General features: G+C 71.7%; 51 protein-coding genes and 1 tRNA gene (1 of these 52 cut by a window edge). 28 read left to right on the forward strand and 24 right to left on the reverse strand.

The features are described 5' to 3' along the window. Both ACGFML_RS00295 and ACGFML_RS00300 read right to left on the reverse strand, forming a co-directional pair. A protein-coding gene (locus tag ACGFML_RS00295) for a hypothetical protein (RefSeq protein ID WP_393538366.1) crosses the window boundary here: on the reverse strand, positions 1–594 show its 5' portion. The gene continues 483 nt to the left of window position 1, outside the view; only the first 594 of its 1077 coding nucleotides appear in the window; its start codon is at positions 592–594; the stop codon falls past the left edge of the window. 10 nt (positions 595–604) lie between these two features. After that, positions 605–850, reverse strand: a complete 246-nt coding sequence (locus tag ACGFML_RS00300) for a MoaD/ThiS family protein (protein ID WP_393540311.1) — start codon at positions 848–850, stop codon at positions 605–607. Positions 851–1123: 273 nt separating this feature from the next. On the opposite strand from ACGFML_RS00300, the gene ACGFML_RS00305 reads away from it, so the two are divergent. From ACGFML_RS00305 to ACGFML_RS00335, 7 genes are all read left to right on the forward strand, one after another. Further along, positions 1124–2857 (forward strand): ABC transporter ATP-binding protein, encoded by a 1734-nt coding sequence (locus tag ACGFML_RS00305; RefSeq protein WP_393538368.1) that lies wholly within the window; start codon positions 1124–1126, stop codon positions 2855–2857. Between the two features lie 86 nt (positions 2858–2943). Continuing rightward, positions 2944–4866, forward strand: a complete 1923-nt coding sequence (locus ACGFML_RS00310) for an ABC transporter ATP-binding protein (RefSeq protein ID WP_393540313.1) — start codon at positions 2944–2946, stop codon at positions 4864–4866. An 825-nt stretch (positions 4867–5691) separates the two neighbouring features. Continuing rightward, complete coding sequence (locus ACGFML_RS00315) at positions 5692–6513, forward strand: response regulator transcription factor (protein ID WP_393538370.1); 822 nt, start codon at positions 5692–5694, stop codon at positions 6511–6513. Positions 6514–6537: 24 nt separating this feature from the next. Continuing rightward, entirely contained in the window at positions 6538–7563 is a 1026-nt protein-coding gene (locus ACGFML_RS00320; protein ID WP_393538372.1) for a LacI family DNA-binding transcriptional regulator, read from the forward strand. Positions 7564–7687: 124 nt separating this feature from the next. Further along, positions 7688–8725, forward strand: coding sequence for a S1C family serine protease (locus ACGFML_RS00325; RefSeq protein ID WP_393538375.1), 1038 nt, complete (start codon positions 7688–7690; stop codon positions 8723–8725). A gap of 154 nt (positions 8726–8879) precedes the next feature. Next, a complete protein-coding gene (locus ACGFML_RS00330; RefSeq protein WP_393538377.1) occupies positions 8880–9617 on the forward strand; it encodes a response regulator transcription factor in 738 nt (245 codons plus the stop codon). Continuing rightward, complete coding sequence (locus tag ACGFML_RS00335; RefSeq protein ID WP_393538379.1) at positions 9614–11032, forward strand: sensor histidine kinase; 1419 nt, start codon at positions 9614–9616, stop codon at positions 11030–11032. Before ACGFML_RS00330 ends, ACGFML_RS00335 begins: the two co-directional genes overlap by 4 nt. A 6-nt stretch (positions 11033–11038) precedes the next feature. Here the strand turns inward: ACGFML_RS00335 and ACGFML_RS00340 are convergent, their stop codons facing one another. Then, positions 11039–12415 carry a DUF2993 domain-containing protein gene (locus ACGFML_RS00340; RefSeq protein ID WP_393538381.1) on the reverse strand — a complete coding sequence of 459 codons (1377 nt, stop codon included), beginning with the start codon at positions 12413–12415 and terminating at the stop codon, positions 11039–11041. Positions 12416–12847: 432 nt separating this feature from the next. Here ACGFML_RS00340 and ACGFML_RS00345 point away from each other — a divergent pair, with 432 nt between their 5' ends. Beyond that, positions 12848–13720: an SDR family oxidoreductase gene (locus tag ACGFML_RS00345; RefSeq protein WP_393538383.1), complete on the forward strand. Its 873-nt coding sequence runs from the start codon at positions 12848–12850 to the stop codon at positions 13718–13720. Positions 13721–13881: 161 nt separating this feature from the next. After that, entirely contained in the window at positions 13882–14721 is an 840-nt protein-coding gene (locus tag ACGFML_RS00350; RefSeq protein ID WP_393538385.1) for a hypothetical protein, read from the forward strand. Between the two features lie 35 nt (positions 14722–14756). On the opposite strand, the gene ACGFML_RS00355 is transcribed toward ACGFML_RS00350, so the two are convergent. After that, on the reverse strand, positions 14757–16595 hold the full coding sequence (locus ACGFML_RS00355) for a bifunctional metallophosphatase/5'-nucleotidase (RefSeq protein ID WP_393538387.1): 1839 nt from the start codon (positions 16593–16595) through the stop codon (positions 14757–14759). A 346-nt stretch (positions 16596–16941) separates the two neighbouring features. On the opposite strand from ACGFML_RS00355, the gene mshD reads away from it, so the two are divergent. Beyond that, positions 16942–17859 (forward strand): mycothiol synthase, encoded by a 918-nt coding sequence (mshD, locus tag ACGFML_RS00360; RefSeq protein ID WP_393540315.1) that lies wholly within the window; start codon positions 16942–16944, stop codon positions 17857–17859. Between the two features lie 66 nt (positions 17860–17925). Here the strand turns inward: mshD and ACGFML_RS00365 are convergent, their stop codons facing one another. The 3 genes from ACGFML_RS00365 to ACGFML_RS00375 form a co-directional block, all read right to left on the reverse strand. After that, on the reverse strand, positions 17926–18546 hold the full coding sequence (locus tag ACGFML_RS00365; RefSeq protein ID WP_393538390.1) for a GNAT family N-acetyltransferase: 621 nt from the start codon (positions 18544–18546) through the stop codon (positions 17926–17928). Between the two features lie 132 nt (positions 18547–18678). Then, positions 18679–20634 (reverse strand): ABC transporter ATP-binding protein, encoded by a 1956-nt coding sequence (locus ACGFML_RS00370; protein WP_393540317.1) that lies wholly within the window; start codon positions 20632–20634, stop codon positions 18679–18681. Positions 20635–20756: 122 nt separating this feature from the next. Then, a complete protein-coding gene (locus ACGFML_RS00375; RefSeq protein ID WP_393538392.1) occupies positions 20757–20912 on the reverse strand; it encodes a hypothetical protein in 156 nt (51 codons plus the stop codon). A 425-nt stretch (positions 20913–21337) separates the two neighbouring features. Here ACGFML_RS00375 and ACGFML_RS00380 point away from each other — a divergent pair, with 425 nt between their 5' ends. The 3 genes from ACGFML_RS00380 to ACGFML_RS00390 are packed head-to-tail and all read left to right on the forward strand — an operon-like array spanning position 21338 to position 25290. Next, positions 21338–23632 (forward strand): RNA degradosome polyphosphate kinase, encoded by a 2295-nt coding sequence (locus ACGFML_RS00380; protein WP_393538394.1) that lies wholly within the window; start codon positions 21338–21340, stop codon positions 23630–23632. Next, complete coding sequence (locus ACGFML_RS00385) at positions 23595–24869, forward strand: CHAD domain-containing protein (RefSeq protein ID WP_393538396.1); 1275 nt, start codon at positions 23595–23597, stop codon at positions 24867–24869. Before ACGFML_RS00380 ends, ACGFML_RS00385 begins: the two co-directional genes overlap by 38 nt. Continuing rightward, positions 24862–25290, forward strand: coding sequence for an NUDIX hydrolase (locus ACGFML_RS00390; RefSeq protein ID WP_393538398.1), 429 nt, complete (start codon positions 24862–24864; stop codon positions 25288–25290). Before ACGFML_RS00385 ends, ACGFML_RS00390 begins: the two co-directional genes overlap by 8 nt. Positions 25291–25530: 240 nt before the next feature. Here ACGFML_RS00390 and ACGFML_RS00395 read toward each other — a convergent pair whose 3' ends face one another. The 4 genes from ACGFML_RS00395 to ACGFML_RS00410 form a co-directional block, all read right to left on the reverse strand. Then, positions 25531–25833 carry a hypothetical protein gene (locus tag ACGFML_RS00395; protein ID WP_393538400.1) on the reverse strand — a complete coding sequence of 101 codons (303 nt, stop codon included), beginning with the start codon at positions 25831–25833 and terminating at the stop codon, positions 25531–25533. A gap of 313 nt (positions 25834–26146) precedes the next feature. Further along, positions 26147–27175, reverse strand: a complete 1029-nt coding sequence (locus ACGFML_RS00400; protein ID WP_393538402.1) for a phospholipid scramblase-related protein — start codon at positions 27173–27175, stop codon at positions 26147–26149. Between the two features lie 161 nt (positions 27176–27336). After that, positions 27337–27582 (reverse strand): hypothetical protein, encoded by a 246-nt coding sequence (locus ACGFML_RS00405; protein ID WP_393538404.1) that lies wholly within the window; start codon positions 27580–27582, stop codon positions 27337–27339. 315 nt (positions 27583–27897) lie between these two features. Continuing rightward, on the reverse strand, positions 27898–28905 hold the full coding sequence (locus tag ACGFML_RS00410; RefSeq protein WP_393538406.1) for an aldo/keto reductase: 1008 nt from the start codon (positions 28903–28905) through the stop codon (positions 27898–27900). A gap of 232 nt (positions 28906–29137) precedes the next feature. On the opposite strand from ACGFML_RS00410, the gene ACGFML_RS00415 reads away from it, so the two are divergent. Further along, positions 29138–30025, forward strand: coding sequence for a helix-turn-helix domain-containing protein (locus tag ACGFML_RS00415; RefSeq protein WP_393538408.1), 888 nt, complete (start codon positions 29138–29140; stop codon positions 30023–30025). A gap of 111 nt (positions 30026–30136) precedes the next feature. Here ACGFML_RS00415 and ACGFML_RS00420 read toward each other — a convergent pair whose 3' ends face one another. Next, on the reverse strand, positions 30137–30958 hold the full coding sequence (locus ACGFML_RS00420; protein WP_393538410.1) for a class I SAM-dependent methyltransferase: 822 nt from the start codon (positions 30956–30958) through the stop codon (positions 30137–30139). Between the two features lie 158 nt (positions 30959–31116). On the opposite strand from ACGFML_RS00420, the gene mshA reads away from it, so the two are divergent. Then, positions 31117–32505, forward strand: coding sequence for a D-inositol-3-phosphate glycosyltransferase (gene mshA / locus ACGFML_RS00425; RefSeq protein WP_393538411.1), 1389 nt, complete (start codon positions 31117–31119; stop codon positions 32503–32505). 1 nt (position 32506) lies between these two features. After that, a complete protein-coding gene (locus tag ACGFML_RS00430; protein WP_393540319.1) occupies positions 32507–33040 on the forward strand; it encodes a YbjN domain-containing protein in 534 nt (177 codons plus the stop codon). A gap of 67 nt (positions 33041–33107) precedes the next feature. Here the strand turns inward: ACGFML_RS00430 and ACGFML_RS00435 are convergent, their stop codons facing one another. Further along, positions 33108–34463 carry an MDR family MFS transporter gene (locus tag ACGFML_RS00435; RefSeq protein ID WP_393538413.1) on the reverse strand — a complete coding sequence of 452 codons (1356 nt, stop codon included), beginning with the start codon at positions 34461–34463 and terminating at the stop codon, positions 33108–33110. 294 nt (positions 34464–34757) lie between these two features. Between ACGFML_RS00435 and ACGFML_RS00440 the strand changes: the two genes are divergently transcribed. Beyond that, positions 34758–35519, forward strand: coding sequence for a phosphoglyceromutase (locus ACGFML_RS00440; protein ID WP_393538415.1), 762 nt, complete (start codon positions 34758–34760; stop codon positions 35517–35519). Positions 35520–35780: 261 nt separating this feature from the next. Continuing rightward, the gene (locus tag ACGFML_RS00445; RefSeq protein WP_393538417.1) at positions 35781–36005 is read left to right on the forward strand and encodes a cold-shock protein; all 225 of its coding nucleotides are present in this window, start codon (positions 35781–35783) and stop codon (positions 36003–36005) included. Between the two features lie 114 nt (positions 36006–36119). On the opposite strand, the gene ACGFML_RS00450 is transcribed toward ACGFML_RS00445, so the two are convergent. The 4 genes from ACGFML_RS00450 to phoU form a co-directional block, all read right to left on the reverse strand. Then, the gene (locus tag ACGFML_RS00450) at positions 36120–36695 is read right to left on the reverse strand and encodes an HAD domain-containing protein (RefSeq protein ID WP_393538419.1); all 576 of its coding nucleotides are present in this window, start codon (positions 36693–36695) and stop codon (positions 36120–36122) included. 222 nt (positions 36696–36917) lie between these two features. Next, positions 36918–37145 (reverse strand): hypothetical protein, encoded by a 228-nt coding sequence (locus ACGFML_RS00455; protein ID WP_393538422.1) that lies wholly within the window; start codon positions 37143–37145, stop codon positions 36918–36920. A 183-nt stretch (positions 37146–37328) separates the two neighbouring features. Beyond that, positions 37329–37493, reverse strand: coding sequence for a hypothetical protein (locus tag ACGFML_RS00460; protein ID WP_393538424.1), 165 nt, complete (start codon positions 37491–37493; stop codon positions 37329–37331). 120 nt (positions 37494–37613) lie between these two features. Beyond that, the gene (gene phoU, locus ACGFML_RS00465) at positions 37614–38291 is read right to left on the reverse strand and encodes a phosphate signaling complex protein PhoU (protein WP_393538425.1); all 678 of its coding nucleotides are present in this window, start codon (positions 38289–38291) and stop codon (positions 37614–37616) included. A gap of 449 nt (positions 38292–38740) precedes the next feature. On the opposite strand from phoU, the gene ACGFML_RS00470 reads away from it, so the two are divergent. Continuing rightward, the gene (locus ACGFML_RS00470; RefSeq protein WP_393538427.1) at positions 38741–40009 is read left to right on the forward strand and encodes a sensor histidine kinase; all 1269 of its coding nucleotides are present in this window, start codon (positions 38741–38743) and stop codon (positions 40007–40009) included. Further along, on the forward strand, positions 40006–40686 hold the full coding sequence (locus ACGFML_RS00475) for a response regulator transcription factor (protein WP_362701542.1): 681 nt from the start codon (positions 40006–40008) through the stop codon (positions 40684–40686). Before ACGFML_RS00470 ends, ACGFML_RS00475 begins: the two co-directional genes overlap by 4 nt. Before the next feature lie 174 nt (positions 40687–40860). Here the strand turns inward: ACGFML_RS00475 and ACGFML_RS00480 are convergent, their stop codons facing one another. Next, the gene (locus ACGFML_RS00480; protein ID WP_393538429.1) at positions 40861–41511 is read right to left on the reverse strand and encodes a DUF461 domain-containing protein; all 651 of its coding nucleotides are present in this window, start codon (positions 41509–41511) and stop codon (positions 40861–40863) included. A gap of 853 nt (positions 41512–42364) precedes the next feature. On the opposite strand from ACGFML_RS00480, the gene ACGFML_RS00485 reads away from it, so the two are divergent. The 7 genes from ACGFML_RS00485 (at position 42365) to ACGFML_RS00515 (ending at position 49459) form a co-directional block, all read left to right on the forward strand. Beyond that, positions 42365–42847 (forward strand): CarD family transcriptional regulator, encoded by a 483-nt coding sequence (locus tag ACGFML_RS00485; RefSeq protein ID WP_003953493.1) that lies wholly within the window; start codon positions 42365–42367, stop codon positions 42845–42847. A gap of 414 nt (positions 42848–43261) precedes the next feature. After that, positions 43262–44008 (forward strand): 2-C-methyl-D-erythritol 4-phosphate cytidylyltransferase, encoded by a 747-nt coding sequence (gene ispD / locus ACGFML_RS00490; RefSeq protein WP_393538432.1) that lies wholly within the window; start codon positions 43262–43264, stop codon positions 44006–44008. Next, a complete protein-coding gene (gene ispF / locus ACGFML_RS00495) occupies positions 43995–44522 on the forward strand; it encodes a 2-C-methyl-D-erythritol 2,4-cyclodiphosphate synthase (RefSeq protein ID WP_393538434.1) in 528 nt (175 codons plus the stop codon). The genes ispD and ispF overlap by 14 nt, the downstream gene beginning before the upstream one ends. 171 nt (positions 44523–44693) lie before the next feature. After that, a complete protein-coding gene (locus ACGFML_RS00500) occupies positions 44694–45098 on the forward strand; it encodes a PPOX class F420-dependent oxidoreductase (RefSeq protein ID WP_393538436.1) in 405 nt (134 codons plus the stop codon). A gap of 108 nt (positions 45099–45206) precedes the next feature. Next, positions 45207–46601, forward strand: a complete 1395-nt coding sequence (cysS, locus tag ACGFML_RS00505) for a cysteine--tRNA ligase (protein ID WP_393538438.1) — start codon at positions 45207–45209, stop codon at positions 46599–46601. A 152-nt stretch (positions 46602–46753) separates the two neighbouring features. Beyond that, positions 46754–47707, forward strand: coding sequence for a 23S rRNA (guanosine(2251)-2'-O)-methyltransferase RlmB (rlmB, locus tag ACGFML_RS00510; protein WP_393538440.1), 954 nt, complete (start codon positions 46754–46756; stop codon positions 47705–47707). A 159-nt stretch (positions 47708–47866) separates the two neighbouring features. After that, complete coding sequence (locus tag ACGFML_RS00515) at positions 47867–49459, forward strand: DoxX family membrane protein (protein WP_393540321.1); 1593 nt, start codon at positions 47867–47869, stop codon at positions 49457–49459. 142 nt (positions 49460–49601) lie between these two features. On the opposite strand, the gene ACGFML_RS00520 is transcribed toward ACGFML_RS00515, so the two are convergent. From ACGFML_RS00520 to ACGFML_RS00530, 3 genes are all read right to left on the reverse strand, one after another. Then, positions 49602–50330 (reverse strand): NDP-sugar synthase, encoded by a 729-nt coding sequence (locus tag ACGFML_RS00520; RefSeq protein ID WP_393538442.1) that lies wholly within the window; start codon positions 50328–50330, stop codon positions 49602–49604. A 30-nt stretch (positions 50331–50360) separates the two neighbouring features. After that, on the reverse strand, positions 50361–50783 hold the full coding sequence (locus tag ACGFML_RS00525) for a hypothetical protein (protein ID WP_393538444.1): 423 nt from the start codon (positions 50781–50783) through the stop codon (positions 50361–50363). 402 nt (positions 50784–51185) lie between these two features. Then, positions 51186–52322, reverse strand: a complete 1137-nt coding sequence (locus ACGFML_RS00530) for an ABC transporter ATP-binding protein (protein WP_393538446.1) — start codon at positions 52320–52322, stop codon at positions 51186–51188. A 203-nt stretch (positions 52323–52525) separates the two neighbouring features. Here ACGFML_RS00530 and ACGFML_RS00535 point away from each other — a divergent pair. Then, positions 52526–52599: transfer RNA gene (locus ACGFML_RS00535), tRNA-Thr, on the forward strand. 84 nt (positions 52600–52683) lie between these two features. On the opposite strand, the gene ACGFML_RS00540 is transcribed toward ACGFML_RS00535, so the two are convergent. The 3 genes from ACGFML_RS00540 to repSA are packed head-to-tail and all read right to left on the reverse strand — an operon-like array spanning position 52684 to position 55438. Then, positions 52684–53835, reverse strand: coding sequence for a tyrosine-type recombinase/integrase (locus ACGFML_RS00540; RefSeq protein WP_393538448.1), 1152 nt, complete (start codon positions 53833–53835; stop codon positions 52684–52686). After that, positions 53835–54023 (reverse strand): helix-turn-helix transcriptional regulator, encoded by a 189-nt coding sequence (locus ACGFML_RS00545; protein WP_393538450.1) that lies wholly within the window; start codon positions 54021–54023, stop codon positions 53835–53837. The genes ACGFML_RS00540 and ACGFML_RS00545 overlap by 1 nt, the downstream gene beginning before the upstream one ends. Then, positions 54020–55438 (reverse strand): replication initiator protein RepSA, encoded by a 1419-nt coding sequence (gene repSA, locus ACGFML_RS00550; protein WP_393538452.1) that lies wholly within the window; start codon positions 55436–55438, stop codon positions 54020–54022. The genes ACGFML_RS00545 and repSA overlap by 4 nt, the downstream gene beginning before the upstream one ends. Between the last annotated feature and the right edge of the window lie 12 nt (positions 55439–55450).

Raw genomic sequence — 55450 nt, forward strand, 5'->3', positions numbered from 1 at the left:
GCGGTCGGTGGCCAGCAGCGCCACATCGGTGGTCAGCCCGGCCAGGAACGCCAGCGCGATGCCCTGACGGGCGGGCCACATGCCGTTCAGCCGGAACCAGCCGGCCGCCGTGACCGCCTGCAGCACCGCCACCGGCACGAAGAGTGCCGGGCGGGCCAGCGGCGCGGTCAGCGCGAGCAGCACGGCGAGTACGGCGGTCAGCACGGCGGGCTGCATGCCGGGCGCGATGATCGGCGACCGGCCCTCGGCGCGGGCGCGCTGGTTGGGGGCCAGGTGCGCGGTGGACGCGGGCGCGGGCGGGGCGTCGGAGCGGGTCACCGGCTGCGGGTGCTGTCGGGCGCCCGGCTCCTGGGACGCGACACCGGCCTGGTGGTGCTGGGTGGGGAGGGGGGCGGTCCCGGCGGGCGGCGGGGTGCCGTACGGGTCGGCGGGTCCGTAGCCGTACGGCTGCTGGACCGAGGGGTCGTACTGCTGGTGCGCGGCGTGGTCGTACGGCTGCGGGGCCTGCTGCGGCGCCTGCTGGTGGCCGTACGGGGGGCCGTACGGGTCCTGCGGCTGGTACCCGGGGTACTGCTGAGGCTGGTTGTCGCTCATGTTCGTGTGCTCACCCTCCGGCGAACGGGGGCAGGACCTCCACGGTGCCGCCCTGGGCCAGCGGCACCGCCGCGTGGTCGCGGGTGCCGACCGGGTCGCCGTCCACCAGGAAGGAGCAGCGCAGCAGGACCCGCGAGAACTCGGGGTTCGTGGCGTGCGTGGCGCGCGCCGCGTCCAGCGCTTCGGCGAGCGTCGCCGCCGCGTAGGGCTCCTCGGCCGTGCCGGCGGCGGCTTTGGCCGCGGCCCAGTAGCGCACGGTGCCAGTTGTTGTCACGGCGGCCTCTTCAGGGTTCGGTTCGTCGAGCCGGTCGTCATCGTTGTCGCCACCATGATGCCTTCTTTCGAGAGGACCACCGGCTCCGGCCGGCGCGGAACCGGGCCCGAGGCGGATCGGCGAAGCGGCGGAGTCCGCTGCGCTGTCGGTGGCGGTCGGGCCCCTCTCGGCCAAGCGCCCGGCGGCGGTTCGCGGGGCGGCCCCTGAAGCCGGATATTCGGTTGCCGAAGGCTATTTTTCGCCTAGGCTCAGTCCGTGTTGGTCCGACTAGCGCGGGCGCATCTGCGGCCCCACAGGCGCTCGATATCCCTGATCGTGCTGCTCCAGCTGATCCAGACGCTGGCAAACCTCTACCTCCCCACCCTCAACGCCGACATCATCGACAACGGTGTCGTGAAGGGGGACACGGGCTACATCCTCGGCCTGGGCGCCGTCATGATCGCGGTGACGGTGCTGCAGATCGTGTGCGCCATCGGCGCGGTCTACTTCGGCGCCCGTACGGCCATGGCCCTGGGCCGCGACATCCGCGCCGCCGTCTTCGACCGGGTGCAGTCCTTCTCCGCCCGCGAGGTGGGCACGTTCGGCGCGCCGTCGCTGATCACCCGCACCACCAACGACGTGCAGCAGGTCCAGATGCTGGTGCTGATGACGTTCACGATGATGGTGTCGGCGCCGATCATGTGCGTCGGCGGCGTGGTCATGGCGCTGAACCAGGACGTGACGCTGTCCGGCACGCTCCTGGTCATCGTCCCGGTCCTCGGGATCCTCGTCTCGCTCATCGTGCGCCGGATGCGCCCGCTCTTCCGCGGTGTGCAGGAGCGCATCGACACCGTCAACCGCGTACTGCGCGAGCAGATCACGGGCATCCGCGTCATCCGCGCCTTCGTCCGCGACCGGTACGAGCGCGAGCGGTTCGCCCGCGCCAACACCGGCCTCTACGACGTCTCGCTGCGCGCCGGGCGGCTGATGTCGATGATGTTCCCGCTGGTCATGCTGATAGTGAACCTCTCCAGCGTGGCCGTCGTCTGGTTCGGCGGGCTGCGCATCGACAGCGGCGACATGCAGATCGGCGCGCTGACGGCCTTCCTCAGCTATCTGATGTACATCCTGATGTCGATCATGATGGCGACGTTCATGGTGATGATGCTGCCGCGCGCCGAGGTCTGTGCCGAGCGCATCCAGGAGGTGCTGGGCACCGACTCCAGCGTCACCCCGCCCCGGAACCCGGTCACCACGCTGCTCCGCCGGGGCGAACTGGAACTCCGCAACGTCGAGTTCCGCTTCCCGGGGGCCGAGGAGCCGGTTCTCAAGGACATCTCGCTGACCGCCCGCCCCGGGCAGACCACCGCCGTCATCGGCTCGACCGGCGCCGGCAAGTCCACCCTCCTCGGGCTCGTCCCCCGGCTGTTCGACGCCACCGGCGGCACGGTCCTGGTGGACGGCGAGGACGTCCGCACCCTCGACGAGGAGACCCTGGCCGAGGCCATCGGCCTGGTCCCCCAGAAGCCGTACCTCTTCTCCGGCACGGTCGCCACCAACCTCCGCTACGGCAATCCGGCCGCCACCGACGACGAACTGTGGCACGCCCTCGACATCGCCCAGGCACGCGAGTTCGTCGAGCGGATGGAGGGCGGCCTGGACGCCCCCGTCGCGCAGGGCGGCTCCAATGTCTCCGGCGGGCAGCGGCAGCGGCTGGCCATCGCGCGGGCCCTGGTGCGCAAGCCCGAGATCTACCTCTTCGACGACTCCTTCTCCGCCCTCGACTACGCGACCGACGCGGCGTTGCGGGCGGCGCTCTCCCGCGAGACCGACCGGGCGACGGTGGTGATCGTCGCGCAGCGGGTCTCGACGATCCGGGGCGCCGACCGGATCGTCGTCCTGGACGAGGGCCGGGTGGTGGGCTCCGGCACCCACGCCGAGCTGATGGCCGGCAATGAAACCTACCGGGAGATCGTGCTCTCCCAGCTCACCGAGCAGGAGGCGGCGTGACCACCGCGGACAGAAAGGCGGACGCCCCGGAGGCGGGGCAGGCGCCCCGACGCGGGCCCGCCCCGATGGCCGGGCCCGGCCGGATGATGGGCGGCCAGCCCACCGAGAAGTCGATGGACTTCAAGGGCTCGGGCAAGCGGCTGCTGGGCCAGATGCGGCCCGAGCGCGGTGTCATCGGTGTGGGGCTGCTGCTCGGCCTGCTGAGCGTGGCGCTGACCGTGACCGCCCCCAAGATCCTCGGCCACGCCACCGACCTGATCGTGGCGGGCATCGTCGGCCGCCGGCTGCCCGAGGGCATCACCAGGGCCCAGGCCGCCGCCCAGCTGCGCGCCCACGGCCAGGGCGGGCTCGCCGACATGCTCGACACCATGCCGGTCGTCCCCGGCCACGGCATCGACTTCGGCGCGGTGGGCACGGTCCTGCTCTGGACCACGCTGATCTATGCGGGAGCCTCGGCCTTCGGCTTCGTCCAGGCCCGGATCGCCACCCGCGTCGTGCAGCGGGCCGTCTTCCGGATGCGCGAGCAGGTCGAGGAGAAGCTCGCCCGGCTGCCGCTGAGCTACTTCGACAAGCAGCAGCGCGGCGAGGTGCTCTCCCGGGCGACCAACGACATCGACAACATCCAGCAGACGCTGCAGCAGACCCTCAGCCAGATCGTGACGTCGCTGCTGACCATCGTCGGCGTCCTCGCGATGATGTTCTGGATCTCGCCGCTGCTGGCCCTGGTCGCCCTGCTCACCGTTCCGGTCTCCGTCCTGGTGGCCACCAAGGTCGGCAAGCGCGCCCAGCCGCAGTTCGTCCAGCAGTGGAAGACGACCGGCAGGCTCAACGCGCACATCGAGGAGATGTACACCGGCCACTCCCTGGTCAAGGTCTTCGGCCGGCAGAAGGAGTCCGCCGCGCTCTTCCGGGAGCAGAACGACGCGCTCTACGCCGCGGGGTTCAAGGCCCAGTTCATATCCGGCATCATCCAGCCCGCGATGATGTTCATCGGCAACCTGAACTACGTCCTGGTGGCCGTCGTCGGCGGCCTGCGGGTCGCCTCCGGCGCCCTGTCCATCGGCGATGTGCAGGCCTTCATCCAGTACTCCCGCCAGTTCAGCCAGCCGCTGACCCAGGTGGCGTCCATGGCCAACCTCGTCCAGTCCGGTGTGGCCTCCGCCGAGCGGGTCTTCGAACTCCTCGACGCCCGGGAGCAGGAGCCGGACGCCCACCCGCCGGCCGACGCCGCCGCCGCCACCGAAGGCTCCGGGCACGTCACCGGCCGGGTCGCCTTCGAGAACGTCTCGTTCCGCTACGACGAGGGCAAGCCGCTCATCGAGGACCTGTCGCTGAGCGTCCACCCGGGCCAGACCGTGGCGATCGTCGGCCCGACCGGCGCCGGCAAGACCACCCTGGTCAACCTCCTGATGCGGTTCTACGAAGTGCGCGGCGGCCGGATCACCCTGGACGGCGCCGACATCGCCGGGATGTCCCGCGAGGAGCTGCGCGCCCACATCGGCATGGTGCTCCAGGACACCTGGCTCTTCGGCGGCACCATCGCCGAGAACATCGCCTACGGCGCCCCCGAGGGCACCTCCCCCGACAAGGTCGTCGAGGCCGCCCGGGCCACCCACGTCGACCGCTTCGTCCGTACCCTGCCCGAGGGCTACGACACGGTGATCGACGACGAGGGCGGCAATGTCTCCGTCGGCGAGAAGCAGCTGATCACCATCGCCCGCGCGTTCCTCGCCGAACCGGCCATCCTCGTCCTGGACGAGGCCACCAGCTCGGTCGACACCCGCACCGAGGTCCTCATCCAGCAGGCCATGGCCCAGCTGCGCGCCGGCCGTACCAGCTTTGTCATCGCCCACCGACTGTCGACGATCCGGGACGCGGATCTGATCCTCGTCATGGAGGCGGGCTCGATCGTCGAGCAGGGCACCCATGAATCGCTGTTGGCCGCCGAGGGGGCCTATGCGCGGCTCTACGCGGCGCAGTTCGCGGAGGCGGTGGCGGAGCCGGAGTGAGGCGCCGCGGGGCGAGCGGCAGCGCTCCGGCCGAGGCGTTCAGCAGGATGGCCCCGCCGTGCGCATCCGTGCGCCCCGCGTGCTCCCCCCGGTCCTGAGGGGCCGCACCGCGCAGGACGAACGACCCGCCCATGGCGCACCCGACCGTGGCGACCCGGCGGTACCCCGGGACGCGGGTCCACCGGACGGCGGCGTCGAGGGCCGGCGCCTCGCGTGCACCTCGCGGCCGCCGAGGGGGGCGCGGCCGCGGGTGCCGCCGGCCCGCGGGACGAGGACGTGATCACGTCCACATGCTGGGAAGACACGACGGCGGCGCGGCGGCTCGCGGGGCGTTTCCGGGCACCGGTGAACCCGTGGGCGAGGACGCCGGAGGAGGGTTCGCGGAACGCCGCGGCGGCTTCCGAAATCCCCCTGGAACGGGCCGGATGCGGGATGCGGGCGGCCTCGGTCGGCAGGCCGTCATCCGTCAACGATGCCGCGCGATGACCACTCGAAGTGATCGACGGAACACAAGAACGTGCAAAATCCGCCTCGGGTCCGGAAGCCAGGTGAGCTATTCTGCTGGGCAAGAAGGATCCGGGCAGCGTAGCCCCCGGGTCCTTTTGTGCTTTCACACACGTGAAGCGGGCATGCGAAGCGTGAGTGAGAGCACCGTACGAAGCAGTGCCGCAGACTCCCCCGGCCCCGGCCGGGTGGTGCCCCCGTCGCAGGGACCGAGGAGGAACCAGACGTCATGGGCAAGCGAAGCAAGCCGGACAGTGAGCCGCACAGGACGCACCACGCGGACCGTACCGAACGCGCCGTGAACCGGGCAGGTGGTCGGAAGTGAGTTCGCTTCTGCTGCTGACCAACGCACTCCAGCCGTCGACGGAGGTGCTCCCGGCGCTCGGCCTGCTGCTGCACAGCGTGCGGGTGGCCCCCGCCGAGGGCCCGGCCCTGATCGACACCCCCGGGGCCGACGTCATACTGATCGACGGCCGCCGTGATCTCCCCCATGTGCGGTCCCTGTGCCAGCTGCTGCGGTCCACCGGACCCGGCTGCCCGCTGGTACTGGTGGTGACGGAGGGCGGCCTGGCCGCCGTCACCGCCGACTGGGGCATCGACGACGTCCTGCTGGACACGGCGGGCCCCGCCGAGGTGGAGGCACGCCTGCGACTGGCGATGGGCCGCCAGCAGATCACCAGCGACGACGGTCCGACGGAGATCCGCAACGGTGATCTCTCGGTGGACGAGGCGACGTACAGCGCGAAGCTCAAGGGCCGGATACTGGATCTGACCTTCAAGGAGTTCGAGCTGCTGAAGTACCTGGCGCAGCACCCGGGCCGGGTCTTCACCCGCGCCCAGCTCCTCCAGGAGGTGTGGGGCTACGACTACTTCGGCGGTACTCGGACGGTCGATGTGCACGTACGGCGGCTGCGCGCGAAGCTCGGCCCCGAGCACGAGTCGCTGATCGGGACGGTCCGCAACGTCGGCTACCGCTTCGTGACCCCGGAGAAGTCGGAGCGGGCGGCCGACGCGCAGGCGAAGGCCCAGGCCAAGGCCGAGGCGAACGAAGTGGCGGCCAAGGAGCAGGCTCAGGGCGAAGGCGCGGCCAAGGCCGTCCCGGCCCGCGCCGAATCCGGTGCCGGACGCCCTGCCCCACGGTAGAGCGACCCGCGTAGACTGCCGCGCGTGGCCAAGGTGACGCGGGATGATGTGGCGAGGCTGGCGGGTACCTCCACCGCCGTGGTCAGTTACGTCATCAACAACGGACCAAGGCCGGTCGCCCCGGCCACGCGCGAGCGGGTACTCGCCGCGATCAAGGAGCTCGGCTACCGGCCGGACCGGGTCGCGCAGGCGATGGCGTCCCGCCGAACGGACCTCATAGGTCTGATCGTGCCGGACACCCGGCAGCCGTTCTTCGCGGAGATGGCGCACGCCGTCGAACAGGCCGCCGCCGAGCGCGGAAAGATGGTGCTGGTCGGCAACGCCAACTACCTCGACGAGCGCGAGGTGCACTATCTGCGCGCCTTCCTCGGCATGCGGGTGTCCGGGCTGATCCTGATCAGCCAGGGCCCCAGCGAGCACGCCGCCGCCGAGATCGACGCCTGGGACGCCCGGGTGGTGCTGCTGCACCGCCGGCCGGACGCCATCGACGACGTCGCGGTGATGACGGACGACATCTGGGGCGCCCAGCTGGCCACCCGGCACCTGCTGGAGCACGGCCACCCCTACGTCGCCTTCCTCGGCGGCACCGAGGAGACCCCGAAGTCCGGCGACCCGGTCACCGACCACGTCGAGGGCTGGCGGCGGGCCATGCTGGAGTCGGGCAAGACGCCCGAGGGGCGCTACTTCCAGGCGCCCTACAACCGCTATGACGCCTATCAGACCGCGCTGGGGCTGCTGGCCGGCCCGGACCGGCCGCCGGCCATCATGTGCGCCACGGACGACCAGGCGATCGGGGTGCTGCGGGCCGCCCGGGAGCTGCGGATCGATGTGCCGGGAGAGCTGGCGGTGGCGGGCTTCGACGACGTCAAGGAAGCGGGCCTGACCGATCCGCCGTTGACCACCGTCGCGTCGGACCGCCAGGCGATGGCCCGCGCGGCCGTCGACCTCGTCCTGGACGACGGGCTGCGGGTGGTCGGCTCGCGCCGCGAGCGGCTGCGGCAGTTCCCGTCGCGACTGGTGGTCCGGCGGTCCTGCGGCTGCGGGGGCTGACGCCCGCCGAAGGAAGCCCGGAGGGCTTCCTTCGGGGCTTCTTTATACCGGGCATACCCACTTCTGTCGGGTCTCTCAGGACGTTCTCAGACGTTTCTCATGGACGCACAGCACAGTCGAAGCCATGACCGACAGCTACCGCCGAAGCGGCGACGAGATGCCACAGGACCGGCCGTACGCCTACGGCGCCGACCACGGGCCGGCGGTGCCGCCGCCGCCCCCGTACGCACCGGACCCCGCTCCCCGCGCAGCGCGCCGCCGAGTGCGGGGGCCGGTCGCGCTGATCGCGGCGGTGGCGCTGGCATCGGGGCTGATAGGCGGCGGTAGCGCGGCGCTGCTGGCCGGTAGCACCCGGCAGTCCGACGCAGGCGGCACCGGCACTCCGCTGGTCAACGCCGGGCAGCGCGGCGGCAGTGGCGTCTCGGGGGTGGCCAAGGCGGTCAGCCCCGCGATAGTGGAGATCAAGGCGCGGACCGGGAGCGGGGAGTCCACCGGGTCCGGAGTGGTCATCACCGGCGGCGGCGAGATCGTCACCAACAACCATGTGGTGGCCGGTGCGCGCACGGTCGCCGTCACCTTCAGCGACGGCAGCAGGAAGACCGCCAAGGTGATGGGGACCGACCCCGACAAGGACCTGGCGCTGATCAAGGTGCAGGGCGCCAAGGGGCTGACACACGCCACGCTCGGCGACTCCGACAAGATCGCGGTCGGCGACGGCGTGGTGGCGATCGGCTCGCCGGAGGGCCTCACCGGCTCGGTGACCAGCGGCATCGTCTCCGCCCTCAACCGTGATGTCACCGTCCCCAAGGACGAGGGCCAGGGCCAGGGGCCAGGGCAGGGGCAGCAGGATCCGGGCGCCCGCGGCGGCTGGCCGTTCGAGTTCGGCGGCAACCAGTACAACGGCGACACCGGCTCGTCGAAGACCTCGTACAAGGCCATACAGACCGACGCCTCGCTCAACCCGGGCAACTCCGGCGGCGCCCTGATCAACATGCAGGGCCAGATCGTCGGCATCAACTCCGCGATGTACTCGCCGAGTTCGGCGACGAGCAGCACGGCCGGCAGCGTCGGGCTCGGCTTCGCCATCCCGATCAACACTGTCAAGGCCGACCTCGACTCGCTACGGGGCGGCGGGAGCGGGGGCGGCAACTCCGGCGTCTGACCGCCCACCCTCCCTCAGCTACCGCTGGGAGGTGCCCCACACCGCCACCACCCGGCACGAGACGTTCCGCGTCACCGCTCCTGGATCGCCGCCGCCGTGCAAGGCTTGAGCGCCTGCCGTCCGATCCGTCATCCCCTCCGAGGTATCCACGCACATGAGCCCCGCCGAGCACGGTGATCAGCCCGCCCGCATCCTGATCGTCGACGACGAGCCGGCCGTCCGCGAGGCGCTGCAGCGCTCGCTCGCCTTCGAGGGCTACGGGACGGAACAGGCGGTCGACGGTCTGGACGCGGTCGAGAAGGTCGCCGCGTACGCCCCCGAACTGATCGTGCTGGACGTCCTGATGCCGCGGATGGACGGGCTGACGGCCGCCCGCCGGCTGCGGGCGAGCGGGGTCACCGTCCCGATCCTGATGCTCACCGCGCGGGACACGGTGGGCGACCGGGTCACCGGGCTCGACGCCGGCGCCGACGACTACCTGGTCAAGCCGTTCGAGCTGGACGAGCTGCTGGCCCGGATCCGTGCACTGCTGCGCCGCAGTTCGTACGCGGCGGCCGCCGGTGTGCAGCCGGAGGAGGGCGAGACGCTGGCCTTCGCCGATCTGCGGATGGACCTGGCGACCCGCGAGGTGACCCGGGGCGCGCGTCCGGTCGAGCTGACCCGTACCGAATTCACGCTGCTGGAGATGTTCCTGGCGCACCCGCGGCAGGTCCTGACCCGCGAACAGATCCTCAAGGCCGTGTGGGGCTTCGACTTCGAGCCCACCTCCAACTCCCTCGACGTGTACGTCATGTATCTGCGCCGCAAGACGGAGGCGGGCGGCGAACCGCGGCTGGTGCACACCGTGCGCGGCGTCGGCTATGTGCTGCGGGCGGAGGGCGGCGCGGAATGACGCGCTGGTACGGCAGGCTGCCGCTGCGCTCCCGGCTGGCGATGTTGGTGGCGGTGGCCGTGGCGGTCGCGGTCGCGGCCTCGGCCGCGGCGTGCTGGCTGGTCACCCGGGACCGGCTCACCCAGCAGCTGGACGACACGCTGAGCAGCGTCAAGATGAACGACAGCTCTGTGCGGGACCTGATCACCTACTGCACCGGCCAGCCCCTTCCCGGCATCCAGCCCACTCCGTACACCGTCCGCCTGGTGTCATCGAGTGGCTATGTCTGCACCGCCCCCGACAAGGCCAAGATCCCGGTGCAGCAGGCGGATCTCCTGGTGGCCGGGCGTCGGCTGGACAACACGCTGCACACCACCCGGGCCAAGGACGGTACCGAGATGCGGGTGGCGACCGTGCCCGCTCCCGGCTCGTACACCGACTCGTCGGGCAATCCGCTCGCGATCTCCGTGGCCACCCCGATGGACCAGGTCACCCAGCCGCTCAACCAGCTCGCCCTGGTACTGCTGTTCGTCGCCGGGGCCGGGGTGCTCGGCGCCGCGAGCGCCGGACTCTGGGTCGCCCGTACGGGCCTGAAACCCGTCGACCGCCTCACCGACACCGTCGAACACGTCGCCCGCACGGAGGATCTGGCCGTCCGCATCCCGGTGGAGGGCGAGGACGAGATCGCCCGCCTTTCCCGCTCCTTCAACTCGATGACCACCGCGCTGGCCGCCTCCCGCGACCTCCAACAGCAGCTGATCGCCGACGCCGGCCATGAGCTGCGGACGCCGCTGACCTCGCTGCGTACCAACATCGATCTGCTGGTCCGCAGCGAACAGGCCGGCCGTCCGATCCCCGCCGCCGACAAGGCGGCGCTGCTGGAGTCGGTGAAGGCCCAGATGGGGGAGCTGGCGGCGCTCATCGGCGACCTCCAGGAACTCTCCCGCCCGGCGCGCGGTCACGGCGCCGTCGAGGTGGTCGCCCTGCACGACATCGTCGAATCGGCCCTGGCGCGCGCCCGGCTGCGCGGCCCGTCCCTGACCGTCACGGCGGACCTCGGCCCCTGGTACGTGCGCGCCGAGCGCGCCGGGCTGGAGCGCGCGGTGGTCAACCTCCTGGACAACGCGGTGAAGTTCAGCCCGCCCGGCGGCTCCGTCGAGGTCTCCCTGGCCGACGGCGAGCTGACCGTGCGCGACCACGGCCCCGGCATCCCCCAGGACGAACTCCCGCATGTCTTCGAGCGGTTCTGGCGCTCTCCGTCCGCGCGCAGCCTGCCCGGCAGCGGCCTGGGCCTGTCGATCGTGGCGCGTACGGCCGAGCAGGCCGGGGGTGCCGTACGGCTGCGGTCCGCGGACCTCGGCGGCACGGAGGCGGTACTGACCCTGCCCGGGGCGGCCACCCCGCCGCCGCAGTTGCCGGAGCCGCCGGCGACGTAGCCCGCGCTAGTTCTTCTTCGGCTGCTTCTTCGCCGCGTCCCCGAACGGCAGGTTCGCTCCCGACAGGTCGGCCCGGATGCCGTCCGATTCGACGGAGATGTGGCGCAGCCGGACATCGCCGGGCATCTTCGGCAGGCGGAAGGAGAGCGAGAGCTGGTCGGCGAGCTGCGGCTTGGTCAGACCGGTGAGGGTGCCGAGCACCTTCGGGTCGATGCCGACCTTCTCCAGCAGCCAGGGGTGGTCCACCACCACATCCACGAGATTGACCTTCATCAGCTTCTCGACGAACCGCGGCGAGCCGGTCAGCTCGTGCAGCTTCTCCTCGCTGCGCAGCGCCTGGCCGATGTACTCCTTGGGGATGCCGATGCGGTCCGCGATCGCCGGAATGCTCAGCATCGCCTTCACCTTGGCGGCCTGCCGGCTGAGCTCGGCGGCGGTCTTGCGGGTCAGCCGGAGGCCCTCCTCCTTGCCGGTGCCGGGGCGGTAGACCGCGACATCGCCGATGTCCAGGCGCATCCGGCTGATGTCGGTGGAGACCCCGCGGTCACCCGCCCGGTGGATCCGCGCCTCGGCGCGTACGCGCAGCTGGTGGCCGGCGATCGGCAGCTGGCCGACGGCGCGCACCGCGTTGGGGCCCATTTCGCTGAATTTCACCTGGGAGGCGCCCAGCTCACGGTTCATGTCGTCGAAGGCGAGCAGCACGCTGCCGTGCATCCGGCCGATGGTGGCGCCCTTGATGGAGTCGGGCAGGTCGCCGTCGATCCGGATGTCGTTCGCGGTCGCCGAGAATTTCGCCAGGGAAACCCGGTCGGCGGCGACATCCGGAATGGTGACGTCCACCTGGTCGAGGCGCTTGTCGAGAACCTGGGTGAGGAAGGGGAAGCCCTTGATGTCGACTTCCGGCTTCGCCGTCAGATGCAGCGAATCCTTGAGCTTCTCCTCGGTCTTGTCCTGCGCGTAGAGCACGGCGAACCGGTCGAAAAGAGCGAGGAACGCGGTGCACACGAGGACCGCCACCAGCAGTTTGACGGTGAGCGGCACGGCGGCGAAGCGGCTGATCCCCCGCTTCGTACGCCGGTGGTTCGGCGGGGTCCACGCGTCCTCGTCCTCCTCCGAACGCAGCCCCAGGCCCAGCGGATCGTCGCTGTCGTCGCGTTCGTTGAGGTACGTGCGGCGGAGCGGCGCGGCGGCGTACTCCGGCTCCGGCTCGGGTGCCGGCTCGGGGTCGGCGAGGGCGGCCAGGTCCGCGTACGGATTGACCTTCTCCAGCTTGTGGGTGTCGCCGCCGGAGCGGTCGTCCGGCGCACCCGGTGCGGGCGACTGCGGGTGCGGCTCAGCGCCGGACGACTGCGAAGGTGAAGATATGCGTGTGGGGGTTCGCATCCGCACATCCCACCACGAGCGGGACCCGTGAACGCAAGTCTTACCGGCAGTATGTGAGATACACGAAAGATGTCGCGGACGCTTGGCGAATTTTTGTCACGCTTAGCGGACGAACTGAACCATCGTCACGGCGATTGCCGCCCTGAGGTGACGTCATGCCGCTTGTCGCTCTTGATCCGTTCCGATCCGCCTTCGGTGCGTGCCGTCACGCTTCGACGCGGACTTTCGCGCCTTCTCGTGCCCTTCCTTTCTTCTCCCGTCATTTCGTATGTTCCGGACTTGTGTCGGGGGACGAGAAAAGGCATGCGGGGACGGGAAGAAAGCCGCAGAGTGAGGGTGTTTCGTGGTCGGACGCCGGTGTGACGGCGTCGCGTGGTCGGGTACGAAAGCTTCCGAAAAACCGGCATTCTCCAGTAAAGGTGTCTGTTCTCCATGAATGCATCTCCCCTGATCGTCGTCACCGGTGCCACCGGCAACATCGGCCGCAGCCTCGTCAGCCGGCTTCTCGCGGAGGGCGCGGCCGTCCGTGCGCTGACCCGCGATCCGGCCCGTGCCGGTCTCCCGGCCGAGGCCGAGACGGTCCGCGCGGATCTCACCGACGCCGCCGCGCTCGTGCCGCTGCTGTCCGGTGCCGACGCCCTGTTCCTCAACCTCGCCGCGGGCGGCGAGCAGGCCGCGACCGCCGTCCTGGACGTCGCGGCGAAGGCCGGGGTGCGCCGGGTCGTCCTCAACTCCTCCATGGCGACCACCGGCACCCCCGCCGACGAGACGAACTTCATCGCCCGGGTGCACGCCGCCGCGGAACGCGCGGTACGCGACTCCGGCCTGGAGTGGACCTTCGTGCGCGGCGCCAACTACGCCACCAACTCCCTCGCCTGGGCCGCCGCGATCCGTGAGTCGGGCGTGGTGCGCGATCCGCACCCGGGCGCACAGGGCGTCCCGGTCCACGAGGCCGACCTCGCCGATGTCGCCGCCGTCGCGCTTCTGGACCGCACCGGTGCCCACTTGGGCTGTGCCTATACGGTCACGGGCCCGGAGCCGCTGACCGTGGCCGAGCAGGTGGCCGAGATCGGGCGGGCCGTCGGCCGCGGGACCCGGGTCGAGCAGATCTCCGAGGAGGAGGCCGTCGAGGCGATGGCCGGTCCGCACCTTCCCAAGGAGGCCGCCCTCGAACTGGTCAGGCTCTTCGGCCGGTCGGTCGACGCACCCGTCTTCCCCGTCTCGGACGCGGTGGAGCGGGTCACCGGCCACCCGGCGCGGACGTTCGCCCAGTGGGCGCGGGAGCACGCCGCCGACTTCTCCTGATCCGGGCGCCCGCGCGTCCTCGGCGGGCCGGGACTTTTGCGGAGAAGGTGTGCCGGGTGAGGAGGGTGGGGACGAGGGCCGTCGTCCGCCGTCATCATGGGGCCACAGGTCTTGTGGATACGCTGGGCGGTCCACTGTCACGGAATTGGGGAACAGCCGCAATGGCGATGCGCAAGGGCACGATGAAGGAACAGGTCTCCGAGGCGATAGCCCAGCAGGCCCCGGGGGACCGGGCATTGGTCACCTTCGTCTCGATCACGGGGCCCACCCCGTGGCTGACGGGGGCGTTGGGGTTCATCGGGCAGATGCTGGTCAAGTACTACTTCGTCACGGTGACGGAGCAGGCGATCGTGCTGCACCGGATGCACCGGATCAACCAGCGCCCGCAGGAGATCACCCACGCGATTCCGCGCGATCAGGCCCAGGCGGCGTTCTCCGACGTCACCCTGAACCCGCTGTGGAGCTCGGTCCGGCTGGCGCTCCCCGGCGAGGCGGCACCGGTACGGCTGAACGTCCACCGGATGTGGCGGGGTGAGCTGGAGCAGCTGCTGGCCACGGTCGGCGGCGCTGCGGCGCAGCAGGGCTTCGCGGGCCAGCAGCCCGGTATGCCGCCGGCCCAGCAGCAGCCGGGGATGGCTGCGCCGCAGCAGGGTTACGCGCCGCCGCAGCAGCAGCCCGGGTACCAGCAGCAGGCGCCGCAGCCGGGCTACCAGCAGGCCCCGCAGCCGGGTTATCAGCAGGCTCCGCAGCAGCAGCCGCAGTACCAGCAGGCTCCGCCGCAGCAGCAGCCCGGCCAGCCCGGCCAGCCCAGCCAGCCGCAGCCCGGTCAGTACGGCTACCCGCCCGCCCAGCAGCCCGGCCAGCCGCAGCCCGGTCAGTACGGCTACCCGCCGGCTCAGCAGCCCGGTCAGCCGCAGCAGCCGGGCCACCCGCAGGCTCCGCCGCAGCAGCCCGGCTACCACCAGGGCCCGCCGCAGCAGGGCAACCCGTACGGCGGCTGAACCACCCTGCCGCCGTTACGGCTTGTTGCGCCCTCCTACTTCACCACGGTGATCCGGTCCGCCTTCGGCGGGTCCAGCGGGCCGGACGCCGAGGAGTGGGCGGTGAGGTAGGCGGTGAAGGCGTCCAGATCGGACGGGCCGACGTACTTGTTCTTGCCGTCCTTGAGGACGGGGAAGCCGTCGCCGCCGCCGGCCAGGAACTCGTTCATGGCAACGCGGTAGGTCTTGGCGGGGTCGATGGCCGCGCCGTCCAGCCTGACCGAGTTCTTGACGACGCGGTCGGCGCCGGACTTGGTCATGTCCAGGGTGTAGGTCAGGCCCTCGGAGACCTGGAGGATTTTCGGAGAGCTCTGGTTCGGCCCGCTGACCTGCTGCTGGAGTGCGGTGAGGAGCTGGGCGCCGGTGAGGTCGACGACGTTGGTCATGTTGGTGAACGGCTGGACGGTGAACGCCTCGCCGTAGGTGACGACGCCGTCCCCCTCCGGCCCGGACGCCTTGTAGGCGAGGTCGGAGCGGATGCCGCCCGGGTTCATCAGGGCGAGCTGGGCGCCGCCCTTGTCGGCGGCCTTCGTGGCCTCCAGTTGCGCGTCGGAGACGATGTCGCCCAGCGGTGATTCGGGGGCGTTCGCGCCGCGGCCCGCGATGTCGGCGGAGATGTGGCCCACGGGACGGTTCGCGACCGGCGCGGCGAGCTTGTTCCAGCGGGCGATCAGCGACGTCATGTCCGCCGCCTTGGACTGGTCGCGGTTCACGACGTGGTTGACCGCGCCCGGCCCCTTGACGCTGGTGCGCACGATGTCGTGGGTGCGCCGGTCGTACGTCAGGTGCGTCTCGGTGTACAGCTTGCCGAAGGAGGCCGCGGACGTGACCGTACGGGGCGTCCCGGAGGGGTCCGGGATCGTGCACGCGTAGGCCTGGTGGGTGTGGCCGGTGACGAGCGCGTCGACCTGCGGGGTGACGTGCTTGGCGATGTCGGTGATCGGGCCGGAGATGCCTCCCCCAGAGCTCGAGGCCTGGGAGGACCCCCCTCCTGGGCCGGGGCTGTCGCAGTCGTAGTTGTAGGACGTGGAGGCCGGCAGCCCACCCTCGTGGATCAGCGCGACGATCGACTTCACGCCCTGCCTGTTGAGGACCTTGGCGTACTTGTTGATCGTCTCGACCTCGTCGTGGAACTTCAGGCCCTTGACGCCGTCGGCGGTGACGACGTCCGGGGTGCCCTCCAGGGTCACGCCGATGAAGCCGATCTTGACGCCCTTGTGCTTCCAGACCGTGTACGGCTTGAGCAGCGGCCGGCCGGTCCGGTCGTCCGTGACATTGGCCGCGAGATAGGGGAAGTCGGCACCCCGGAACTTCTTGCCCTTCTCGTAGCAGCCGTCCTTCGGGTGGCATCCGCCCCGCTGAAGGCGCGTCAACTCCGCCCGACCCTCGTCGAATTCATGGTTGCCGACCGAGGTGACGTCCAGGCCGAGACCGTTCATGGCCTCGACGGTCGGCTCGTCGTGGAAGAGCCCGGACAGCAGCGGGCTGGCGCCGACCATGTCGCCGGCCGCGGCGGTGACGGAGTACGGATGCCCCTTGCGCGCCGTCCGCAGGGACTGTGCGAGGTATGCGACGCCGCCCGCCGCGATGCTCTTCTTGCTGCCGTCCGGCTGGATCTCCTCGACCGTCCCGGAGGAGCCCTGCGGCGGTTCCAGGTTGCCGTGGAAGTCGTTGAAGGAGAGGAGCTGGACATCGACCGTGCGCCCGGCCCGCGGAGGCGCGCTCTCGGCCCCGGCCGGCAGCGCGGTGACGGCGATTCCGGCGGCGGCGGCCAGCGCGGCGGCCCCGGCCGTCACGCTGCGGGCGAGTCTGCGGCGTTGAGGTGTGGGTGGCATGGATTCCCCTCCTGGATGGTCCTGAGCGGACGGCAGCTTAGAGTCCACGCGCGTAGCGCGACAGGGGGGACGGGTTACGGTCCGGCGAATCCTCTGCCCCGCCGCCCGTTCGCGCCCGGCTGCGCTCCTCGGCCGTCCCTGCTCGGACACGGCGGGCTGATCGGCCCCTCCTGCGACCCGGCCCGCGAGGCCGCCCAGCGCCCCTTCGGCGGGCCTCCTCGCACAGTGGTGCGACGTCGTCGGGCACGCCGGGAGGTCACCCCGGTGCGTTCTCTCGCGGCGGACCGTACGGCCCCCGGGCCGGGGAGGGCCGTACGCTTCAAACATGACTGACGCTGCACAGGAGATGGGCCGTTCCGGCCGCAGGATTCAAGTGGCCGACGAGCTGACGGCGGAGCTGGCCGAGGCCGTTCTCGAGTTGATCGAGCGGGCCGCGCGGAGTGACGGGCAGCCCGCCGTGTCCGAGCAGGGACGGCTGCAGCTGCGGGGCGGGCGTCGGGAGGGCGTGCGGCATGTGCTCGTCCGCTCGGGCACGGAGGGCGAGGAACAGCTGGTCGCCTATGGGCAGCTGGAGGACACCGACCCGGTGGAGGCGCCCGCCGCCGAGCTGGTCGTGCACCCCGGCCACCGCGGCCGCGGGCACGGCCGGGCGCTCGGCACGGAGCTGCTGGCGCAGTCCGGCCGCCGACTGCGGGTGTGGGCGCACGGCGGGCATCCGGCCGCCCGGCACCTCGCACAGACCCTCGGTCTGACGATGTTCCGGGAGCTGCGGCAGATGCGCCGCTCGCTGGGCGACCTGGTGCTGCCGGAGCCGGTCCTGGCGGAGGGCGTGTCGGTCCGGACCTTCCAGCCGGGCACCGACGACGCGGCCTGGCTGGAGCTGAATGCGGCCGCCTTCGCCCACCACCCCGAACAGGGCGCGCTGGCCCAGCGGGACCTGGACGACCGCAAGGCGGAGGGCTGGTTCGACCCGAAGGGCTTCTTCCTCGCGGAGCGGGACGGCCGACTGATCGGCTTCCACTGGACCAAGGTGCACGCCGAGGACGGCCTCGGCGAGGTCTATGTGCTGGGGGTGCGGCCGGGCGCCCAGGGCGGCGGCCTCGGCAAGGCGCTCACCGCGATCGGGCTGCGGCACCTGGCGGCCCAGGGCCTGCCGACCGCGATGCTGTACGTGGACGCGGACAACGTGGCGGCGGTGAACGTGTACGAACGGCTGGGGTTCGTCACGCACGAGACGGACCTGATGTACCGCTCGGAGACCTGAGCCGCCGCGGGTGGTCCGGGGCGTCGGGCGGGGCTCGGGCCGCGGACCCGGGACGTCGGCGGGGCGTCAGGCCGTCGGTCGCGCGGCGTCCCGCTGCGCCCGCCACTCCCGCGCCAGCATCGCGTAGACGACCTCGTCGCTCCATTCCCCGTCGAGGAATTCGTTCTCCCGCAGATGGCCCTCCCGGCGCATCCCCAGACGCTCCAGGAGCCGGGCCGAGGCGGTGTTCCGGCCGTCCAGCTCGGCCTGGATGCGGTGCAGTCGGAGGTCCTCGAAGCCCAGCTTCAGCAGGGCGCGGCTCGCCTCGGTGGCGTAGCCGTGGCCGCCGTGGCCGGGGTGGAAGACATAGCCGATGCCGCCCTGGCGGTGTTCGGTGCTCTTCCAGAAGAAGGTGACGTCGCCGATCAGCGTTCCCGTCTCCCGGACGATGACGGCGAGCTGCAGGACGTCGCCGTCCTGGTGCAGCGTCGTACGGGTCGCCTTGGTGGCGACGGAGTCGCGTGACTGCGCTTCGTCGAACGGGCCCCAGTAGAGGTAGCGGCAGACCTCGGGGAGCCGTTGGTAGGCGTGGATCGCCGCGAAGTCGTCGGCGTGTACCGGGCGCAGATCCAGCCGCTCGGTGCGCAGGGGGTGGGCGGTGTACGGAAGCGGTGACGGCCGTGCGGCCGAGGTCTCGGAGGGGGGCACGCGGGCAGCGTACAAAGGGGAGTTGAGGTCCGCAGCCGAGTTCTTTCGCCGGCCGGGCCCCCGGCCCGCCGCGGCGCCCCGGTCCGCAGCCCCCCCGGCCCGCCGCGCCCGGCCCGCCGCGGCGCGGGCCGTTCATGACCGGACGGCCGGTTCCGCGGCGGTCGCGTGGCCGTGCAGCCGGGCGTACGTACCGCCGCGGGCCAGCAGTTCGGCATGGCGGCCGGACTCCACCAGGCGGCCCCGGTCGAGGACGAGGATGCGGTCGGCGTCCGGGGCCAGGTGCAGGTCGTGCGTGATCAGCAGCGTCGTGCGGCCGGACATCAGGCGGCGCAGCGGCGCGATCACCCGGCGGGCGGCGACCGCGTCGAGGCCGGCGGTCGGCTCGTCGAGGACGAGGACCGGGGCGTCGCGCAGCAGGGCGCGGGCGATGGCGATGCGCTGGAGCTGGCCGCCGGACAGCCGGGCGGTGCCGGGAGAGACCGGGGTGGCGTAGCCGTCGGGGAGCGCGCCGATGAACTCGTGCGCGGCGGCGTTCCGGGCCGCCCGGACCACCTCGGCGTCGGTCGCGCCGGGCCGCCCGCAGGCGATGTTCTCGTGGATCGTGCCGTGCAGGACGAGCGTCTCCTGCGGCAGCAGCGTGATGTGCGCGCGCAGGAACTCCAGCGGGAAGGCGGCGATGGGGGTGCCGTCGAGCCGGATGCGGCCGGCGGCCGGGTCGTAGAAGCGGGGCAGGAGCGTGGCCAGCGTCGATTTGCCGGCTCCGCTGGGGCCGGTGACGAGCACCAGCTCCCCGGGGCGGGCGGTGAAGGTGAGGTCGCGGAGGGCGGGGGCGGCTTCCCGCCCGGTGCCCGGGTAGCGGAACCAGACGTGGTCGGCCTCGATGACGCCGCGGACCGGGCCGGGCGGCGTCGGCGTCGGCGTCGGCGGCCCGATGACGGCGGGGCGGGCGGCGAGGATCTCCAGGAGGCGTTCGGCGCCCGCGGTGGCCGCGGTGACGGTCAGCCCGAGCTGGCCCAGGGCCCGGACCGGCGGATAGAGGTAGCCGAGGAAGGCCGCGAAGGCGAGCAGCTGCCCGAGGGTCATCCGGCCCTGGGAGATCTCCCAGGCACCGAGCCCGATGACGGCCAGCACGCACACCGTCTCGATCACCTCGACGAGCTGGGTGTACAGCTCGCTCAGCCGGGCCCCGCGCACCGAAGCGCGCATCCAGGCACGGGCCTCGGTGTCCAGCCGCTGCTCCTCGGCGCGCCGCCGGTGGTACGCCTGGGTGAGCACGACATTGCCCAGCGACTCCTCGACGACCGAGGTGATCGCCCCGTCGGCGACGCGCTCCTGCCGGGCCGCGGCCTTGATACGGCCGGCGAACTGCCGGGCGGCCAGCCAGAACAGGGGCGCCAGGACGAACGTCGCCAGGGCCAGTTCCCAGCGCAGCAGGAGCGCGGCGGTGAAGAAGAAGACCGTGCTGAAGACGGCCGAGACGGTGCGGACCACACCGGAGACGACGAGCTGCTCGATGGCCTCGACGTCTCCGGTGAGGCGCTCGACGAGATCCCCTTGCCGGTGCTGCTGGAAGAAGTGCGGCGGCAGGTCCTGGACGTGGCCGAAGACGCGGGCCCGCAGCCGCATGACGAACCGCTCCGCCACCCAAACGGCCGTGGAGTTCCCCAGGTAACCGACGACGGCCCCGAAGGCCGCCACCCCCAGCCACTTCGCGGCGGGCACCCAGAACGCGTCGAGCGACCCTTTCTGCAGGGCGTGGTCGGTCAATTCACCGAAGAGCAGAATGGCGGCGGTCTCCGCGAGGGCGGCGATCACAATGCAGACGCATATCAGGACCAGCCACCGCCGGTCGCCTTTTACCAGCGGCCAGAAACTGCGGAATGCCTGCCGCGCGGTCGTGCTCTGCGGCGGTGCGTCGTCCGCCCCGCCTCCCCTTTCGGTATCGGATTCCGCCTTTTCCCTCCCCGGCGTGCATTCCGCGACCGGAATGTCCGGTGCGGGGAGCGTCGGTGCCGGGACTGCCGGTGCGGGGTCGATGGCCCGCAGCCGCACCGTCACCCGGTCGTCGTACGCAGCCATGCGCCGCAGCCTCCCCTCCGTGGATCGTGCATCCCTGCATCCGTGCATCCCTGCATCCCTGCATCCGTACGGGCAGGCCCGGAGGCGGGTCCCGGCCCCACACCGGGACCCGCCTCCGGAGGGTGTGGGCGTCAGCCCCCGATCACCCGGCGGGCGCGGCGCACGACGACGGTGTCGGCCGGGTTCGGGCGGGTGGTGACGTGGCCGCCGTGGTGCGCGGGGACGCCCCGGTGGGCCGGCTCGCAGCGGTGGGCCGGAAGGGCGGGAACAATCTTGCGGAAGCTCATGGATTTCTCCGTTGCTCGATGAATTGAATAGGCATTTCTCGCCGCCATCGAGTTGCTCCCGGTGGCGACAGAGGAAACGCTACGCCAGAAAACCGAGTCCACTCGGCCGTTTTCCATGAGGTCTTGCTTAATTAAGGATGAGGGTATTTCTCATGCATAACGAGATTCTTTATGCGAGCCTTACGCCAGGTGTGCCCCTCCCCGCGGCGGCGACGCTCCGGCGCCGGCTGCCCGGCCGGCCCCCGAACCCTGGGGGTAGCGCCCCGCTTGCCTGTCCGCCACATCCGCGTTACCGGCGATTCAATATCGCTTGCGAGCATCGCTGAATGCAGCCCGCTGTGCCGAACGTCCCGACCCCGAGGCTCCGTGTCGCGCCGCCTCCGTCCGACGCGCCTGGAATCGCCGGAGCGCGGAAGAATGAGAACATGAACCAGCAGCCGCGCGCGCAGGCCCGGGTCCAGCCCGAGACGCAGTCCTCGAAGCCCTCGCCTGCCGCACCCGAGGCTGCGGGCCCCTCGGTCCAGCCGTCGGTGGGCTCCATCGCCGCCCACCGCCCGCACGCGGTCCGCAGCGCGCTTCCGGAGCTGGAGCCCGAGATGGACGCCGACCTCGACTCGTACGAGGAGACGGGTGTGCCCGGCGCGGACGGCGAGGAACTGCCCAGCGGCCGCTTCCTGGACCGGGAGCGCAGCTGGCTGGCGTTCAACGAGCGGGTCCTGGAGCTGGCCGAGGACCCGGCGACCCCGCTCCTCGAACGGGCGAACTTCCTGGCGATCTTCGCCGGCAACCTGGACGAGTTCTTCATGGTCCGGGTCGCCGGCCTCAAGCGGCGGATAGCCACCGGAGTCGCCACCCGCTCCGCGTCCGGCCTCCAGCCCCGCGAGGTGCTGGACCTGATCTGGACGCGCTCGCGTGAGCTCATGGCCCGGCACGCCGCCTGCTTCCAGCAGGACATCGCCCCCGAGCTCGCCGAGCAGGGCGTTCACCTGATCCGCTGGCCGGAGCTGACCGAGAAGGAGCAGGCCCGCCTGTTCACCCTCTTCCGCCAGCAGATCTTCCCGGTGCTCACCCCACTGGCGGTCGACCCGGCGCACCCCTTCCCGTACATCTCCGGCCTGTCGCTGAACCTCGCCGTCGTCGTCCGCAACCCGGTCAGCGGCCACGACCACTTCGCGCGGGTCAAGGTGCCGCCGCTGCTCTCCCGCTTTCTGGAGGCGTCACCGCAGCGCTACGTCCCCATCGAGGACGTCATCGCCGCCCACCTGGAGGAGCTCTTCCCGGGGATGGAAGTACGGGCGCACCACATGTTCCGGGTGACCCGCAACGAAGACCTGGAGGTGGAGGAGGACGACGCGGAGAACCTCCTCCAGGCGCTGGAGAAGGAGCTCATGCGGCGGCGGTTCGGCCCGCCGGTCCGCCTGGAGGTCGAGGAGTCCATCGACCCGGCGGTCCTCGACCTGCTCGTCCAGGAACTGAAGATCTCCGAGGCCGAGGTCTACCCGCTGCCCGGCCCGCTCGACCTGACCGGCCTCTTCGGCATCGGGGCACTGGACCGGCCGGAGCTGAAGTACCCCAAGTTCGTGGCCGGCACCCACCGCGACCTGGCGGAGGTGGAGTCGGCGACCGCGCCCGACATCTTCGCCGCGCTGCGCGCCCGCGACGTCCTGCTGCACCACCCGTACGACTCCTTCTCCACCTCCGTGCAGGCGTTCCTGGAACAGGCCGCCGCCGACCCGGACGTCCTCGCCATCAAGCAGACGCTCTACCGCACCTCCGGCGACTCCCCGATCGTCGACGCCCTGATAGACGCCGCGGAATCCGGCAAGCAGGTCCTCGTCCTCGTGGAGATCAAGGCCCGTTTCGACGAACAGGCCAACATCAAGTGGGCGCGCAAGCTGGAGGAGTCCGGCTGCCATGTGGTCTACGGCCTGGTCGGCCTCAAGACGCACTGCAAACTCTCGCTCGTCGTCCGCCAGGAAGGCGAGATGCTGCGCCGCTACTCCCATGTGGGGACCGGCAACTACCACCCCAAGACGGCCCGGCTGTACGAGGACCTGGGGCTGCTGACCGCCGATCCGCAGGTCGGAGCCGACCTCTCCGACCTCTTCAACCGGCTGTCCGGCTACTCGCGCCGAGAGACCTACCGCCGGCTCCTGGTCGCCCCCAAGTCCCTGCGGGACGGCCTGATACAGCGCATCACCAAGGAGACCGCGCACCAGCGGGCCGGCCACTCCGCCTACGTCCGTATCAAGGTCAACTCCATGGTCGACGAGGCTGTCATCGACGCCCTCTACCGCGCCTCCCAGGCAGGGGTCCAGGTCGACATCTGGGTACGCGGCATCTGCGCGCTGCGCCCGGGAGTTTCCGGCCTGAGCGAGAACATCCGCGTCCGCAGCATCCTCGGCCGCTTCCTGGAGCACTCCCGGGTCTTCGCCTTCGGCAACGGCGGCGAGCCCGAGGTGTGGCTGGGCAGCGCCGACATGATGCACCGGAACCTGGACCGGCGGATCGAGGCACTGGTGCGGGTCGCCGACCCGGCGCACCGCGCCTCCCTCAACCGGCTTCTGGAGAACGGGACTTCGGACTCCACGTCCTCCTGGCACCTGGGCCCGGACGGCGACTGGACCCGGCATGCGGTGGACGCGGACGGCGCGCCGCTGCGCAACGTACAGGAAATGCTCATTGACGCGCGGAGGCGCCGGCGTGGCCCAGCGACATGACCAGTCGGCCGGGGGGACGTCCGGTCTCATCGGTATCGGATACGACCTCGGCGGTGTCCCCGGAGCCCGGGCCGCGGTGGTGGACGGGCCCGAGGGGAGCCTGTTCGATCCGTACGGGGACGCCGGGCCGGGGACGCCGGGAGCACCGGGGGACAGGGCGAACACGGGGGACACGGGGGACATGGAGGACGGGGAGAGCCCGGCCGGCTCGGGGGAGCCGGTGGGAACGGCGCAGCCGCCGGACTCCGGGGGGACGGCCGGACCGGCGCTGAGCGGGCGCACCTCCGGCGAGGTGCTGTCCGGCTATCTCCACCGCCGGGCCGCGGACTTCCTGCGCAGTCTGCGCCTGCACCGCGAGAGCGGCTCGGACGCCCAGGGCGCGGGCGAGGCGGCCGGGCTGCTGCGCGGCGCCGCCCGCCGGATCAGCGCCACCCTCTACACCTTCCAGCCGCTGACCGACGAGACCTGGGCCGACCAGCTCCGCGCCGAACTGGGTTGGTTGTCCGGCACGCTGGCCCGCGAGCACGCCTGCGCGGCTCGCCGCGAGCGCCTGATGACGGCCCTGCAGCGGCTGACGTCTCCCGCCGCCGGCGCCCCGGCCCCCGATCCGGACGCCGAGAGCGCGCTGTCGGTCGGGGCCGCGCGCGCCGGGGCGCTGCTGGACCGCCAGCTCACCCTCGCCCGCACCCGCGCGCACTCCGCCGCGTTGCAGGCCCTGGGCTCGTCCCGCTTCCACGCCGTCGCCGACTCCGTGGCGGTGCTCGCCTCGGAGGCACAGCTGGCCCGCGCGGTCGCCGAGGTGCCGGCCGCCGAGGCGCTGCCGCAGCTCGTCGAGGGGGCCCACCGGCGCCTGGCGGAAGCCGTCTCCGCCCTCCCGCTGTCCCGCGCCGGCCACCCGTACAACGCCGACGCGCTGACCGCCGACCACCGCCAGGACGCCCCCTGGCACCAGGTGCGGATGCTGGTGCGGCTGAGCCGGTACGCCCAGGAAGTGATCGCACCGGGCTACGACGACCCCCGGCTGGCCGGCGCCGACCGCGCCCTGGAACGCCACCGGGACGCCGCGGAGGCCGCCACCGCCGCCGCCGGCGCCGCCCGCACCCCCCGCATCGCTCCCGCCACGGCCTACGCCCTGGGCGTTCTGCATGCCGACCAGCGCCACGAGGTGGAGGCGGCCCGCTTCGCCTTCGGCCGGGCCTGGCTGCCGCACGCCGGGGGAGGCGCGGCACATGGCTGAGCAGTCGGTGATCCGGGCTGCGGGCTGCGTGCTGTGGCGGCGGTCGGGCTCGGGCGAGGGGATCGAGCTCGCGCTGGTTCACCGGCCCAAGTACGACGACTGGTCACACCCCAAGGGCAAGCTGAAACGGGGCGAGGACGCGCTGTCCGGCGCGATGCGCGAGGTGGCGGAGGAAACCGGCATGACCTGCGCCCCCGGTCCCGAACTCCCCGGCGTCCGCTATCTGGTCGACGCCCGCCCCAAGGAGGTCCGCTACTGGGCGGCCGAGGCCACCGGCGGCTCGTTCGCAGTGAACAAGGAGGTCGACCGCCTGCGGTGGCTCCCGCCCGCCGCGGCCTGCCGCTGTCTCACCCAGGAGCGGGACCGGGAGCTCGTCACCGCCCTGCTCAGCGCCCTGCACGCGACCGGGGAGGGCCTGTGACGGCAGTTGCCGCCAGGACGACGACGCGGACCGGATTGTTGGGCTGGGGGGACGTGCCCATTTGCTGAAGGGCCTGCAGCCCTTCAGCGGCGGTATGCGCGGCGGCGGTTCACGGATCGGCTCTGCGAACCGCCACACCCGGACAAAGGCCGGACCCCCAGGGACGCGCTTTCTGTGTTCCGTGGTGTTGCGGTACCGGATGGTCGGGCATGGGTCTTTCGGCCATGCTCCGCGGTGCCTTCAGAACGGGAACGAATCCCGGTGGGTGAACGAGAACAGAAGGCCGAATACGACGAGCATCGTTACTCCCACGAGGGTGCCCATTTCGGGCTTCTTCCGCGTGATGGCCGCCTTGGCGAGCATGACGATCGACGGTACCCAGCCGGCCAAGTACGCGCCCCACGCCTTGTGTTCGCCGTCCTGCGTTTCGGCGAAGAAGAAGCCGAGGAACGCGAGGAAGATGAAGAAGGCAGGGGATGCTCCGATGTTGTCCGCGACTATCTCGGCCCGCGTTCTCGGAGCCTCTCGCGCTGTTTCTTCCACGTTTCCTTCTCCTGCTCGGGTAGCCCCCGGCCGGTGCGGCGGGGGTGCACGAGTCTAGGTGGGCAAGGGGCGCCGGGTGATGGAGTCGATCATTTCGGGGACGACCCGGTCCGGTGGCTGCGGTGGTTGCGTCGGTGCAGGTGTGCGCGGCGGCGGGGGCCGTGGTGGGGCGTACGGCTGTACGTGCGGGAACAGCCGCAGCCCGCGAGGTCCGGTCTCGACGATGCCCTGGGCATGGCGCAACGTATCGGCATCGCACAGGCGTCGCCCGGCGCCCGGCGCCCGGCGCCCGGCGCCCCGGCGGCATGCGGCTTCAGGCGTTGCCGTCCTTGTCCGGCCGGAGCATGGTGTTCACCGTGAGGGCGGCCGCCATGACCAGGGTGCGCAGCGGCTCCGGCAGCGGGCGCAGGACCTGGAGGTGGTAGTAGTCCGAGCCGCCGATGATGTCCAGGACGATGTCCAGCGCGCCGCGGCCGATCCGGGCCACCTCGGCGCCGGTGTGGTCGGTGATCGTGAACGTGAAGGCGTACCAGCCCTCCGCCTTGATCTGCCCGAGTGTCTGGCCGCCCGCGATCAGGTCGAAGCTGACGTGTCCGATCACCGAATCCTGGACGATCTCGCCGATCGGCGTCCCGTCCGGGCGTTCGACGTTCACCCGGGACTTGATCACCTTGGTGCCCCGGCGCAGCACCAGGAAGGGGACGCCGGCGGGATCGCGGACCTCGAAGCGGCGTGAGAGGTAGCGGTCCATGGTGCTGACGAACCGCAGCGCCTTGCGCGCGGCGTTCTGACCGGTCTCGGCGACCGAGCCGACCTCGGTGCCGTTGCGGTCGCGGACCGCGTAACTCGTGGTGATGTCCACCCACTTGAAGTCCTGCTCGACCAGCAGTAGATCGGCCGCGAGCAGTGCCCCGGGGCCGGGGCCGCCGCCCATCTGCGGGTGGGGCTGCTGCTGGGGCTGCTGGAACTGCTGTGGGGGCTGCTGCTGGGGCGCCTGGGGATAAGGCTGCTGCGCCTGGGGGTAGGGCTGTTGGGCCTGGGGGTAAGGCTGTTGGTCCTGCGGGTACGGCTGCTGCGCCTGCGGGTACGGCTGCGCGGCCTGAGCGTGCTGCTGCTGGGCCTGCGGGTGGGCCTGCTGGGCGGGCGCCTGCTGGTGGGCCTGCTGGGCGGGCGCCTGCTGGTAGCTCTGCTGCGGCGGCACCGCGGCCTGCGCCGGAGCGGGTGCGGCCTGGGCCGGGTGCGGCTGGGTGTGCTCGGTCCAGCGGGAGCCGTCCCACCAGCGCAAAGCCGGTGTGCCGTATGGGTCCTGGTACCAGCCTTGGGGAACCGAGTTCTGCGTCACGGCCGCAACCCTAGCCACCCTCCTACTCGAACGGCGAGGCGAGGGGGGCGCCGCCGCCGCAGGGGCCCGCCCCTGCGGGCAGACCCCTGGGGTGGGGAGGGTCCGGGAGTTTCGCGGACGGGCCGATCGGTCGAATCCGCCGCCGTATCCGTGGGCCGGGCTCAGCCGAGGCCGAGGCCGTACACAAAGACGACGACGCCGCCGTACTGCCCGTATCCGCCGTCGTAGCAGTCCGGGCCGTAGTTCCAGTCGTCGTCGCAGCTCCACCCGTGGGAGGCGGCGTGGGTGGGCGCGGCCGCCGGCGCGGTGGCGGGGGCCGCGCTTGCTGCGCCGGCACCGGCCAGTACGAGGAAGGGCACGGCACACAGTGCTGCGGCTATGCGGTGGGTCCTGGTCTTCGCGCGCATGATCGTCCCCTCTCGGGGCTGATGGGTTGCCGATTCCTCGGCGTATCACTGTGGAGTTCTCCGGGGGAGTTCTCCTGGCCTCACCGCTGCGCGCCGCTGACGCGGGAGGGCCCGGCGCACCGGGCGGGGCGACTTCGCAGGACTCGACCCTGCTTCGCTGGCACCGTTGCCCTCGCAAGGCGGCAACTCAAGGCGGCAACCTCGATCAGATGCCTCATGCAAAGCGTAGGCACCGCGCCCTGGGATGGTCAAACATCTTTTTTCTTGATATGCCCGACCGTGCTCCAGGGCGGGATGCCGTAGCCCCTCGGGTGTTCAGCGCCGCCGCAGCGACGCGTCCGCCACGGCCGGCGGGACGTAATAGCTGTCCGCGCGGTTGAGGTCCGTACCGGGCGGGACGATGGCGTCGATGCGGTCGAGGACGTCGGCGCTCAGCGTGATCTCGGAGCCGTCCAGCAGGCTGTTGAGCTGGTCGAGGGTGCGGGGGCCGATGATGACCGAGGTGACCGCGGGGTGCGCGCGGACGAAGGCGGTCGCGAGGTGCGGGAGGGTGAGCCCGGCCTCGTCGGCGACCTTGGTCAGGGCGCCGACCGCCTCGGCCTTGCGGGCGTTCTCGGGGACGGAGAGGTCGAACTTCTGGGTTTCGAGACCGGCCCGGGAGCTGGCCGACAGGTCGCGGCCGGAGAGCCAGCCCGCACTCAGCGGACCCCAGGTCAGCACGCCCATGCCGTGGCGCTGTGCGGTCGGCAGCACCGCGTTCTCCACGCTGCGGGCCAGCATCGAGTAGGGCGGCTGCTCGCTGCGGAACCGGACGTGGCCGCGCCGCTCGGACGCCCACTGCGCCTCGACGATCTGCTCGGCGGGGAAGGTCGAGCAGCCGACCGCGCGCACCTTGCCGGACCGCACGAGATCGGAGAGCGCGCCCAGCGTCTCGTCGATGTCCGTGGCGGGGTCGGGGCGGTGCATCTGGTAGAGGTCGAGGTAGTCGGTGTCCAGTCGGCGCAGGCTGTCCTCCACCGCGCGGACGAGCCAACGCCGGGAGCTGCCGCGGTGGTTGGGGTCGTCGCCCATCGGGCTGACGGCCTTCGTGGCGAGCACGACGTCCTCGCGGCGCCCCTTGAGCGCCTTGCCGACGATCTCCTCGGACTCGCCCGCGGCGTAGACGTCCGCGGTGTCGACGAAGTTGATCCCGGCGTCCAGCGCACGGTGCACGATCCGCACGCAGTCGTCGTGGTCGGTGTTGCCCCAGGCGCCGAGCATCATCGCGCCGAGCGCGTACTCGCTGACCGAGATGCCGGTGGCGCCGAGGATCCTGCGCTTCATGAACCGCTCCTTGTGCCGGTACGGGGATGCCGCTGCACGGACGCCGGGGCGGCGGTGCGGATGCGGAACCGCGGGTGCGCAGCGGAACGGACACCGCGGGACCGCGGGTGCCGCGGCGGGCCGCACCCGCCGCTGGGCACCACCTTGCGCCGCCGGTACGGAGCGCACCAGGTCCGTCACAGCCTGGGTCCGGCGGAACCACCCATCCGGCGGTGCGTCGCATACTGGAGGGATGCTGCATGCAGAAGTCGAGATCGGTTCGTTCCTCAAGGCGCACCGGGCGGCGCTCGACCCGGCCGGACTCGGCCTGCCCGGCGGGCTCAACCGACGCCGGGTGCGCGGGCTGCGGCGCGAGGAGGTCGCGCAGCTCGCCGGCATCAGCGTGGACTACTACACCCGGATCGAGCAGGGACGGGCGCACGCGATCTCGGATTCCGTGCTGGATGCGATCGCGCGGGCGCTGCGGCTGACGGACGGGGAAGTGACCTATCTGCGGAACGTCGCCGTGCCGCGGCGGCGGGACGCGACGGCCGCCGTGTGCGTGCCGGGGGCGGCCGTGCCCGGTCAGACCGTACGGCCGGAGATCCGGCAGCTGCTGGACGCGATGGCGGACACCGTCCCGGCCATGATCGTCGGGCGGGGCATGGACATTCTCGCCTGGAACGCGCCGGGCGGCCGGGTCGGCTTCGAGCTCGATGCCCTGGAGCCCGGCCGCCGCAATTCGGCGCTGCTGGTCTTCCTGGACCCCACGGCCCGCGAGCTGCACCCGGACTGGCAGCGGCTCGCCGACGAGGTGGTCGGCAATCTGCGGGCCGAGAGCGGCCGCTGGCCCGACGACCCCCGGGTCTGCGCGGTCGTCACCGAACTCCTCGAGCGCAGTGCCGACTTCCGGCGGTTGTGGGAGGCGCAGGCGGTGAGCGAGTGCCTGCGCGGGACGAAGCGGATCGTCAATCCGCTGGTCGGTGAGCTGCTGGTGACGTTCGAGAGCTTCCGGCTGAGCACCGACGCGGACCAGGCGCTGCTGACGTACAGCGCGCCTCGCGGGTCGGTCACCGAAGAGCGGCTGCGGGAGCTGGCGGGCGTGGTGGCGCGCGGCAGGCAGCGGGTCGGGGCGGCGTAGCGGCCCCTGGCGTGTGCATGCCGGACAGTCGGGCGGACCCGGGACCCGGTCCGGCTCCCGGCGCGTGCACGGTGGGGCCCGGCACGTGCACCGTGGGCCGCCCGGCGGGGCTCAGCCCCGGGGCGCCAGCGCCTCCCAGCGCACGGTGACCTCTCCCTGGCGCCGACGCCGGTGGTCGCCGGTGAGCGGCCAGTCCGTCGCCAGGGTGCGGACGGCGGCGAGCCAGCGCTGCCGGGCACCCAGGGCGCCCAGCGGGGCCGCGGCAGCCCAGGCGCGGTCGAAGTCACGCAGGAAGGCATGGACGGGCTCGCCCGGCACATTGCGGTGGATCAGCGCCTTCGGCAGCCGTTCGGCCAGGTCGGAGGGGGCGTGGAGGGAGCCGAGCCGGGTGGCGAAGGTGACCGTGCGCGGACCCTCGGGCCCCAGCGCGACCCACACGTGGCGCCGCCCGATCTCGTCGCAGGTGCCCTCGACCAGCAGCCCGTCGGGCGCCAGCCGTGCGCACAGCCGCTGCCATACGGCGGCCACCGCGTCCTCGTCGTACTGCCGCAGCACATTCGCGGCCCTGATCAGCACCGGAGCGCGCCCCGGCCCGCCGGGCAGCGGCACCTCGAAGCCGCCGTGGACGAAGTCCAGCCCCGGCCGCTCGTACGGCTGGGCGGCCGCCACCCGCGCCGGTTCGATCTCGACGCCGACCACCCGCGCGTCCGGCCGGACCGTCCGCAGCCTGCCCAGCAGCTCCACCGCGGTCCAGGGCGCGGCGCCGTAGCCGAGGTCGACGGCGACGGGGTCGGCGGTGCGGCGCAGCTCGGCACCGTGTTCGGCGGCTATCCAGCGGTCCATGCGGCGCAGCCGGTTGGGGTTGGTGGTGCCGCGGGTGACCGTGCCGACGGGGCGGGAAGGCGTGGCAGGGACGGAGGAGCGGCGGGCCATGGCATCGAGAGTACGGGCCGGGGGACACCCGCCCGGCCCTCAGGTCACGCTTTGGCAAAGTGGCGGGAGAGGGCGCCGGACGGAAATGCATGGGCGACCTCCGTTGTTGGAGGGGGTCGGAGGCGTGTGGACCGCCAGGCCCTAGGAGGTAGCTCGCAGTGAGCCAATACGTATCCCGGCTCCGCGGCCGTCCCCCCGGCCAGTTCGCGGGGCAGGCGAGGCTGCGGCTGCCCGGCGTTCCGCGCCGGCCGCGCCGCGTGGCGATGCTCAGCGTGCACACCTCCCCGCTGCACCAGCCCGGCACCGGCGACGCGGGCGGGATGAACGTCTACATCGTCGAGCTCGCCAAGAAGCTCGCGGCCATCAACATCGAGGTCGAGATCTTCACGCGCGCCACGACGGGCACCCTGCCGCCCACCGTCGAGCTGGCGCCCGGCGTGCTCGTGCGGCACGTCGACGCGGGCCCGTACGAGGGCCTGGCCAAGGAGGAGCTGCCCGCCCAGCTCTGCGCCTTCACCCACGGCGTGATGCAGGCGTGGGCCGGCCAGCGCCCCGGCCACTACGACCTCGTGCACTCCCACTACTGGCTCTCCGGCCACGTCGGCTGGCTGGCCGCGGAGCGCTGGGGCGTCCCGCTGGTGCACGCCATGCACACCATGGCCAAGGTCAAGAACGCCGCCCTCGCCACCGGTGACGCCCCGGAGCCCGCGGCCCGGGTGATCGGCGAGACGCAGATCGTCCGCGCCGCGGACCGCCTGATAGCGAACACCGCCGAGGAGGCGGACGAGCTCGCACGGCACTACGACGCCGAGCCCGGCAAGGTCGCCGTGGTGCACCCCGGCGTCAATCTGGAGCGCTTCCGCCCGATGGCCCCCGGGGCGGCCGACGGCTCCGACGTCGCCGCCAGCCGCGCCGCCGCCCGCGCCCGCCTCGGCCTGCCGCAGGACGCGGTGATTCCGCTCTTCGCCGGCCGGATACAACCCCTCAAGGCCCCGGACATCCTGCTGCGCGCGACCGCCGCCCTCCTGGACGAGGACCCCTCGCTGCGCTCCCGCCTGGTCGTCCCGGTGGTCGGTGGCCCCAGTGGCAGCGGCCTGGCCAAGCCGGAGGGGCTGCAGAAGCTGGCCGCCCGGCTCGGTGTCGCGGACATCGTGCAGTTCCGGCCGCCGGTCGGCCAGGAGCAGCTCGCCGACTGGTACCGCGCGGCATCGGTGCTGGTCATGCCGTCGTACAGCGAGTCGTTCGGGCTGGTCGCCATAGAGGCCCAGGCTTGCGGCACCCCGGTCGTCGCGGCCTCGGTCGGCGGTCTCCCGGTGGCCGTCCGCGACGGCAGCAGCGGCTTCCTCGTCTCCGGTCACGACCCGGCCGACTACGCCCGCGCACTCGGCCGCTTCGTCGCGGACCCGGCGCTGGCGACGCGGATGGGCACCGAGGCCGCCCGGCACGCCCAGTCGTTCGGCTGGGACACCGCCGCCGCGGCGACCGGTGACGTCTACACCGCCGCCATTCAGGAACGCCGGCGTCACCTACGATCCCTGCATGGGTGAGATGACGGATGGCGCGGGTGCGGAAAGCGGTGCGGCGGGCGGGGCGGTGACCCCGACCGAGGTCATCGAGCGCACCCTGCGGGACGCCGAGCTGGAGTGGGACTCGCCGGCCGACGGCAGCTATGTCGTCACCCTCCCCGGCACCCGCAAGCTCTCCACGACCTGCTCGCTGATCGTGGGCAGGCACTCCCTCTCCATCAACGCCTTCGTCGTCCGCCACCCGGACGAGAACCACGAGGCCGTGCACCGCTGGCTCCTCGAACGCAACACCCGCCTCTACGGCGTCAGTTATGCGATCGACAAGCTCGGCGACATCTACCTCGTCGGCAAGCTCCCGCTCGCGGCGGTGACCCCCGACGAACTGGACCGCATCCTCGGCACGGTCCTGGAGAACGCCGACGGCAGCTTCAACACCCTGCTCGAGATGGGCTTCGCGACGGCCATCCGCAAGGAGTACGCCTGGCGGGTGTCCCGCGGCGAGTCCACCCGCAATCTGGCGGCGTTCGCGCATCTGACGGGGCGGGCGTCGCAGTAGCCCCGCGCCCGGTTCTCCGGGGCGAGGCGGCGGCGGGTCGGACCCGCCGGGGGAGTGGGGGCCCGCGTCAGGCCACCGGCGCAGCCGGCGCTGCCGCCTCCGCCGGTACGTCGCCACCCGAAGCCGTGCCCGTGACCGGGGACGTCGGCTGCCGGCCGGCCACCGGCCGCGCGCCCGCCGCCCCCGGCACCCGCCGCAGCAGCACCCCGTACCCGAGGGCCGCCACCGTGCCGACGACCGCGCAGCCCGCCCACAGGGCATCGGCGCCGAAGCGGTCGATGACGACGCCGCCGAGCAGCGGGGCCGTCAGGGAGGCGATGGACCAGGACAGGGCGTACATGCCCTGGTAGCGGCCGCGGCCGTGGAGCGGGGACAGGCGCACCACCAGGCCCATCTGGGTGGGCGAGTTGATGATCTCGCCGAGCGTCCAGACGGTCACCGCGACCGCGTACATGGCGACCGAGCCGGCCAGGGCGGTGAGCCCGAATCCGTAGCCGGCCAGCAGGGACGAGCCGATCAGCAGCATCGCCGGGCTGCGGTGCTCGATGAAGCGGGTGACCGGGATCTGCAGCAGCACGACCAGCACGCCGTTCACCGCGATCACCACGCCGAAGTCCGTGCTGGAGAAGCCGTCCTGACCCATCGACACCGGCATGGAGACGTACGCCTGCTGGAAGAGGAGGGCGAGGAGGAGATTGAGGCCGACGACGGTCATGAAACGGCCGTCGCGCAGGACGGTCAGCATGGAGACCGGGGCGGGGGCCGAGTCCGGGGCCGCGTCGCCGGCGGACGGCGGGGCCGCCTGCGGGCGGGACTCGGGGAGCTTGAGGAAGACGACCAGGGCACAGGTCAGGACCAGCGCGGACTCGCCCAGGAAGAGGGCCAGATAGCCGTGTTCGGCGATGAGTCCGGCGGCCGTGGAGGAGATCGCGAACCCGAGGTTGATGGCCCAGTAGTTGAGGGAGAAGGCCCGCACCCGGTCCTCGGGGGCGACGATGTCCGCCATCATCGCCTGGACGGCGGGTCGGGAGGCGTTGGTCGCCATGCCGACGACGCCCGCCACCGCCGCGATGGCGACCGGGTCCTCCATGAAGCCGAGCAACGCCACGGAGGCCGCCGTCGACAACTGCGCGATCAACATCGTGGGCCGGCGGCCGAGCCGGTCGGTCAACACCCCGGCGCCGATCGACGACACGACGCCGCCGAGGCCGTAGAGCGCGCCGACCAGGCCCGCGTAGGACGCCGAGTAGCCGCGCTCGACGGTCAGATAGAGCGCCAGGAAGGTGGCGACGAAGGCGCCCAGCCGGTTGATCAGGGTGCTGGTCCACAGCCACCAGAACTGGCGCGGGAGCCCGGAGACGCTCTCCACGGCGGCCTGCCGCAGGCGGGCCAGGGCCGGTGGGCGAGTGATGGATGTGGACATGACAGTTCCCCCGTGACGGTGACGCGTGACGTTTGGTGCGGTGGGCGGATGGGTGGTGGCGGATGGGCGGGTGGTGTGGGCGCGCGGTGCCGGTGGTGCCGGTGGTGCGCGAGGCCGGTCCGCGAGAGGCCGGTGCGCGAGCGGGTTGTGTAAGTGGTGCAGAAGCAGTTCGTATCTTACCGATCGCATCGCTCCCACCGCCAGCGAGTTGACGGGAACCGTCACATGTCGCCGAGCCGCCCACGTCCCGGACCCCCGCAAGGTCGTCACCGGGATTCGATTACGCTCGAGGCCATGGCCGACGCACCGTACAAGCTGATCCTCCTCCGCCATGGCGAGAGCGAGTGGAACGCGAAGAACCTGTTCACCGGCTGGGTGGACGTGAACCTCAACGAGAAGGGCGAGAAGGAGGCGGTCCGCGGCGGAGAGCTGCTCAAGGACGCCGGTCTGCTCCCCGACGTGCTGCACACCTCCCTCCAGAAGCGCGCCATCCGCACCGCGCAGCTGGCCCTGGAGGCCGCCGACCGCCACTGGATCCCGGTCCACCGCAGCTGGCGGCTGAACGAGCGCCACTACGGTGCGCTCCAGGGCAAGGACAAGGCGCAGACGCTCGCCGAGTTCGGCGAGGAGCAGTTCATGCTCTGGCGCCGTTCGTACGACACCCCGCCGCCCGCCCTGGAGGACGGCTCGGAGTTCTCGCAGAGCGACGACCCGCGCTACGCCGACATCCCCAGCGAGCTGCGCCCGCGCACGGAGTGCCTCAAGGACGTCGTCACCCGCATGCTGCCGTACTGGTACGACGGCATCGTCCCGGACCTCGTCGCCGGCCGCACGGTCCTGGTCGCCGCCCACGGCAACAGCCTGCGCGCCCTGGTCAAGCACCTCGACGGCGTCTCCGACGCGGACATCGCCGGCCTGAACATCCCCACCGGCATCCCCCTCGCCTACGAGCTGGACGCCGACTTCCGCCCGGTCAAGCCCGGCGGCACGTACCTCGACCCGGAGGCCGCCAAGGCCGCCATCGAGGCCGTGAAGAACCAGGGCAAGAAGAAGTAACACGCCCGGATCAAGCCCCCTGCCTGCGGTTCTTCCGCTGGTAGGGGGCTTGACGCTGCTCTGGGGGCGTCGTTGGGCCGTCAGCCGCTCGGCGAGGTCGGGTCGAAGGCGGTGGCCACAGGTCCCACAGGTCTTCGGGACGCCGCTCACCCTCTGACCGAGCCTGACTCCCGAGCTCCCGAGCTCCCGAGCTCCCGAGCTCCCGAGCTGACGTATCGGCGGCTACGCGCGGGCGCAGGCACAGCCCGTAGGGTTTCGCCCATGGTGACGGCGACTGTCCGCGAGTGGCGCGACGAGGAAGGGTGGGGAGTGCTCGACTCCCCCGAGACGCCCGGGGGTTGCTTCGGCCACTTCTCCGACATCCGGATGACCGGCTTCCGCACACTGTCGCCCGGACAGCGAGTCGACCTCACGTGGGAGGCACCCGGCTTCAAGCAGGACGGGTACGACTACCGCGCCGTGAGCATCGTGCCCAGGCCCGCCTGACATCCACCTGACATCGACGACGGCGTACGGCCGCGACCCCACACCGCGCGCTGCGACCTCGCCCTCCGCCAGCGGCGTCGGCGTCGGCAGTCGATCCCGGCGCGGCACGACCCGTCAGGCCGAAGCGCCGGGCCCCGTCCCGCCCTCACCTCGGGCACCTGTTCCCGAGGTGAGGCTCGGCGCGGCGGTACGGAGCCAATCGGCAAGCACGGAGAAGTCGTCCTCGGTGAGGCCCTCGGCCGGGTCGACACGGTGAAGCAGCGAGGGTCCCTGGTGCTGCGCAGCGACCCAGAGTCGATCCATACCGCTGATCTCGTCGTCGACCCAGATGAACGGGTGATGGCCGGCCCACTCCACGAGGGGGCGGGTCTTCCAGTGCAGGCCGCGCGGGCCGTCGTCGGCGGAGGCTTCGGGCCACCCCACCACAGGCAGCCTGGGCAGCCCGATCCGCGGGGCGACGGACTCGTTGGCCTCCTCCCCCCACGTCGACGCCCACACCAGGTCGCACCCGAGCGCCAACAGGCGCGGCCCGACGGCGCGGTCGAGCCGCCCGAGCAGGGGGTTCCTCTGGTCAGGGGGCACTTCGGGGCCGGCGGCAGGGCTCTGAAGCCGGCCGGGCGACGACCCGAACGGGATGAGGGGTCCGTCGACGTCGAGGAAGAGGAGGGGGCGCTCCACTGCGTGGGTCACGGCGGCACGATAACCCTGCGCGGGGAGTGCCGACACTGTCCCTTCGATGCACGACTCGCTGCCTCGACGGCCGACACGTCATCGCCCCGCCTGCCATATGCCCGTGCCCGTGCCCGAGCGAGAAGAAGGAAGCCCTGCCTTCCGGCCCTGCCTTCCGGCCCTGCCTTCCGGCCCTGTCTTCCGGCCCTGCCGCGCCGACGGGCCGGGAGGCGCCCGGACTCCTCAACCGTCGCGTCTCCTGGGGTGCGGGTCGCCCGCCGCGCCGCGGCCCGTTTCGGAGTCCGCGAGCTCGCGGCACCAGGGGCAGTCGTCCGCCGGGTGGTCGCCGCCGGGGGTGTCGAGCCAGTAGGCGCCGAGGAGCTCGGGGTTGACGCCCGCGCGGTACTCGTCGTGGGTGGGCGGTGCCTGCGAGGAGTCCTGTCCGGGCTGCGATTTCTTCGAGGGGTTCATGCGTGGGCCAACGCTTCGGGGCGGCCGGCCGCTATGGGGACCTGCGGTTTCGGGATGCATTTGTGACAAAAGGGACCGAAAGCGATGTTTCGCCCGATGGGTGGCGCCGGCCGGCGCCGCGGACGACGCAGCGGCCCCGACCGGCACATTCGCCGGTCGGGGCCGCGTCACGCTTCGTGGTGGTCAGCCGCAGCCACCGCCGCACTGGCAGGAGCCGCCGGACTGGCAGCCGCAGCTGCAGCCGGGACCGCAGCTGCAGCTGCCGCGCAACGGGAGCGGCGGGTGCACGGCGGCCGTCGGGGCGCCGTGCAGCGGGATGAGGTTGGGCGAATCCGCCGTGAGTGCCATGTATTGCCTCCTAGGGGTCACCTTGGTGCCCATTGCAAGCCCAGCCGGCGAGGCGCGTCAACGGCGCGTGGAGGCACACGTCAATGGCGTGCGGTGGCGAACGGTGGCCCGGTGCGGCCGCTATGCGCCCTCGACCTGCGTCGGCGGGGCGATCTCGTCGGCGTGCTCACCGGTGACCAGGTAGACGACCCGCTTGGCCACCGAGACCGCGTGGTCCGCGAAGCGCTCGTAGTAGCGGCCCAGCAGGGTCACGTCCACGGCCGTCTCGATGCCGTGCTTCCAGCGGTCGTCCATCAGGTGCTGGAAGAGGGCGCGGTGCAGCAGGTCCATCGCGTCGTCGTCCTGCTCCAGCTGGAGGGCCAGGTCGACGTCCTTGGTGATGATGACCTCGCCGGCCTTGGCCATCAGGCGCTGCGCCAGCTGCCCCATCTCCAGGATGGTGGCATGCAGATCGCGCGGTACCGCGGTCTCCGGGAAGCGCAGCCGCGCCAGCTTGGCCACATGCTGGGCCAGGTCGCCCGAGCGCTCGAGGTCGGCGCTCATCCGCAGCGACGTGACGACGATCCGCAGGTCGGTGGCGACCGGCTGCTGCCGGGCCAGGAGGGCGATGGCCCGCGCCTCCAGGTCGCGCTGGAGGTCGTCGACCTTCTCGTCGGCGGCGATCACGCTCTCGGCCAGCTTGAGGTCCGCATCGAGTATCGCCGTGGTGGCGCGCCCGATCGCGGAGCCGACGAGCCGGGCCATTTCGACCAGGCCCTCGCCGATCGAATCCAGCTCCTCGTGGTACGCGTCCCGCATCAGTGACCTTCTCTCGCATCGAGTGGCATCGGGTGGTGGTGGGGGATGGGCGGATGTCCGGTGGTTCCCACGCTCCCACGCCCCGTGTCCGGGTGGCCCGTACTCCGGGAAGCCGGCCCGGGCCCGTAGGCTCCGTCACCCACCCCCTCACCGTGCGGGCAGATCGCGACCTGCCGTCCCACCCGGAGTGAACCGCCACCGACATGAAGGTGAACTCTGGGCGACATGACCGCTGCCCCGGGGCGGGCCGACCGCTTCCCCGGCGCCGCCCGGCGCGAGGAGGACCGTCGCACTCGCTTCCCCAAGGGCCGCCTGGGGACCTCCGCGCGCCCTCTCCGGCCCTCCGGAGTGAATCCGCACCGACGTCACGGTGAACTCTGGGCGACGGGTGTTCGAGCAGACGCCCGCACGGCTGGGGAAGTGTCCGACGTGCCGCATACGCTGGAGCCATGAACGTGGACGCGGCCGTTGCCGCAGTGGCAGCGATCGCCGGGTTGTGCACCGGCGTCTTCGCCATGCTGGCCTTCCGTTGGAGCGAGCGGGACCAGGCCAAGCCCACGCGGATGTCCCTGCACACCGACGCCGTGCTGCCACCCGGCGTGGACACCGTGCTCTCGGTGCTCCGCTCCTCAGCCGTCGTCCTGGACGAGGCCGATTCCGTCGTCAAGGCCAGCTCCGCCGCCTACGCCCTCGGGCTGGTCCGCGGCGGCAAGCTCGCCGTCGAACCGATGATGCAGATGGCCCGCGACACCCGCCGGGACGGCGAGATACGCCAGGTCGAGCTGGACCTGCCGCGCCGCGGCACGGGCCGCGGCGACGCGCTCGCGGTCTCCGCCCGGGTCGCCCCGCTCGGCTCCCGGCTCGTCCTGCTGCTGGTCGAGGACCTGACCGAGGCCCGGCGCATAGAAGCGGTCCGCCGGGACTTCGTCGCGAACGTCAGCCATGAGCTCAAGACCCCCGTCGGCGCCCTCTCCCTCCTCTCCGAGGCCGTGATGGACGCCAGCGACGACCCCGAGGCGGTCACCCGCTTCGCCGGCCGGATGCAGAACGAAGCCACCCGCCTGACCAACCTCGTCCAGGAGCTCATCGACCTCTCCCGGGTGCAGAACGACGATCCGCTGGAGGACGCCGAGCCCGTCCGGGTGGACGAACTGGTCGCCGAGGCGATGGACCGCTGCCGCCAGCAGGCCGGCACGAAGCAGATCACCATGGCCGCCGGTGGCGCCGCCGACCTGCATGTATGGGGCAATCGCGGCCAGCTCGCGGCCGCCCTGGGCAATCTCGTCGAGAACGCCGTCAACTACTCCCCGGCCCGGACCCGGGTCGGTATCGCCGGCCGCCATGTGACGGCGCCCGGGGGAGACCTGATCGAGATCGCGGTGACCGACCAGGGCATCGGGATCTCCGAAAAGGACCGGGACCGTGTCTTCGAGCGGTTCTACCGCGTGGACCCGGCGCGTTCGCGCGCCACCGGCGGGACCGGACTGGGTCTCGCCATCGTCAAGCACGTGGCCGCCTCCCACGGCGGAGAGGTCACGGTGTGGAGCGCCGAGGGACAGGGCTCCACCTTCACCCTGCGTCTCCCGGAAGCCGGTGCCGTACGCGACCGCGAACGGCCCGCCGACCTCACCGCGGAGGGCCTCGACGACGAGGACCGCCCGTACGAGACCTTCAACGATCCACTTCCAGCTCACCCCGCCCCGGAGGTCCTTCCGTGACCCGAGTGCTTGTCGTCGAGGACGAGGAATCGTTCAGCGACGCACTGTCGTACATGCTCCGCAAGGAGGGTTTCGAGGTCGCCATCGCGGCTACGGGCCCCGACGGACTGGACGAGTTCGAGCGCAACGGCGCCGACCTGGTCCTGCTGGACCTGATGCTGCCGGGCCTGCCCGGCACCGAGGTCTGCCGCCAGCTGCGTGGCCGTTCCAACGTCCCGGTCATCATGGTGACCGCCAAGGACAGCGAGATCGACAAGGTCGTCGGCCTGGAAATAGGAGCCGACGACTACGTCACCAAGCCCTTCTCCTCCCGTGAGCTGGTCGCCCGCATCCGCGCGGTGCTCCGCCGCCGGGGCGAGCCGGAGGAGGTCGCCCCGCAGGCCCTGGAGGCCGGACCGGTCCGGATGGATGTGGACCGCCACGTCGTCACGGTCTCCGGCGGCAAGGTGGACCTGCCCCTGAAGGAGTTCGACCTCCTGGAGATGCTGCTGCGCAACGCCGGCCGGGTGCTGACCCGGATGCAGCTCATCGACCGGGTGTGGGGCGCCGACTACGTGGGCGACACCAAGACCCTGGACGTGCACGTCAAGCGGCTGCGCGCCAAGATCGAGCCCGACCCGGGCGCGCCGCGCTTCCTCGTGACGGTCCGCGGCCTGGGCTACAAGTTCGAGCCGTAAGCCGTGCCCGGCGACGACCGGTCAGCCGCTCACGCCTGTGCACGTCCGCGCCGTACAGGTCTGCGCCGTGCACGCCTCAGGGCGCCCCTCCGGACCGGAGAGGCGCCCTGAACGCTGCTGCGGGCCGTGGCGGCCGGCTCGGCTCCCGAGGGGGCGCCGGCGAGCCGCCGCGGCTCAGTGGCCGGCGTGCGCCGACGTGGAGGCCGCGCCGGTCGGCGTGCTGGACCCCGACGGCTCGGTGGACTCCGAGGGCTTGCCCGTCCCGGACGGGCTCGCGCTGGTGGAGGGCGAGGCGGAGGGCTGCGGCAGCCGGTCGGGGCCGAAGCCCTGGAAGTAGTTCTTCGCCGGGACGACGTAGGCGCCGAGCTGCACCTTGCCGGTGGAGCTCAAGGAGAACGTCAGGGGCTGGAGGTTGCCGTCCTTGACCGCCTCGCGGCCGCTCGACAGGACGGCCGTGGGGTTGCCCTTGCCGCCGAGCACGACGGACCCGCCGGCCGGCACGGTGATCGGGCCCGCGGCACCCTTGGCGGGCGTCAGCTTCGCCGACATGCCGGTGCCGTCCACCGAGATCGCGGTCAGCTTCTGGTCCGTGCGCCCGCCGTTGAACAGCGTCGCGCTGATCACGGCCGGGCCCTTGGCGTTCAGGTCGGGCTGGGTGATCACATTGGCGTTCTGGATCTTGATGTCGCCGACGGCGGTCGCGGCGTTGTCCGGCTTGACCTGCAGCGTCTGCGCGTCGCTACCGGCCCCGCACGCGGAGAGCGTGAAGGCGGACAGCGAGAGGACGGTGGCGGCGAGGACGCCGCGTCGAAGGCTGCGGCTCACGGCGGCGGCATCTCCTAGACGAGCTACGGCGGCCGAACGTGGTGCCCGGTCGCGGATGGGCGGCTGGGGCGGCAGTGCGTACGCGTCATGAAGACGGGCACGTAAAGCCGCCCTAAGGGTGTGTCAGCGCCGCTAGGTTACCGAGCCGCCTTCGCGCCGCCGCACCCGACCCGCCCCCAGCGCGATCACGCTCCCCGCGGGGCGCGCCGGCGCCCGCCGCGGAGTCCGCCCCGAAGCCCTCCGGGAACCGTTCCCGCGCTCCTCCCAGCGCGGCAGTTCCCCGGATCCCCACCCGGAAGACACCGGTGAACGATCCGGGAAGGATCACACGAAGGGTCGCAGGCCGGATCCGGATGCCTTCCCGGCGTGTCCCGAGAACGTCCCTGAATAATCCCCAGGATGTTCTCAAGTGTTCTCAGGTGTTCTGAAGGAGGAGGCCGGACGACGGTCGGGTCGGCCGGGGTGTTTCCCCCGGTGAAAAGCGGTATTCGCAGGGAATGCGGACGCCTCGGGGAATTGATCACCACGCCCGGCCGGCGTCCGGTGATCAATTCCGGAATCCCGTCCGAGCCGCCCGCGAGCAACCGAACGGAGTAACTGAAGTCGCTCATACGGATCGCCGCAAAACGGGATGTTCGACACGCTGATCGTCGGGTTCCGGGTGTGTGGCGGGCGGGTTTCCGCTCACCTGTGAAGCCCCTCCCACCTGCGAATACCCGCACAGAAGGCCCCCTCGCAGCACGTTCCGGCCGCTGTTGTCAAGCCCCGAGATATGCCCTGACCTGCGAAAACGCCATTCAGAACGGTCCGTTCCCGTGTTAGCATGGATAGCCACGGAAGGGGTACCTGTCACATGACGTTCAAGGTTGGCGACACCGTGGTCTATCCCCATCACGGGGCCGCGCTGATCGAGGCCATCGAAACTCGCCAGATCAAAGGCGTGGACAAGACCTACTTGGTGCTGAAGGTCGCCCAGGGCGACTTGACTGTTCGTGTGCCAGCGGACAATGCGGAGTTCGTCGGCGTGCGCGACGTGGTTGGTCAGGACGGGCTGGACCGGGTCTTCGAGGTGCTCCGAGCACCGTATGCCGAAGAGCCGACGAACTGGTCCCGTCGCTACAAGGCAAATCTCGAGAAGCTCGCGTCGGGCGACGTGATCAAGGTCGCCGAGGTAGTTCGCGACCTGTGGCGTCGTGAGCGCGAGCGCGGACTCTCCGCCGGTGAGAAGAGGATGCTCGCCAAGGCGCGCCAGATCCTGGTGAGCGAGCTCGCCCTCGCGGAGAACACCAACGAAGACAAGGCCGAGGCCCTGCTCGACGAGGTCCTCGCGTCCTGACGACGCCCCAGCGTCGAGCAAGTCAGTGCGTTCATCACGTCAGTGCGTCAATCAAGCCAGTCACGCGAGACGTCATGGTGGGTCCAAGCTTGATATGACGTGATCGACGTAGCGATGCCGCGGTGCCCGAGCGACGACCGCCTCCCGAGGGAGGGGTCTGTTGCCGGGCGCTGCGGCATATCTGCGACGTATGAACCGGGCCAGAAGTGACGGAGACCCGGCCCCACGTACCTGTGGTGTGCCGGGCTGGGGCAGCTGCTTCGACCGATGTCACGGAAGGGTCCGGTCGAGCGTTGCGCCCGGCACCCCCCAAGCTCTGCAAGCAGGGGGTCCCTCCAGGCCATACCCACCTCGGCCGAGGAAACAAACCTGTCTGCGCCAATTCCGGGCTCGCCCCGGACTCCGGAGCCCTTGATGCCAGATCCTTCCCGTCCGATCCGCACCGCCGCCGTGATCCCCGCGGCCGGCCGCGGCGTCCGCCTCGGTCCCGGCGCCCCGAAGGCGCTGCGCGCGCTGGGCGGCACTCCCATGCTGGTGCACGCCGTCCGCGCGATGGCCGCCTCGCGCGCGGTCTCCGTGGTCGTCGTGGTCGCCCCGCCCGACGGAGCCCGCGAGGTCCGCAGTCTCCTCGACGAACACCCGCTCAGCGACCGCACCGACCTGCTGGTCGTCCCCGGTGGCGAGACCCGTCAGGAGTCCGTGCGGCTCGGGCTGGCCGCGCTGCCGGACGCCGTCGACGTGGTGCTGGTCCATGACGCCGCCCGCCCGCTGGTGCCCGTCGAGACGGTCGACGCGGTGGTCGCCGCGGTGCGGGCCGGCGCCCCGGCGGTCGTCCCGGCGTTGCCGCTCGCCGACACCGTCAAGCAGGTCGAGCCGCGGGACGAGGGCGCCCCGGAGCCGGTCGTCGGCACCCCGGAGCGCGCTCTGCTGCGCGCCGTGCAGACGCCGCAGGGCTTTGACCTGGCGACCCTGCGCAAGGCGCACGACACCCTCGTCGAGGGCGAGGGCGCCACCGACGACGCCGGGCTGGTCGAGCGGCTCGGGCAGCCGGTCGTGGTCGTCCCCGGGCACGAGGAAGCGTTCAAGGTGACCCGGCCGCTGGACCTGGTCCTGGCCGAGGCCGTACTCGCCCGTAGGAGGGCCACCGATGGTTACGTCTGAGCCGGCCGCCGAGGCCGACGGTCTTCCCGGCATCCCCCTCGTCGGCATCGGCACGGATGTGCACGCCTTCGAGCAGGGCCGTGAGCTGTGGTGCGCCGGTCTGCTGTGGGACGCCGCCGAGAGCGACGGATACGGCCTGGCCGGGCACAGCGACGGGGACGTCGCCGCGCACGCCGCCTGCGACGCGCTGTTCTCGGCCGCGGGGGTCGGCGACCTCGGCGCGCACTTCGGCACCGGCCGCCCCGAGTGGTCCGGCGCCTCCGGGGTGACGCTGCTGGCCGAGGCCGCGCGGATCGTGCGGGCCGAGGGCTTCGCGATCGGCAATGTCGCGGTGCAGGTCATCGGCGTCCGCCCGAAGGTCGGCAAGCGGCGGGACGAGGCGCAGAAGGCGCTGTCGGCGGCGGTCGGGGCGCCGGTCTCGGTGTCCGGCACGACATCCGACGGCCTGGGGCTGACCGGGCGCGCCGAGGGTCTGGCGGCGGTGGCCACGGCGCTGGTGGTCCGTACGGCCTGACGCGCGGTGCGGCGCGTGGCCGGCGTCCGCCGGCCCGGAAATCTCCGGCCCGGCAGGGGAATGCCGCGCCCCGTAAGGGTGTTGATCAGCTACGGAGTACACGAACCACCCGGATCCGGCCGGCCGCCGGATCCCGGGACGACCGGATCGGCTCGCAGGAAGGACCCGCTCGTGACTGCATCCCTCTCCGACGACCTCAAGCAGCTCCTCGACTCTCCCGTCTTCGTGAACGTGGCGACGATCCAGCCCGACGGCAGCCCCCAGGTCTCCCCGGTCTGGGTGAAGCGGGACGGCGACGATCTGCTGATCTCGACGACCGTCGGGCGCCGCAAGGAGGCCAATCTCCGCCGCGATCCGCGCGTATCGGTCGTCGTGCAGCCCTTCGACGCCCCGTACACCTATGCCGAGGTCCGCGGGTCCGCCTCGCTGACCACCGAGGGCGGCCAGGAGCTGATCGACGAGCTGTCCCGGAAGTACACCGGCAAGCCGTACGCGGAGTTCAACCCGGCGGCGGGAGACGACGCCGAGCGGGTCGTCGTCCGGATCACCCCGCGCAAGGTGGTCGGCCGCGTCTGACCATCCGAGCGCCCCGGCATTCCGGGTGAATCGGGCGAGTGTCACGGTTGTGTGACCCGGTGGCCGAGGGGGCACGGGGCACCGTCCCGTTCCGACTACCCTGGTTCCGTGACGATTCGCCTGTACGACACCAGCGCCCGGCAGATTCGCGATTTCACCCCGCTCACGCCGGGCTGTGTCTCGATCTACCTGTGTGGTGCCACCGTGCAGGCCGCCCCGCACATCGGGCACATCCGGTCGGGGCTGAACTTCGACATCATGCGCCGCTGGTTCGACTACCGCGGCTACGACGTCACGTTCGTGCGCAATGTGACGGACATCGACGACAAGATCATCCAGAAGTCGGCCGAGCAGGGTCGCCCGTGGTGGTCGATCGGGTACGAGAACGAGGTCGCCTTCAACACGGCGTACGACACCCTCGGCTGCCTGCGCCCGACGTACGAGCCGCGGGCGACCGGGCACGTCCCGGAGATGATCGAGATGATGCGCGGGCTGATCGAGCGCGGCCACGCCTATGCCGTCGACGGCGACGTCTACTTCGACGTGAAGTCCTTCCCCGGTTATCTGCAGCTGTCCAACCAGGACTTGGACCACCTCAAGCAGCCGTCCGGCGACGGCGAGACGGGTAAGCGCGACCCGCGCGACTTCGCCATGTGGAAGGCGGCCAAGGAGGGCGAGCCCAGCTGGGAGACCCCTTGGGGCCGCGGGCGCCCCGGCTGGCACCTGGAGTGCTCGGCGATGGCGCACAAGTACCTGGGTTCGAGCTTCGACATCCACGGCGGCGGCGTCGATCTCGTCTTCCCGCACCACGAGAACGAAATCGCGCAGGCCAAGGGCTTCGGCGACGACTTTGCCGCGTACTGGTCGCACAACGCCTGGGTGACCATGAGCGGCGAGAAGATGTCCAAGTCGCTGGGCAACTCCGTGCTCGTGTCGGAGATGGTCAAGCGCTGGCGGCCCATCGTGCTGCGGTACTACCTGGGCACCCCGCACTACCGCTCCATGATCGAGTACAGCGAGGAAGCACTGCGCGAGGCGGAGTCGGCGTTCGCCCGGATCGAGGGCTTCGTCCAGCGGGTCGTCGAGAAGGTCGGGACCGTCGAGCCCGCGCCCGACGTGCCGCCGGCGTTCGCCGAGGCGATGGACGACGACCTGGGCGTGCCGCAGGCGCTCGCGATCGTGCACACCACCGTCCGGCAGGGCAACTCCGCGCTGACCGCCGACGACAAGGAGTCGGCCGTGGCCCGGCTCGCCGAGCTGCGGGCGATGCTCGGGGTGCTCGGCCTGGACCCGCTCGACGAGCGCTGGTCCGGCGGCACGGCGGACCGCGGCGAGGATCTGCACGGCGTCGTGGACTCTCTCGTACGCCTCGTTCTCGACCAGCGGCAGTCGGCCCGCGCGCGCAAGGACTACGCCACCGCCGACGCCATCCGCGACCAGCTCCAGCAGTCCGGCCTCGCCATCGAGGACACCCCGTCCGGCCCGCGCTGGTCGCTGTCCTGACTGCCGCCCCGAACGCCGTCCCGAAGCCTGTCACGACCCCCGGCGACCAGCCGGATTCGCCCTTCCCGGCGGCCGCGGGCGACACTCAATCCATACGTACGTACCCACTCCACGTCGCGAGACGTCGAGAGCAGTGAAGAAACAGGTGACCCATGGCCGGCAACAGCCAGCGCAGGAACCGCCGCACGTCCAACAAGAAGGGCGCCCAGGTCGGCAGTGGCGGTAAGCGGCGCCGGAGCCTGGAGGGCAAGGGCCCGACCCCGCCCGCCTCCGCACGCAAGGGCCACGTCAAGAACCGCGTCGCCAATGCCAAGGCGAAGCAGGAGTCCAAGCGCCCGGCCCCGCGCCGGGGCGGCGCCAAGGGCACCGCGGAGCTGGTCGTCGGCCGCAACCCGGTCTTCGAGGCGATCCGGGACGGCGTGCCCGCGACGAACCTCTACGTCCAGCAGTTCATCGACTCCGACGAGCGGGTGCGCGAGGCGCTCCAGCTCGCCGCGGACCGCGGCACCATCAACCTGATGGAGGCCCCGCGCCCCGAGCTGGACCGGATGACCAACGGCCTCAACCACCAGGGCCTGGTCCTGCAGGTGCCGCCGTACGACTACGCGCACCCCGAGGACCTGGCGGCGGCCGCGTTCGACGACGGCGTCGACCCGCTGATCGTCGCGCTCGACGGCGTCACCGACCCGCGCAACCTCGGTGCGGTCGTCCGCTCCGTGTGCGCCTTCGGCGGCCACGGCGTGGTCGTGCCGGAGCGCCGGGCGGCCGGGATGACGGCCGGTGCGTGGAAGACCTCGGCGGGCACCGCGGCCCGTACGCCGGTCGCGCGCGCCACCAACTTGACCCGGACCCTGGAGTCGTACCAGAAGGCGGGCCTGACGGTCGTCGGCCTGGCCGCGGACGGCGAGCTGGAGCTGCAGGACGTCGAGGCGCTGGACGGCCCGGTCGTCATCGTGGTCGGCAGCGAGGGCAAGGGCCTGTCGCGGCTGGTCGGCGAGACCTGTGACGTCCGCGTGCGGATCCCGATGCCGGGCGGCGCCGAGTCGCTGAACGCCGGTGTCGCGGCCGGTGTGGTCCTGTGGGAGGCGGCGCGCCGCCGCGCCTGAGTGACGGGCGCCCCGGGCCGGAAGGCGGTATGCCGCAGCCCGGGGCAAAGCCTGACGCTCCGTCCCTCTTCCTCGTATCCCCCGATCTTTTGACGGGTCTCGGACAGTTCGGGCCGGTCAAGGCAGTGTCTTAACCGCGGGTCACTCGGTTAGATGAGCGTGGACACCAGAACACCCCGCACGCCTACGGGGGGACGCTCGCCGGGCTTCGATGACGAGCCCATCCTGAGCTCGGTCAAGGTGCCGTGCGATCCCGCGCAGGTCATTGTCAACCATGCCAGTTTCCGTGTGCAGCTCGCCGCGCCCGTGGTCAGCACCATGGCCGACACCACGCGCATCCCCGTCATCCGGGGGTCGTCCGCCCCTGCCAGACGGCGGGCGCCGGTGGTGTGGAGCGGCCGGACGACACCGGGCGGCACGGCCGGCGCCACCACCCAGCTCCTGCACGCGGTACGCAACGCGGGCATCGGCCTGGACGGCGGCCAGGGCGAGGAGGTCGGGACCACCCAGGTCCTGCCCCGGCTCCGCCTCGACGGCGCCCCCGCCTCGACCGTGGTCGGCCAGCGCGGCCCCATCGACTCCGACACGACCCTGCTGCGCGGCGTACGCCCGGTGGGCAGCGCCTACGGCGACAACGCCTACGGCCGAGGTGGCCGTGCCGACGACGGCTACGACGACGACCGCTTCGAGGCCCGGGACAGCTACGACGGCAAGCGGCGCGCCGGCGACTCCGTACGGCACGCGTACTACCCCGGCCGCCGGATGAACCTCGGCGTCGTCCTGCTGCCGCTGCGCATCTTCCTCGGCCTGATCTCCGTCTACGCCGGCATGGGCAAGCTCTGCGACCCCGTGTACTTCGACGGCGGCGAGCGGGGCTCGATGGTCAAGTGGCTGCTGTCGCTGGACCCCTGGGCCCTGGCCGTGCCGCTGCGCGACTTCGCCGTCTCGCACCCGGTGGGCGCGGGCCTGACCGTCGCCTTCCTGCAGGTCGTCGTCGGCGTACTGACCATCTGCGGACTCTGGCAGCGGCTCGCCGCGTCCATCGGCGCGCTGCTCTCCGCGGCCCTGCTGATGACCGTCAGCTGGCGCACGGTCCCCGCCTACGACGCGCCCGACATCATCTACCTCGCCACCTGGAGCCCGCTGATCATCGCGGGCGCCCCGGTCTACTCCATGGACGGGCGACTGGCCGGCGAGGCATGGCGGCGGCTCGGCCCGCGCGTCGAGGTCGGCGAGCTGCGGCGCCGGGTGCTGCGCCGCGGTGCCGTGATGACCGCGATGGTGGCCGGACTGACGCTGCTCGTCGGGTCGCTGCTCGGCGGCGCCGTACGGTCCGCGACGGTCGCGCCCGTACCGCGGCCCGGTGAGCCCGCGATCAACAACCTGCCCGGCTCCCCGCTGCCCCGCCCCGGCAGGACGGCCACCCGGCCCGGCCAGCGCCACTCCGGCATCAGCGCGCCGCGGCTCCGCGGCACGCCGTCCGCGGACGCCTCGCACCGCGCCAAGCGGCACCGTCCGTCCGTCTCGACCGCGCCCACCGCGGGCACGACCAGCGGCGCCACCCAGCCCGGCGGTGCGACCACCAGTGGGCCGCCGCAGCGGGTCGCCCCGTCCCGGGTCCCGGTGCCCAGCCACGCGACGCCGAGCTCCGGCGGCACGGGCGGCGGCACCACCGGTGGCGGTACGGGCGACGGCTCCTCGGGCTCCGGCGACTCCGGCCGCGGCAGCACACTGGGCGGCCTCCTGGGCTGACCCGCCCGGGCCGACCGCACCTGGAGACATGCGCAGCTGTCCCCGACCACCGCAGAGGTGGCCGGGGACAGCTGTGTGACGGGGGGGAGGCGTCGGAGCGTCGTGGGGTGCCGGGCCGGACGGAGGCGCGGCGCGCCCGGGCTCAACGGCCCTGTGTGCCCAGCTCCTTGGCTGCCTCGTTCAGGTCCTTGGCGGTGTCGATGGCGCGCCAGTAGGACCCGTGCGGGAGCGGGTAGCCGGCCAGCCGGCGCTCGCGGGCCAGGCGCGGGAAGGTGGTGCGCTCGTGGTCGCCCCGGGCGGGCAGCAGGTCCTTGAAGGCCGCGGAGAAGGCGTAGACGCCCGCGTTGATGAGGTACGGCGAGGGCGGGGACTCGATGAAGTCCAGGACGTGTCCGAACGCGTCGGTCTCGACGACGCCCCAGGGGATCCGCGGGCGGGCCAGCGCGAGGGTGGCCTCGGCGTCGCGCTCGTGATGGAAGGCGGCCATCTCGCGAAGCGGGAAGCGGGTCCAGATGTCGCCGTTGGTGGCGTACCAGGGCTCGTCCGGGCGGGGGAGGGAGGCGGCGGCGTACTTGAGTCCGCCGCCGCGGCCCAGCGGTTCGGTCTCGACGACGGTCGTGACGCGCAAGGGCAGTTGGGCACGGTCGAGCCAGTCCTGGAGCACCTCGGCGAGGTGGCCGCAGGAGATGACGGCGTCGGTGACGCCCTCTTCGGCCAGCCAGTTCAGCTGGTGGCCGATGATCGGGGTCCCGGTCCCCGGGATCTCGACCATCGGCTTGGGCCGGTCGTCGGTGTACGGGCGGAGACGTGAGCCCTGGCCGCCGGCCAGGACCACGGCCTGCGTGGGATACGGAAGTGGGGCGTCTGCCATGGTTCGCACCTTATGCGGTGCGTTCCGGGGTCACTGGGCGGCGGCGACGCCGGTGGCGAAGGAGGTGTCGCAGACCGGGCGGGAGAAGGCCTGGGCGCGGTGTGCGGCACCGTACTTGGCGACCGCGGCGCGGCCGAGGGAGCGGGCGATGGAGGCGCAGTGCTTGGCCAGCGAGGGCCGCTCGTTCATCTCCTTCTGGAGGTGGGTGAGGGCGACGCCGGGGTTCTTCTCCTGGAGTTCGAGCATGAGTCGGTCCCGGAGGAGGTCCTGGGGGGCGCGGGGGGCCTGCGGGCCGGCCTGGGGGGCCTTCCCGGCGGATGCGGTGAGCATCTGCGATTCGGCGGCCTTCGAAGCCCACGGGACGCGGGTGACCGCGAGAGTCCCGGAGAGCACGAGGACGACAGGCAGGACGAGGGCGAGGGTTCGGCCGATGCGGCGGGCTGCGGAGTTCACGGTGGTGATGGTAGCGAGGGGTGATGATTTGGCGACATTTGGTCACCTTATCGGGGGACGAATGGCTCGTCGGTGCGGTTATGAGGTTGACGCATCGGTACGAAAAGCCGGTTCTGCCGGGGTATTTGTCGGCAGTTCCGGGAGGGCCGGGTGTGGGCGGCGCGACCGGTGGGCATGGGCGGCGGCTCGCGGCTCGCCTCGTGCCGGCCCCTGCGGCGCCGGCCGTTCCGTGCGCCGCGGCCCGTTCCGTGCGCCGCGGCCCGCTCCGTGTGCCGCGGCCCGCTCCGTGTGCCGGCGGCGGCCGTGCCGGGGCGTCGTGCTGGGGCGGAACGACGACGGCGGTGGTGCCAGGGGCGAACCCCGGCACCACCGCCGCAAGGGAAGCCGCGCCATGCGCTCCCGTCAGTCGCTGAGCCGCTCACCCGACGACGTCGAGAACACATGCGTCTCACCCGGCGTGGGCACGACGTGCAGCTGGGTGCCCTTCGCCGGGACCTGGCGGCCGTTGACCCGGACGACCAGGTCCTTGACCTCGCCGCCGACCTCCGCGGTGCCGTAGACGTATCCGTCGGCGCCGAGCTCCTCGACGACGTTGACCGTGACGGCCAGGCCGGCCGGTGCGTCCGCGCTCTCCTTGGACAGCGACTTCGCGGCGGCGCCGTTCTGCTCGACGATCTCGAAGTGCTCGGGCCGCACGCCCACGGTCACCGTGCGATCGCCCTTCTCGCTCGCCGCGGTCAGCGCCTCGCGGTTCACCGGCACGACGCTGTTGCCGAACTTCACGCCGCCGTCCGTGATCGGCACCTCGACCAGGTTCATCGCGGGCGAGCCGATGAACCCGGCCACGAAGAGGTTCGCCGGCCGGTCGTACATGTTCCGCGGCGAGTCGATCTGCTGCAGCAGGCCGTCCTTGAGGACGGCCACCCGGTCGCCCATCGTCATGGCCTCGACCTGGTCGTGGGTGACGTAAACCGTCGTGATCCCGAGGCGCCGCTGGAGGCCGGCGATCTGCGTACGGGTCTGGACGCGGAGCTTGGCGTCCAGGTTGGACAGCGGCTCGTCCATCAGGAACACCTGCGGCTCCCGGACGATCGCCCGGCCCATCGCGACGCGCTGCCGCTGGCCGCCGGAGAGGGCCTTGGGCTTGCGCCCCAGGTACTCCGTGAGGTCCAGGATCTTCGCCGCGTCCTCGACCTTCTGCCGGATCTCGGCCTTCGGCACGCCGGCGATCTTGAGCGCGAAGCCCATGTTGTCGGCGACCGACATGTGCGGGTAGAGCGCGTAGTTCTGGAACACCATCGCGATGTCCCGGTCCTTGGGCGGAAGGTGGGTGACGTCGCGGTCCCCGATGCGGATGGCGCCGCCGTCGACGTCCTCCAGCCCCGCCAGCATCCGCAGCGAGGTGGACTTGCCACACCCGGACGGGCCGACGAGAACGAGGAACTCGCCGTCCTCGATGGCGATGTCGAGCTTGTCGACGGCGGGCTTGTCGGAACCCGGGTAGACGCGGGTTGCCTGGTCGTACGTGACCGTAGCCATGGTGATGTATCCCCTCACCGGCAGGAACGTGCCGGACGATCCGAGTAAAAGGAGTGGTGTAGTCCACCGTGGTGGACCCGCCGTGACGCTACCCGCGGCGAGCCCCCGTGTCAGTAGCCCTACGGTCACGAAAATCCCGGCTCCGGCGTCACCGGGATATGGGGACCGGCATCCGGCACGCCTGGGTACACTTCATCACGCACGCCCCCTTAGCTCAGCTGGCCAGAGCACCGCTCTTGTAAAGCGAAGGTCGTCGGTTCGAATCCGACAGGGGGCTCTCAGCTTGAACAGGGACGAAGCCCCGGGCCGGGAATGGCCTGGGGCTTCTGACATCTACGGGTGACATCAACGCCGTCAGTGATCACTCACGAGCGATCCGCCGCTTCAGCAGTCGATCCATGTGGCTGATCGCTTCCCGCTGGGTGTCCTGGGCGACGTGGGTATAGACGTCCATGGTCATGCTGATCTGGCTGTGGCCGAGGATCTCCATCAGCACGCGAGGGGCGACGCCGGCCGCGGTGAGCAGGGTGGCGCAGCCGTGCCGGGCGTCGTGCAAACGGATCGGGCGGAGGCTGGCCGAGGCGGTGAGCCGGGAGAAGGACCGGTTCAGGTTCCGCGGCTCGATCGGACGACCGGAACGGGTGGTGAAGACGAGGCCGGCAGGGTCCAGCTCGGTCCCGCGCTTCTCCGCGTCGTGGACCTGGCGGAGCCGGTGCCAGCGGAGAGCCGCCAGGCAGATCAGGGGGAGCGGTACGGGGCGGATCTTCCCGGTCTTGGTGGTGTCCTGGTACAGCTCGCCACCGATGCGCTGCACTTGGTTGCTGATGCGGATCACGCGGCTGTCCAGGTCCACGTCCGACCAGCGCAGGCCGAGGACCTCACCACGGCGGAGACCCATGGCGATGGCGAGGACGAAGGCTGCGTAGAGCGGATCGCGGCGGGCCTCTTCGAGGAACGTCAGCGTCTCGTCCAGCGACCAGGGTGTGGTCTCGCGGCTGACGACCTTGGGGGCTTCTACGAGCGATGCGACGTTGCGCGTGACCAACTCCTCCCGGGTGGCTGCTGTCAGGGCCGTACGGAGCACGCGGTGAGCTTCTTTGGCCGTTGCCGCGGAGGACTTACGGGCCACGTCGGCGAGGAACACCCGGACGTGGCGCGGGCCGAGGTTCTCCAGTCGCTTCGTGCCGAGCAGGGGCACGAGGTAGAGCCGTACGTGCATCGCGTACTTGCTGTACGTGCTGCGCTTCCGGTTGGGCTTGATCACGTTGTCCAGCCAGTACGGCAGCCACTCGGCGAGCTTGGCCGAGCGGGTGGGGACGGGGACGCCGCTGTCGACCTTGGCGAGGAGTTCGCGGCGTTTGGTGTCGCACTCGGCCCAGGTCTTGCCGTAGGCGAACTTGCGGGCGCGGGTGCCGTCGGGCTGGAGGACGTAGACGGCGCACTGGTAGCGGCCGTCCTTGCGTTTGGTGATGGTGCCGGCGCCGTTGGGGTTGCGCTTGCGCTGCTGTGCCATCAGGCCGCCTCCTCGATCCGGTCGCGGATGTAGTCCTGGAGTGCGTTCTCGGGGATGCGGCGGGCGCGACCCTCGGTGATGGAGATGAGGCGCTTGGAGCGCATCAGGTCGTAGACCTTGGAGCGTCCGAACTTGAGCCGTGCCATGACCTCGGGCACGGTCAGCAGTTGGCCGGTGGCGGTGGTCATGTCCAGTCGTCTCCTTCTTTGGCTTCGAGTTCGGCGCGGGCTTCGCGTGAGGTTTCGCGGTTGGTCTGGATGTCGCGGGCGATGGTGTCGGCGAGGGCGGATTCGCCGGGGGTGTGGCCGTGGCCGGCGTACTGCCAGTCGGTCAGGACGAGGACGGTGTCCGGCTCCGGGGGTTCGAGGCCGAGGGCTTCGCGTTCCTGGGCGGCGCGGAAGTCGGCGCGGGCCGTGCGCAGCTCGCCGAGGGTGGTCGAGTAGCGGCGGGACTTGGAGGAGAAGTGGCCGCGGAAGCCGAGCATGTGGGCCCATGCCCAGAGGCGGCGGTCCGGGTAGAGCGGATCCAGGGCTTTGCACGCGGTGATCAGGCGGCGGGTGTGGTCGGGGACCTGGTGGCGGTCCAGTTCGGCGAGTTCGCCGATGCGGCGGTCGAGGGTGCCGGTGGTCTCGGCGGCCTTGGTCGCGTACTTCGCCACGTAGGAGGCCACGGCCTGTTCGGTGATGTCGGAGCCGTCGTCGAACGCCTTGACCGGCCGCACGTCCACTTGCGTGCCCCAGCGGAAGGTCCGGGTGGGCTGGTCGCCGGCAGCCGGGGCCGTGACCGAGGTGTAGGGGTGCGCGGCGGCGGCGCGGATCGCGTCGGTGAGTAGGTCGACGCTCGCCCAGGACGGCGGCGGTGTTCCGGGGCCGTCCGGTCCGTCGATGCGGATCACAGCATGGAAGTGGAGGGCGCCGCGCTTCTGGAACTCGGCGACCTTGCCGTAGGAGAGGCGGGCGGATTCCTTGAGGTCGCGTTGGGTGAGGCCGGCGCGGGTGGCCAGTTCGCGGCGGAGTCGCGTGGTGAATCGTTGCCAGAGGTCGCCCGCGTGGTTGTTGAACAGGACGGCGGCGGCGTAGTCGTACGTCTCGGGGTCCAGGGCGGTGCCGAGCGCCGGATCATCCGTGCGGTGCTGTGTGCCGCAGCGGCAGGCGCCTTGGTCGGGCCGGTTGTGCACGGGGCCGAAGGAGGGCGCGGTGAGGGTGGTGAAGACGCGGGGGTGGTCTCGGACGGTGGCGGGGACGTCGCGGCGATCGTCTCCGGCCAGGCCGGCGCGGATGAGGTGGTACGTGTCCCCGGCATACGTCCAGGCGCAGGCTGGGCAACGGGAGGCACGGCGGTTGCCGCAGGCGAGACGGAGTCGTCCGCCGGGCTCGGCAGCGGTCGAGTAGTGGTGCAGGGTCTCGCCCGACATGCGGTCCTTGGTGAGGGCCCAGCCGGTGAGGTGGATCGGGTCGGAGCAGCCGCCGGTGCGGCGGATCTGGTCTTCCCAGCGGTCGTAATCGGGAGCCGAGGCCACCCTCAGCAGGTCGCCGAGGATGGTCGGATCGAGAAGCGTGTCCGGCACGGGCAACCTCCCACGTACGCGGGTGCGGTCGGTCATGATGGGGCTTCC

Origin of the sequence: Streptomyces sp. NPDC048650 (assembly GCF_043199095.1) — a bacterium.
GTDB lineage: Bacteria > Actinomycetota > Actinomycetes > Streptomycetales > Streptomycetaceae > Streptomyces.

Bases quoted from the DNA above. Each gene is read 5' to 3' on its own strand.
- ACGFML_RS00435 (WP_393538413.1), bottom strand. From the start codon at position 34,463: ATGTCCACATCCATCACTCGCCCACCGGCCCTGGCCCGCCTGCGGCAG.
- ispD (WP_393538432.1), top strand. From the start codon at position 43,262: ATGCCAGATCCTTCCCGTCCGATCCGCACCGCCGCCGTGATCCCCGCG.
- ACGFML_RS00540 (WP_393538448.1), bottom strand. From the start codon at position 53,835: ATGGCACAGCAGCGCAAGCGCAACCCCAACGGCGCCGGCACCATCACC.
- ACGFML_RS00340 (WP_393538381.1), bottom strand. From the start codon at position 12,415: ATGCGAACCCCCACACGCATATCTTCACCTTCGCAGTCGTCCGGCGCT.
- ACGFML_RS00485 (WP_003953493.1), top strand. From the start codon at position 42,365: ATGACGTTCAAGGTTGGCGACACCGTGGTCTATCCCCATCACGGGGCC.
- ACGFML_RS00430 (WP_393540319.1), top strand. From the start codon at position 32,507: ATGACGGATGGCGCGGGTGCGGAAAGCGGTGCGGCGGGCGGGGCGGTG.
- ACGFML_RS00470 (WP_393538427.1), top strand. From the start codon at position 38,741: ATGAACGTGGACGCGGCCGTTGCCGCAGTGGCAGCGATCGCCGGGTTG.
- ACGFML_RS00420 (WP_393538410.1), bottom strand. From the start codon at position 30,958: ATGGCCCGCCGCTCCTCCGTCCCTGCCACGCCTTCCCGCCCCGTCGGC.
- ACGFML_RS00545 (WP_393538450.1), bottom strand. From the start codon at position 54,023: ATGACCACCGCCACCGGCCAACTGCTGACCGTGCCCGAGGTCATGGCA.
- ACGFML_RS00350 (WP_393538385.1), top strand. From the start codon at position 13,882: ATGGCGATGCGCAAGGGCACGATGAAGGAACAGGTCTCCGAGGCGATA.
- ACGFML_RS00375 (WP_393538392.1), bottom strand. From the start codon at position 20,912: ATGAGCTTCCGCAAGATTGTTCCCGCCCTTCCGGCCCACCGCTGCGAG.
- ACGFML_RS00310 (WP_393540313.1), top strand. From the start codon at position 2,944: ATGGGCGGCCAGCCCACCGAGAAGTCGATGGACTTCAAGGGCTCGGGC.
- ACGFML_RS00410 (WP_393538406.1), bottom strand. From the start codon at position 28,905: ATGAAGCGCAGGATCCTCGGCGCCACCGGCATCTCGGTCAGCGAGTAC.
- phoU (WP_393538425.1), bottom strand. From the start codon at position 38,291: ATGCGGGACGCGTACCACGAGGAGCTGGATTCGATCGGCGAGGGCCTG.
- rlmB (WP_393538440.1), top strand. From the start codon at position 46,754: ATGGCCGGCAACAGCCAGCGCAGGAACCGCCGCACGTCCAACAAGAAG.
- ACGFML_RS00460 (WP_393538424.1), bottom strand. From the start codon at position 37,493: ATGGCACTCACGGCGGATTCGCCCAACCTCATCCCGCTGCACGGCGCC.
- ACGFML_RS00445 (WP_393538417.1), top strand. From the start codon at position 35,781: ATGGTGACGGCGACTGTCCGCGAGTGGCGCGACGAGGAAGGGTGGGGA.
- ACGFML_RS00390 (WP_393538398.1), top strand. From the start codon at position 24,862: ATGGCTGAGCAGTCGGTGATCCGGGCTGCGGGCTGCGTGCTGTGGCGG.
- ispF (WP_393538434.1), top strand. From the start codon at position 43,995: ATGGTTACGTCTGAGCCGGCCGCCGAGGCCGACGGTCTTCCCGGCATC.
- ACGFML_RS00530 (WP_393538446.1), bottom strand. From the start codon at position 52,322: ATGGCTACGGTCACGTACGACCAGGCAACCCGCGTCTACCCGGGTTCC.
- ACGFML_RS00330 (WP_393538377.1), top strand. From the start codon at position 8,880: ATGAGCCCCGCCGAGCACGGTGATCAGCCCGCCCGCATCCTGATCGTC.
- ACGFML_RS00415 (WP_393538408.1), top strand. From the start codon at position 29,138: ATGCTGCATGCAGAAGTCGAGATCGGTTCGTTCCTCAAGGCGCACCGG.
- repSA (WP_393538452.1), bottom strand. From the start codon at position 55,438: ATGACCGACCGCACCCGCGTACGTGGGAGGTTGCCCGTGCCGGACACG.
- ACGFML_RS00380 (WP_393538394.1), top strand. From the start codon at position 21,338: ATGAACCAGCAGCCGCGCGCGCAGGCCCGGGTCCAGCCCGAGACGCAG.
- ACGFML_RS00325 (WP_393538375.1), top strand. From the start codon at position 7,688: ATGACCGACAGCTACCGCCGAAGCGGCGACGAGATGCCACAGGACCGG.
- ACGFML_RS00520 (WP_393538442.1), bottom strand. From the start codon at position 50,330: ATGGCAGACGCCCCACTTCCGTATCCCACGCAGGCCGTGGTCCTGGCC.
- ACGFML_RS00455 (WP_393538422.1), bottom strand. From the start codon at position 37,145: ATGAACCCCTCGAAGAAATCGCAGCCCGGACAGGACTCCTCGCAGGCA.
- ACGFML_RS00355 (WP_393538387.1), bottom strand. From the start codon at position 16,595: ATGCCACCCACACCTCAACGCCGCAGACTCGCCCGCAGCGTGACGGCC.
- ACGFML_RS00440 (WP_393538415.1), top strand. From the start codon at position 34,758: ATGGCCGACGCACCGTACAAGCTGATCCTCCTCCGCCATGGCGAGAGC.
- ACGFML_RS00345 (WP_393538383.1), top strand. From the start codon at position 12,848: ATGAATGCATCTCCCCTGATCGTCGTCACCGGTGCCACCGGCAACATC.
- ACGFML_RS00335 (WP_393538379.1), top strand. From the start codon at position 9,614: ATGACGCGCTGGTACGGCAGGCTGCCGCTGCGCTCCCGGCTGGCGATG.
- ACGFML_RS00405 (WP_393538404.1), bottom strand. From the start codon at position 27,582: ATGCGCGCGAAGACCAGGACCCACCGCATAGCCGCAGCACTGTGTGCC.
- mshD (WP_393540315.1), top strand. From the start codon at position 16,942: ATGGGCCGTTCCGGCCGCAGGATTCAAGTGGCCGACGAGCTGACGGCG.